The sequence below is a fragment of the Pseudomonas sp. P4_B4 genome (assembly GCF_056402255.1).
Window position 1 is genome coordinate 1 of the sequence record NZ_JBFUHS010000017.1, and the last position, 57,671, is coordinate 57,671.

Consider the following 57,671-nt stretch of genomic DNA (forward strand, 5'->3'; position numbering starts at 1 on the left):
CAGCCTGACAAAGCGAGGCGACCCGGAAGCGCGTCGACTGCTGCACAACGCCGCCATGTCGGCCAGCCGCACAGCCGCCTGGAAAGGCTTTTATGAAGAGCAAAGAGCCAAAGGGTTCAGCACTACGCAGGCACTGGTGATACTGGCCCGCAAACTTGCCCGGATCGTATTTGCACTGCTGAAAGGGCAGAGCGAATACCAACCAAAAGCAGGTTGAGGGCTTTCCCTCAACCATAGAATCTCCCACAGGGGACTATCCCCGATGGCTTGATCTTCATTTCAGATGGCGATAACTCGGGATCGCGGAACCGAGCACCACCGCCCCCGCCGCAATCGCCAGCCAGAACCCGCTGCGCGCGCCGAAGGCGTCCACCAGCCAGCCGGAGCCGGCGGCGCCGATCGCCACGCCGATGCTCAGGCCGGTCACCAGCCAGGTCAGGCCTTCGGTGAGTTTGGCCGGCGGCACGATCTGCTCCACCAGGGCCATGGCGACAATCAGCGTCGGCGCGAAAAACAGGCCGGCGATAAACACCGCCAGGGACAAGCCGAAAATGTTCACCGCCAGCAGCAACGGCAAGGTGGTCACCGCCGTCGCTACCCCGCCGTACAGGAACAGACGCGCCAGCGGCACTTTCGAGCGCAGTGCACCGAACGCCAATCCGGCCAGGCACGAGCCGATGGCGTACACCGACAGCACGATGCTCGCCGCCGCCGGTTGGCCCTGGTGCTGGGCGAAGGCGACGCTGACCACGTCCACCACGCCGACGATGGTGCCCATGGCCACCATCAACAGCATCAGCAACTGAATGTCGCGGGAACGGATGATCGAGCCCAGGTGATGGGCTTCATGGGGATGCACCGGCGGCTCCGTGCTCCGTTGCAGGACAAACGCGGTGACGCCGATGGCCAGCGCCAGCAAGGCCGCCAGCGGCCCGGCCTCGGGGAATGCCACCACGCACAACCCCACCGACAGTGGCGGCCCGACAATGAAGCAGACTTCATCCAGCACCGACTCCAGGGCGTAGGCGGTCTGCAACTCCGGCCGGCCGCGATACACCTCGGTCCAGCGCGCCCGCACCATCGCCGACATGCTCGGCATGCAACCGGCCAGCGCGGCGAAGAAAAACAGCGTCCAGTGCGGCGCCTGCAACCTCGTGCACAGCAACAACAGCAACAGTGCCCCACCGCCCAGCAATGCCGCCACCGGCAGAATCCGACCCTGACCATATCGATCCACCAGCCGCGAGACCTGCGGCGCACAAAAGGCCGTGGCCAGGGCGAACGTCGCCGCCACCGCGCCGGCCATTGCGTAGCCACCCTGCAACTGCGAGAGCATGGTGATCAGGCCGATGCCGGTCATGGAAATCGGCATGCGCGCGATCATTCCGGCCAGCACGAAAGCGCCGCTGCCGGGGGCGTTGAATAATTCGCGATAGGGGTTTGCCATGGGACGGGTCTCATCAGGGGACTGCACGTTGCCATAACGGCTGATTGTGGGGGAAGCGTGGAATTGTTGGTTGAATGTGAAGGCCCCTTCGCGRGCAAGCCCGCTCCCACAATTGCCGGCGTACACCGCTCAAATGTGCGGGCTTGCTCGCGAAGGGGCCCTCACAGACACCTCTCCTCGCCCGCCAAGTGAACTCTCGGCCACCCAAACCAGTCAGCTACTTAGGCCCCCTGGTTCCCGGAGTTTCGCGACAATATTTCAATCAGCTGGCGGAAGCTGAAGCCTGACGTGAACTGGACACCGGATCTGCTGCAGCACTGACCGAAAACCGCTCCCGATAAGCCTGTGGCGTCACGCCCATGGCCCGCAGGAAACTGCGGCGCAGGGTTTCTTCGCTGCCGAAGCCGCATTGCACTGCCACCCGCTTGATCGGCACGCCGGTATCGCTGAGCAAACGCCGCGCGGTTTCGACGCGGATCAGTTCGATGGCCCGGGCCGGGGTCTGGCCGGTGTCGGCGCGGTAGTGGCGCACGAAGCTGCGTTCGCTCATGCCGGCCTGCAAGGCCAGGGTCGGGATGCCAAGGTCGTGGGTCAGGTTTTCGCTGATCCAGGCATGAAGTTCGTCGAAACGGTTGCCTTCCTGTTGCAGGGACAGGGTCACGCTGAATTGCGACTGGCCACCCGGGCGCTTGAGAAACACCACCAGTTGCCGGGCGACTTCCAAGGCCATGGTGCGCCCCAGATCTTGTTCGACCATGGCCAACGCCAGGTCGATGCCAGCAGTCACCCCGGCTGAGGTCCAGACCGGGCCGTCGTTGATGAAGATCGGGTTGGGCTCGACGTGCAGTTGCGGGTGCTGCTGCGCCAGTTGCTCGCAACGGGTCCAGTGGGTGACCACCCGCCGGCCATCGAGCCAGCCACTGGCCGCCAGCAGGAACGCGCCGGTGCACACCGAGGAAACCCGTCGGCAGCCACGGGCATGTTCGCGTACCCAGGCGACCAACGGCGCATCTTCGGCCGCTGCGTAAACACCCCAGCCACCGGCGATGATCAGGGTGTCGGTGCCCTCATCCGGTAACGGTTCGGCCAACAGCGCCAACCCCGCCGACGACATCACCGCCCCGCCGCCACTGGCAATCACCGTCGGCGCGTAGGGTGGCGGCAGGCCTTGCTGGCGGGCAATGTCGTTGGCCGAAGCGAATACCTGCAACGGCCCGGTGACGTCGAGCAATTGCACATTGGCGAAAGCGAGCACATGGATGGTTTTCGACATTTGGCGTAATTCGTGGGGATATTGGCGTATACGCCAAAGCCTACGAGCCTACAGTCAAACCGTCCACCCACTTCACGAGAAAAACACCATGACGTTGCAGATCGGTTTTCTGTTGTTTCCACAGGTTCAGCAACTGGACCTGACTGGCCCTTACGACGTACTGGCCTCGCTACCGGACGTGAAAGTGCATATGATCTGGAAAGACCTGATGCCGGTCACCGCCAGCACCGGCCTGCTGTTGAAACCGACCACCACCTTCGACGATTGCCCGGCACTGGATGTGATCTGCGTGCCCGGCGGCAGTGGCGTCGGACCCTTGATGGAAGATGACCAGACCCTGGACTTTCTCAAGGCCCAGGCCGCCAACGCCCGGTACATCACTTCGGTGTGCACCGGCTCGCTGGTGCTGGGCGCGGCGGGATTGCTCAAGGGCAAACGCGCCACAACGCACTGGGCCTATCACGAATTGCTCAAGCCGCTGGGCGCAATCGCGGTGCAAGACCGGGTGGTTCGCGACGGCAATCTGCTGACCGGTGGCGGCATCACCGCCGGTATCGACTTCGCCCTGACCCTGGCGGCAGAGCTGTTCGACCAGGCCACCGCCGAGCTGGTGCAACTGCAACTGGAATACGCCCCGGCCCCGCCGTTTACCGCGGGCTGCCCCAAGACGGCCCCGGCCGGTGTGCTGGAAGAGGCTCGCCAGCGGGCTGCCGGCTCGTTGAAGCTGCGGGCGGAGATCACCGAGCGCGCGGCGGCGAAACTCGACCGACAGTGAAAAATGGCGGCGGGAACCCGGTTCCTGCCGCCACGACTTTTCATGCGCGCAAAAAAAAACCCGCCGAAGCGGGTTTTTCCAAGACCATGACGACTCCTTGTCGTAGCGTTCCTTGCAGATGGTCGATCATCCATGATCCTGAGCACATCCTGTGCTTCAGTGGGTGAGGCCAGAATACGCACCGGATCCAATTTGTAACAGGCGACATCGCTACCATCGCGTGTAAGACATTCGCTATATACCCCCTTCCGAAACCCTTAAACGCCTCAGGTTTCGAGCCGACTTGAGCCACTCTGTTGCTCGTGGGACTTGGCACTGTCGATCAAAAACTGCTCGATATTGTTCATTTGCTCTTCCCAACCACGACTGTCCATGCGGAAAGCCCTTTCGCGACGGGCCTGGGGAACGTGATCGAAACCGGACTCGGAGACCTTGAGCAACGTGCCGTTGTCCATATCTTCGAGCTCGAATTTCACCAGTGTGGTGGGTTCCTGGGAGTAATCGACTTCCGGGTTCACGGCATAAGGGTGCCAGCGGAACGAAAACAACCGCTCCGGCTCGACCCGCTCTACCAGTACATTCCAGCGCAAATGCTCATAACCGGGATAAGTAATCTGCCCCTGGGTCCACTCGCCTGCCACAAAACGCTTGCCTTCCAGAGCCACGCCAAACCACTGTCCGAACATTTCGGCATTGGCCAGCACACGCCAGACCTGCGAACGCTTGGCCTTGAGCAGGATTTTCCTTTCGATGCGATCAGATGCTGGGTTCATAAGTCACCTCCTGTACATGAACAGTAGGTCAGTAAGACCACAAGACCAACTCTAAAGTTGTACCAATCGGGATGTGCAATCAACCATACCTGAGATATTCGGTTGCATTTACGACAATAAGTTCTGGAGCAGGAGAATAGTCAGAGAATCGAAACTGCTAACGTTCCCCATCGAAATATTCCCCTGAAAGGAGTCAGCCATGAACAAACTGCGCGGCAGTTGCCTGTGCAAGGCCATCGAATACCAACTCGATAGCCTCGACATGCCCATCAGCCATTGCCATTGCCAAACCTGTCGCAAGGCTCACGCGGCGGCTTTTGCATCGACCGCCGGGGTGATGCGCGAGCATTTTCGCTGGACCAAAGGCCAGGATCGCCTGAGCCGCCATGAATCGTCGCCGGGCAAGTTTCGGTATTTCTGTTCGGCCTGCGGTTCACATCTGATGGCCGAACGACCGGCCCAGCCTCACGTTATTGTTCGTGTGGCGACACTGGATACCGATCCGCAGATGACGCCCCAGGCGCATATCTGGACATCCCATGACGTGCCATGGCTGGAATACGATTCGGTGGAAACACACGCGCAATGGCAAGCGTAGCGGGCTGAATGCCCCTCGGCGCTACACTGCATCTCTCATTCGGTCACAGCGAGCACTCCAGCATGAACCCACGCTTACTATTGGCGCTGACGTCCCTGATGTTTACCTCCATGGCGTTCGCCGTGGACTGCGACAATGCCAGCGACCAGGCGACGATGAACCAGTGCGCGGCGCAGCAGAATGCGGCCGCCGACAAGGAATTGAATGCGCTGTACCAGCAGATCACTTCGCGACTCAAGAGCAACCCGGACAGCAAGAAGCAGTTGGTGGGTGCGCAACGTGCGTGGGTTGCGTTTCGCGATGCCGAGTGCAAATTCTCGGCGTCCGGGGTGGAAGGCGGGAGTGTGTATCCGCTGATCTACAGCAACTGCACCACGGAGCTGACCAAGGCACGGGTTCAGACTTTCAAGCAGTACTTGAAGTGTCAGGAGGGGGATTTGAGTTGTCCGGTGCCGGGGGTTTGATTTTTGCTGTTCTTGTGCTGTTCTTGTGGTGTTTTTGAGGGCCTCTTCGTCGGAACGCCGCCCGGGGCAAGCCCGCTCCCACATGGGCCGGTGTGGATGCAAATATGCGTTCCAACTCGGTCACCTGTGGGAGCGGGCTTGCCCGCGATGGCGTCAGCTCAGACGCTGCGATTTACCGGACAAAAATCTGCGCCGTAGTAACCGCCATATCCCCGCCCGGCAACTTGATGCTGCCCGTCTGCTTCAGGCTGTCGGCATCAAAGATCGCCACATCGTTGAAGGTCCCCGCCAGGTAGATCTTGCTGCCGTCCTTGTTGAAGGAAATGCAGTAGTAGGAATGATCGAGCGTGGCGGACTGGAGCATTTTCTTCTGTTTGATGTCGTACTTGGCCAGGCGGTTGAGCACGCCAAACATCAGGTTCGGGTTCTTGGGCGAGCGCATGCCGCTGAAGTAGATTTCGGTCAGAGGGCCGAAGTCGGTGGTTTCGGTCTTGCCGGTCTTCAGGTCGATACTGAACAGGCCGTACAGGTATTCGGCGGTGGCCGGGTCCTGTTTCTTGTCCTTGAACTTCGCCGCGGTGTAGAGCAGCGAGAAGTCATGCCGGTAGGTCTGCTGGTTCCACACGTAGAGCACGTCCGGCGCGCTGTAGTTCGGGCGCTTCCAGTGGCGGCTGGGGATCAGCACGTCGAACTTGCCGGTTTGCACATTGACCTTGTAGACGTCCGCCCCGGCCACGTACAGCGTGCCGTCGTCACCGCTCTGCATGATGGTCAGCTGCCGCGGTGCAGGGAAACTGCGCACCGGCTTGGCGTCCATGCCAGCGTTGGTGGCATACACGTCGAGTCGTGGCTGCTGCACTTCGTAACGGTCGTTCATCATCAGCGTCGGGTTGGCGACCGTGTACAGCTCCTTGCCGTCATGGCTGAGGGTGAAAGCAAACATCGAGCGCGCTTTCTCCCCTGGCTTCTGGGTGATGCTGGCGTGGAACACCTGTTTGCAACTGTCCAGTTCAACGCCATAGACATCCGCATAGTGATTGTTCAGCACGTAGGCGGTCTTGCGGTCCGGCGACAGCTGCACGGTGCCGGGGCCGAAGGCGTCGGGCATCTTGCAGGTCTTGAACAGGGTGTCGGTGGCCAGGTCGATCACGTGCAGGTTGTTCGGGTAATTGGTGGTCAACATGTATTCGTGACCGTCTTGCAACGCGGTGTTTTCATCGGCCAGAACACTGACAGAACAGCTGCTCAGGACGGCGAACGCGGCCAGGCCGCAGGCTTTGATGTTACGCATGCTGGAATCCTTCTTCTGTGATCACTTGTCTTTGGGGAAGACAGTGCCGAGGTTGCGCCAGTTGTCGTTGGACGCCTGGGCATCCTTGTTCCAGTCCGGGTAGGTGCTCATCATGTCGGGCACCTGGGCCGGCCACCAGCAGGGGTCGGAGCAACCGTAGAGGTCGGCCTCCATCGGCTGGCACAGCGACGACACACCGCCAAACGCATCGATTTCCCAGCCCGGGTCGGTGGTCGAGGCACAGCCCGCCACGGAGCTCATGGCCACCACTTCTTCAATGCGGTTTTCATCCGCGGCCTGATCCAGCTTCAACGCTTTGTTATTGATTGCCTTGAGATGTTTCATATCAGTGAGCCTTGCGCGGAGTGATGTAACTGCTGATGAACGCAGGGTTATTGGCCATGATCCGGGTGTAGACCTCGATGCCGAAGTCGACCCAGTCACGCATCAGTTCGCAGTAGTGATAGGTCGGGTGGGTCGGGTCGCCGTAGCGGGCGTAGCTCTCGTGGTAGCAGCCGCCGGAACACAGGTTGCGGATCTGGCAGTCCTCGCAGCCGGTGTTGGTGCGGTCCAGGCGCTGGGACAGGAAGTCGTTCAACTCCACCTGTTTCACACCGCTGTGGACGTTGCCGAAGGTCGGCAGGCTCGAACCGGTAAAGCGATGGCACAGGTTCAGTTCACCCTTGTGATCCACCGCCAGCATCTTCAGGCCCGCGCCGCATGGCAGGGCTTTCTTGTGGCCTTCGTGGATGTCGGTGATGAGCTGGTGCAGGTTGGAGAAGCCGATGTTGCGGTGCTCCAGCGCCGCTTCCAGGTAACGACGACCCAGCGCCTTCATGCTGGCGAACACCTGCACCAGTTCATCGCTGGTGAGGTTGAAGCTGCTGATGTCGCCGGAGGTCACCGGGGCAAAGCCGACTTCGGCAAAACCCAGTTCGTTGAACAGGTGATCCCAGATGGTTTCGACGTCGGTCACGCCGGTGGTCAGGGTAACCCGCGCGCCGACCGGACGGCTGTTGTAGCGCGACAGCAGCATCTCGGCCTTGCGCCGCACCACGTCATACGTGCCCTGCCCGCCCACGGTGATGCGGTTGCGGTCGTGCACGGTCTTCGGCCCGTCGATGCTTACCGACAAACCGAAGCGGTGTGCATTCAAATAGTCGACGGTTTCTTCGGTGAGCAACGTGGCGTTGGTGGTCATGACGAATTCGACGAACTTTCCCGCCTCGCGAAAACGCTTCTCACAGTAGTCGACCATGTACTCGATCAGCTTGCGATTGCTCAGCGGTTCGCCGCCGAAGAACACCACGGTGAAACGCTCTTCGTCCGGGGATTCGCGCAGCAGCATTTCCACCGAGGCAATCGCCGTTTCGACGTCCATCTTCTTGCCCGCCGACGGCTTGTCGAGGTCTTCCTTGTAGCAATACGTGCAGCTCAGGTTGCAGCCGGTGTTGACGTTGAGCACCACGGTATTGATTGCCGTGCGCTCGACGCGCTTGGTGGCGATGTCCGGGGTCAGCGGCGAACCGTCGCTGACCAGTTCCAGGGCCATCAGCTCGCGCAGGGTCTCGGTGACTTCCTCGCCGTTGAAACGCGCGGCCAGGCGCTGGATCAGGTCGTCCGAGGAACAACCGGGCCCGCGCAAGGTATCGATGATGGTGCCCGTCAGTTCATCGCTGGCGAACAGCGAACTGCTGGGGATGTGAAACAGCATGCGGTCTGCATCGACCTGCACTTCGTGCAGGTTGCGTTCGACCAGATTCAAGATAGCGCCCATTGCCAACCTCCTGTGCAGGCCCCGCTTGGCGGGGCTTGCGGTCATTCCGAAAAGTGTCTGTAGCCTTGAAGCTGTGTTAAGCCAAGGACAGCCAACTCATGGAATGGGTGGATTGTTCCAGCGTTGCACGGTCACGATCATGTGGCCTTCGCCGCTCAGGGATTTCCCTGCGTCGTCGACGGCGGCGATCACCTTGAGGTTGCCGGCATTGTTGGTGGACATCTTGCGTGCCGGGTTCGGCCCGGCATCGCCCGGGGTGAACACGCCCGCGTCGGCCTGCATGGTGCCGGCAAACTTGACGTCTTCGTCTTCCTTGGCGCGGTCGTCGAAGGCTTCGACTTTCCACTGCGCCGGGAACACACCGATGCGATACGGCTTGCCGTCAGCACCCTTGCCCCAGGCTTCCGCATCGAAACGGCCCTGGACTTTCGGCGTCGAACCACCGCCCTCGCCGATCCGTGCCACCGAGAATTCCGGCACCACCTTGACCGAGGCGATCTTGCTGTACACCGACAGACTTGGGCCCTTCAGCGCGCCAACGCTGACCGCGCGCACGCCCGGTTGGGCATTGGCCGCCGCCTTGAGCTTGACCTTGATCCGCTCAGGGCTCTGCTCGACCACTTCGAGCACTTCCACGCCTTTGCCGAAGTCCGGCTTGCCGCTCAGGCCACTGCCGATCAGGGTCACTTCGATTTCGCTGCCAGCCTTCAGATAGCCCGGCTGCACCGCCAGCAAACGGTTGGAGCCCTGCTTGGCGGCGACGAAGTCCAGGCCGCGCTCGTCATGCTCGGCCTCGAACATCCGGCCCTGCATCGCATTGCCCTGGGCGGCGAACACCTGGCGCATGGTCACGCCATCGATGGTCACGTTGCCGCGCCATTCGTAGCCGGTGTAGAGAATCGCACTGCCGTCGCCATTGAACGGGCTGCCGTCGGCGTACTGGCCTTTGACGCTGACCTTGAAGGTGTCGCTGCCATCGGCACTCACAGTCATGACACCGGCCAGTTCACCCTTGCCCGGCAAGTGGCCGCTGAAGCTCCAGTCGCCTACCAGGGCACCGGCTTTGGGCGCCGCGCTCTGCCATTTTTTCCAGGCCGGGTTGTCCAGCGGATAACGCTTGGCCAGCAGCGGCACCATGTCCTTGCGGGCGATGTCGAACCAGTCGCGGTCCCGGGCCAGCGCCTGGTATTCCAGGGACGGCCACTGACCGAGGTGGAAGTTCACCAGGCGCTCCCACTCCTGCGCCGGACGCCGTTGCAGGGCGACCCGCGCACCGGAGTGGCAGCGGCCGCACATCTGGCTGGTCTGGTCGTCGAACTGCTCGACGGTATTGAGCCGCCGCTCCAGCGCATAGCGCACGCCGTCGGTTTCGCTCGGCGCCAGGCCCTGGGTGTCGGCCAGGTACTTGACCAGCGTACGACGGTCGTCATCGCTGATCTGCAAACCGTGCATGGTCTGCATGCGGGCGATGCTCATCAACCAGCCTTCCGGCGTTTTGCGCTGGTGGCTGATGCGGCTGAGGGCGTTATCGGCTTCGGGGGTGTGACAGCCCTGACAGGTTTCCTTGAGGATGGTCTGGGCGTCGCGGGCTGCCAGGCTATGAGGCGAATGCAGCGCTACGCAAGCGGCTACGGCCAGCAGGCTGGCGCTCATACCTGATCGGAGTTTTCTCTTCATCAACGTCGAACCTCGCACGGTGCGTTCTTATTGTTGTGGCTTATCGTTTTTATGGTTTCTACCGCCGGCGGTGAACCGCTGACGGAGGCAAGAGAAACGTCTGAGAGGTGCAATACACGGAGCGTGCCAGCTTGTTAAAACCTATTTGAATCAATGATTTGCCGGAAAAGGCAGGGGTTTTGGCAGTACAGCCATCGCGGGAACACGTTTTATTTCGCGACAACAGTTTCACTCTGAGACGAGCATAGGTGAGCCACGTCGATGGGCGATGACCAATGATCGTTTTGCTTTCTGTAGGAGCTGGCTTGCCAGCGATGGACTCTCAGGTAACGCGCTCACTCTGTAAGAACGCGTTATCGTTAACGACCATCGCTGCGATGCGGCGACCCGACAAGCCAGCTCCTACAGGGCGCGACGAGTGTGTCAGCGGCGTCTCAGTTTGCGACAGTCCTGCGCTCGTTCATGAGTTCATTTGGCCGCCGAAACCTGCTAACACGGGGCTTTGGGCAAATTGGCACAGCCGTTGCGAATGACCTCGCCACACGAACAAGACGAGGTTTCATCATGTCGCTCCCAAACCTGCTTCCCGCCACTTCGGCATTCATCCAGCGCGCCCCGCGCATGCTCATCGGCGGTGACTGGGTCGAGGCCGCCGACGGCCAGACCATGCCCCTGCACAACCCGGCCACCGGCGAAGTGCTGTGCGTGGTGCCACGGGCAACGCCGGAGGATGTCGACCGCGCGGTACTCGCCGCCCGCCAGGCGTTCGACGACTCAACCTGGACCCGCACCCGTCCCCGGGAGCGGCAGAATCTGTTATGGAAACTCGCCGACCTGATGCAGCGCGACGCCGAGTTGCTGGCGCAGCTGGAATGCCTGAACAACGGTAAAAGCGCGGCGGTGGCCCAGGTGATGGACGTGCAACTGGCCATCGACTTCCTGCGCTACATGGCCGGTTGGGCGACCAAGATCGAAGGTTCTACGGTTGACGTGTCGGCACCGCTGATGCCCAACGACCAGTTCCACAGTTTCATTCGACGCGAAGCGGTGGGCGTGGTCGGCGCCATCGTTGCCTGGAACTTCCCGCTGTTGCTGGCCTGCTGGAAACTCGGTCCGGCCCTGGCCACCGGTTGTACCGTGGTGCTCAAGCCCGCCGACGAAACCCCGCTGACCGCACTGAAACTTGCAGAACTGGTGCTGGAGGCAGGTTATTCCGAAGGCGTGTTCAACGTGGTCACCGGCACCGGCATCACCGCAGGCTCGGCCCTGACCCACAACCCGCTGGTGGACAAGCTGACCTTCACCGGCTCCACCGCGGTGGGCAAGCAGATCGGCAAGATCGCCATGGATTCCATGACCCGGGTCACCCTGGAGCTGGGCGGCAAATCACCGACCATTGTCATGGCCGACGCCGACCTGAAAACCGCCGCGGCTGGGGCTGCCAGCGCGATTTTCTTCAACCAGGGCCAGGTCTGCTGCGCAGGTTCCAGGCTGTATGTGCAGCGCAAGCACTTCGACAATGTAGTGGCGGACATCAGCGACATCGCCAACGCCATGAAACTCGGCAACGGCCTGGACCCGAGCGTCGACATGGGGCCATTGATCTCGGCGCGCCAGCAGGAGCGCGTCTACGGGTACATCGAAAAGGGCCGGGAAAGCGGCGCGACCATCGCCTGCGGCGGTGAACAGTTCGGGCCGGGCTTTTTCGTCAAGCCGACAGTGATTGTCGACGTCGATCAGAAGCACTCACTGGTGCAGGAAGAAATCTTCGGCCCAGTGCTGGTGGCCATCCCGTTCGATGACGAGGCCGATGCCCTGCGCATGGCCAATGACAGTCCGTATGGATTGGGCGCGAGTATCTGGTCCAACGACCTGGCGGCGGTGCACCGGATGATTCCACGGATCAAGTCAGGGTCAGTGTGGGTCAACTGCCACAGCGCCCTGGACCCGGCGCTGCCGTTCGGCGGCTACAAGATGTCCGGGGTCGGGCGTGAGATGGGGTATGCGGCGATCGAGCATTACACCGAGTTGAAGTCGGTGTTGATCAAGCTGTAATTCGTAGCGATCTTCGGGCCGCCTTCGCGGGCGAGCCCGCTCCCACAGGAGTTGTGCGTTGAACACAAATTCCCTGCAGAAGCGGGCTGCCGCGAAAGCGCCAGTCCAGCCACTATGCCGCTGTTTCGCGGCCCTGCGTTTGACCCACCCGACTTTTTGCGCCGGCCCGTAGCGCGTGACGAAGCTTCAGGGCCGGCCGTTCGACGCAGTAGTACGAAACGCCGCTAAGCAGCAACGACAAGGCCAGCACTGTTGCAACAATGGCCCCATCGTAGGCAACCGACCCGATAGCGTGCAGGAAGTACATCACCACATAGTGATTCAGGAACACGCCGTAGCTGATATTGCCGAGGAACTCGTCAATCCGGTGATACTTGAGCTTTGTCAGCAGGTACACGGCGGGCACGCCCAGCGCTATGCCGGCGGTCACTTCGGCATTGAACGGTCGGCGCTCTATCCATCCCGCCATGATGGCCGCAAACATCAGGGCCGCCGCCACGGCGGTGCCGGCAGCGATCGCCAGATCCTTCGGCTGCGCTTTGTACAGGTAGCTGCCGCACAGGAACATGAACAGTACGCCCGGCAATAGACGGTAGCCGTACAGATCGGTGTTGATGAAACCCAGGCACGCGACCATGAAGACGACGACGGATAGAGCAAACGCAACACCCCGCGCCCTGTAGATGATCAGAAAAGGGATCACCAGGTAGAAGCACATCTCAAGCCCCAAAGACCAGGCCGGCGGCAAGATCCACGATCCCGCCGCTCCGAACATGTAGAAACCGAGTGGCACAATAGCCAGGCTTGCGGCGATGTTGCGCAGCGTCAGCTCGGCGGCTTGAGGTGTGCCGGGCAGCAGGAAATAGATCACCGCACAGGAAACTGCGAAGTAGAACAGGAATTGAGGGTAGAGCCGCAGGGCGCGGTCCAGGTAGAACAGGCCGACTTTCTCCGGCGCCTTGTAGTTGCGCTCGATCAGCGAGGTCATCACGAAACCGCTGATGATCAGGAAGGAAATCACGGCAATCACGCCGGGGTTTAGCCCCATGAACGTCTTGCCCATATGAGAAACGGCCACCAGAACGGCCAGTAGCAGACGATAGGCTCCCACTTACACCCCAAAAATCCTTGTCGTTATGGCGCGTAAATTACGATGCTTTGCGCTGGGAGAACAGGCTTTTCGCCGGGTCCGGACGTTCTTCACTCAGGGTTTGAAACCCTGACCCAGCAACCAGCTGCGAACCATCCGCCCCTGCTCCACCGTCAAACCGGCCAACACCTGATCCGCAGGCTCGCCCTGCTTTAACCTCTGCACCAACGCCGCCACCTCAACCCCGTGCACATGCCAGATGCCCAACGGCTGGTCCGCCGTGATCACCACCTCGGCCTCATCGACAAAACCGTCACGTAGCACCGGCGCCCGTTCGATTTTCAGTGCCGCAAAATCCGCCTCGGCATGGGCCATCTCGGCGTCCGGCCAGTTCCGTCGTGCCTGCCAGAACGGCTGATCCAGCCAGCGTTGCTCATCGGCATAAAAATCCCGGCCGATCCGCGCAAACCGCAAAAACAACTGCTCCACCCGCTGCTGGTGGAAACGTTGGGCCAGAGCCGCCCGCTCGGGTTTACACAGCAGCGTGTTGATCACTGCCGGCGCCTGCAACGCCGAAGACAAGGACTGAAAGATCCCGTTGCCCGACAACGGATCGACAGCCATTGCCGCATCGCCGACCCGAATCCAGTTATCGCCACACACCTGCGGGCTCAGGATCGCCGTGCTGCTGCGGGCGTGCAGTTGTAGATCACCTTCTGCTTCGCCAGCAAAAAATGCGGCGGCCAGCTTCGAACCCTGGCGCCGCTGCCGGCAGTAATCGAGCAACATCGCCTTGCCCGGCAACCCGGCGCTGGCCACGTCCACCGTCCATTGCCAGTAACACTGGCCGTCGGCACGCCGTGCCATCCACGCCCAGCCGTCCTCGAGGCTTTCCACGGCGCTGGCGGTGCTGCCCGGCAAACCCTGCCAGCGATTGAGCAAGCTGACCGTCTCGGGCCCACGCAAGCCCTTGCCGATAGCGGGGGCTTGACGTCCTCGAGCTTCCACGAGAAATGGCGCGAACAGCGGTTCGCATCCGTCGATTTCGATTCGATGACCGTTGGCCGATGACTGAGCCGTCAGCACCCGGCCCTCGATCAGCTCGACCCCCGCCAGACGCAAATCCTCACGCAGGCCTCGGTCAAACACCGGACGGTCGAGCAAGTATTCGATGTTCTGCGCATGGTGCTGGCCATTCCAGTTCACCTGGCGTTGAGAAGGCAGCGCTGCCTCCGCCAACGCCTGATGCAGGCCCGCGCCGCGCAAAGCCTCGAGAACCCGCACGGACACGCCTTCGAGCGCGGCAAACCGACGCCATTCGCTGATCAGCGTGACGCCATGGCCCAGCCGCCGTAGCCCCAGCGCAACGGCGGCGCCGGCCGGTCCGGCGCCAAGAATGACGATGTCGTTCATGGTCCGAAGCGCCGTTCAGGGCCACGGTAGCGGGCATGGTCGCGCAACCACTCGATGACTTGCGCATTGCTGGCGTCAGGCTGTTCGGCGAGGAACCCGGCGATGTGCCCGCTCAAGGCGGCACAACCGAGGCTCGCCCCGGATTGCCCCGGGTAGGTGCCATGCACACACGCAGCGAAATCTGCCTGGGCGCTGTTGAGCCACGACCATTCCTGCTCGGCGCACCGCGCATCGCCGGTCACCCGCAACACCTGCGGATAGTTCGCCGGAAACACCCCTTCCCCCTGGGCCGGGCTCGATGCACACAGCAGTACGCCCCGCGCCACCGCCGCCGCACAGGCGGCGCGCAACAGGCTGCGATCCTGGCGCAGGCCAAGGCTCAGATTGATCAGTCGCACGTCCTGCGTCAGCAGCCAGTCAATCGCCATGGCGATCTGCAAGGCGCTGGTGACACCGCGCTGGTCGAACACCTGCGCCACGCAAAACAGTGCCGAGGGTGCACGCCGGCCGATCGCCTCGATCACCGCACTGCCATGCCCCAGCGGGTCGTCGCGCAAGTCGCCCTCGGCCAGGCCGTCTTCTAGCAATGAAAAGCGCCGACCGGCGATCACTTGCACCCGTTGTGCCGCCGAGTGGCCGCTGTCCACCACACCAATGCGTAACTCAGGTTTCATGCAGCACCGTTTTCGAGGTCAGCACGCCGTCGAGCAACTCGAAACGCAGATCGGCATCGGCCAGGGTTGAAGGGCGATGGCTGATCAGGATGCGCGTACGCCCGGCAAACAAGCGGTCGATGGCGTCGATGACTTCGCGTTCGGTGGCTTCATCCACTGCGGAAGTGGCTTCATCGAGCACCAGGATCAAAGGGTCCTGCAACAGCGCCCGGGCAATCGCGATGCGTTGCTTCTGCCCTCCGGACAACTGCTGGCCACGCTCGCCCAACGGGCTGTCGAGGCCTTCGGGCAAGGACTCGATCAGGCTGTCGAGTTGCGCCAGTCGCGCCACTTCGGCAATCGCTTCGCGGCTGGCGTCCGGCACCGCATAGGCCAGGTTGTCGGCAAGGCTGCCGCGAAACAGCACGATGTCCTGGCTGACGATGGCAATGCGCCGACGCAACTGGAACAGATCCAGTTCGCGCAGATCGACGTCGCCCAGCAGTACCCGGCCCGATTGCGGATCGTGATGACGTTGCAGCAGGTCGATCAGGGTGGATTTACCCACGCCCGAGCCGCCGCTGAGGGCCACTTTCATACCGTAGGGGATCCGCGCCTCGATGCCGCGCAGGGTCGATTGGCGGCCGGGATGGGCGAAGTGCACGCTGTCGAACCAGAGATCGCCGCCAGTGGGCATCGCCCGTGGCGTGGCGGGTGTCAACACGGTCGGTTGTTCGCCGCGCAACTCCATCACCCGGCCGAGGCTGACGGTCATCCGCTGGATGGCGACGTAAAGCCCGAGCAAGCTCTGCACCGGCCCCACGGCCATGCCCAGATAAGTGGAAAACGCAATCAGCGCACCGAGTTGCCAGGTGCCCTGCACCACCCAGTAACCGCCGATCAAAAATGCGCAGGCCCGTGACAGCGAGGTCAGGGTGCCGGGCACGGCCTGGGTGAAAAACTCGGTGACTTGCAGGCGCAGCAACTGGCTCATGTAGCCCTGCCCCAGCGTCTCGAGGCGCCGCGCTTCGCGCTGTTGCTGACCGGCGGACTGGATGAACTTCATCACCGGCAGCGTCTCGACCATGAACGACGACATGTCCGCCGAACGCTCGCGCAACTGCCGCACATCGCGCTCGACCTTGCGCCGCATCCAGCGCAGCCAGAGGACATCGAGGGGAATCAGCACCACCGCCAGCAGCGAGAGTTTCCACGACAGCGTCAACAGCATCGCGATGGCAACCACCAGACCGATCACACTCGACACCGCCGAAAACAGCGAGTCCACGGCAAACCGCTGGATTTCCGCGACGTCGCCATCGAGGCGCGACATCAGGTCGCCGATGCGCCGCTGGCCGTAAAAGCTCGGCGACAGGGTTTGCAAATGCCGGTACAGGTCGTCGCGCAGGGCAAACAGCATGCGCCCGGACAGTCGCGTGTGCAGGTAGCGGTTGATGCCGGAAAGCGCCGTGCCCAGCAACCCGGCGACGATCATCAGCCCGGCAATCAACACCAGCATCGGGAAGTTGCGCGCCAACAGGCCATCGTCGATCAGCAGTTTGGTCAGCCACGGCTGCACCAGTACCAGTGCCGAGGCGCAGACCGACAAACCCAGCAGCCCGGCAATCGCCAGGCGATGGGGTCGCACGAAGCTGTACAGCCAGCGCAGTGACGCTTGCAGGGCCTCGGGGTTCTGGCTGTCGATCAGCCGAACGATCAAGCGCTGCATCACGAACGCAACTGTTTGAGCTTGCGATACAGGGTCGCGCGGCTGATGCCCAGGGCGTCGGCGGCGGCCGAGACGTTGCCTTGGTGCGTGTCCAGGGACTGACGGATCAGCTCCAGTTCGTTTTCCCGGATGCTGCCGGCCTGGGGCCGTTCGCTGGCGGTCAACTCGTCGAGCATGCTGTCGGGCAAGTGATCGAGGGTCAGCACGGTATCACCCGGTTCGCGCATGGCCAGCGCGGTGCGCAGGACCATCTCCAGTTGGCGGATGTTGCCCGGCCAGTGATAGCCGCTGAGCAAGCGATCGAGATCATCGTGCAGGACCACGGCGGGTGCGCCCAGTGTCGTCAGCATGCGAGTGACGAGCGCGCTGAAATCCTCGCGTTCGCGCAGGGCCGGGAGCATCACGCTGATGCCGTTGACCCGGTAGAACAGGTCCTCGCGAAAGTGTTTTTCTTCCACCAGACGCTTGAGGTCGCGGTGGGTGGCGCAGATCAGCGCGACGTCGATGTCCTGCTCTTCGCCTGCGCCCAGGGGTGCGACCTTGCGATCCTGCAACACCCGCAACAGCCGGGCCTGCAAGGCCAATGGCATGTCGCCGATTTCATCGAGGAACAAGGTGCCGCCATGGGCCTGCTGCAAGCGCCCGACCATGCCGCCCCGGCGTGAACCGGTGAACGCGCCTTCGCGGTAGCCGAACAGTTCGGACTCGATCAGGCCTTCGGGAATGGCCGCGCAGTTCACCGCCACGAAGGGTTTATCGCAGCGGCTTCCGGCCATGTGCAGGGCGCGAGCGATGACCTCTTTACCGGTGCCGGTTTCGCCCAACAACAAGACCGGCAGTTCATTGGCCAGGCCTTGACGTGCCATGCGCAAGGCACGGGCGTAGCGCGTGTTGCTGCCGGCCAGCGCTTCCAGATCCGGTTGCGCCTTGGGCGTTTTCGCCGCAGTCCGCGGTGGGCTGCTGACGTTGATCGAGCGTTGCGGCGCGCGCAGGGTTTTGTAGAAGAACTCGCCCTTGGCGGTTTGCAGGCTGCCGGCCCCACCCTGATGCAGACGCGCCAACAACTGCAGGCCGTCGACTCCGAGAAACTCCTCGCAGCGCCGACCGACCAGGGCCGAGCGCTCGGCGTGGAGCAACTGGCAGGCCTGGGCGCTGACCGCCAGGATCTGCCCGCCAAGACTCACGGCCAGCAGGCCTTGCCACGGGGATTCCAGGTATTGCCTGCGGCTATGAAAGGCCAGGACGATTTCGTCCGGATAACTGGCGTTGAACACCCGGCTTTCGATCTGGCTGACCGCCATGGCCAGCAGCGCAGTGCTGTCGTGGGCGCGGCCGAGGGGGCCTTCGCGGGTCAGGTCGAGGACGCCAAGAATGTCGCCCTGGGGGCAATGGATCGGCACCGAAGTGCAGGAAAAATCACTGAGGCGATCCAGATAATGTTCGCCGCAATCGATCAGGGTCGGCCGGGCTTCCACCAGTGCCGTGCCGAGGGCGTTGGTGCCGCGAACCGCTTCGCTCCAGCAGGCGCCGAGGGTGATGTCTTGCAGGCCACTGCCCTTGAGACGGTCGGCGCGGCCTTCGACGGCGAGGATGGTGGCGTCGGAGTTGGCCAGGATGATCAGCCCTTCCTTGCCCTGACGCTCGGCCAGGTAATCGATGGCTGGCAGCGCGGCGTCGATCAGCAAGCGGTTGCTCGCCAGCAACACGTCGAGGCTGGCACTCGACTCTAGCGCCAGCTCGTGCTTGGCATTGAAATGCACGCCATGACTCAGGCTGCGTCGCCACGAGGCATCGATTTCCGCACGCAGGACGCCATCCGGCACTTCGCCTTCCAGGTGCAGCTTTTCCCGGGCCAGCCGGGCTTCGCGATGCAGTTTGGGGGAGTTTGTTTTTATTAGCGTCATCAAGCGCTCCGGGTCGTCCGCCCTGCGCCTTCATACGTCGGCGCCCTGGCGCAATCTTTACGTTAACGTAAGGGCTATGGCAAGTGCCGTAGGGCGCTTATGGAACGGGTTATCGTTCATCGCGAGCAGGCTCGCTCCCACAGTGGTCGGTGTTGAACACAAATTTGCAGTTCAACGGGTTCAAATGTGGGAGCGAGCCTGCTCGCGAAGCGGTCTGCGAGACAAATCAAAAATCAGAGCTGCCACACCTCAGGGCTTACAAAAAACGCCCGCGCATTATCCTCCAGACTCTCCAGGTGATACCCGCCCTCCTGCACGATCAGGCACGGCAACCCGAGGCTGCGAATCCGCTCACCGAGCACGGCAAACCCTTCCCGAGTCACCGCCACTTTGCTTTGCGGGTCCAGTTCGAAAATATCGAAGCCCAGGGACAGCACCAGCACCTCGGCACCAAAGTCCGTCACAGCTTTCAGCGCCATATCCAGTTGCTCGAGGAAGTCGGCCTCACTGGCGCCATGGGCCATCGGCAGGTTGAGGTTGAAACCCTCGCCCGCCCCGACACCACGCTCTTCGGCAAAGCCTGCGACACCCGGATAGAAGTTGGTCGGATCGCCGTGCACCGAAACGTAGAGCACGTCATCGCGATCGTAGAAGATCTCCTGAATACCCTGGCCGTGGTGCATGTCGGTATCCAGCACCGCTACCCGCGAAAAACCGGCACGCAATACCTGCGCCGCCACCGCCGCGTTGTTCACATAACAGAAACCACCCGCCGCTTCGGCCCTGGCGTGGTGGCCCGGTGGACGGCACAGGGCATACGCTGCCGGCTCGCCATCGAGCAACGCCCGGGCACCGGCGATGGCGCTTTGCGCCGACCAGTAAGCAGAACGCCAGGTCTGCTCGCCCACCGGGCAACTGCCATCGGCCAGATAGCGCGCTGCCTGCGCGAGAATCCCGCGCAGGGCATTGGGCTCGCGGACGAAGATATTCGACATCACCTCGTCGCCCCAATCCTCGGGAATCTCTTTCCAGCGCTGATGGGCTTCCTGCAAAAACGTGAGGTACGGTGCGCCATGCACCGCCAGCAGCGGATCGAGCCCGGAATCGGCCGGTTGCTCGACATTGAAACCCAGCGCATGAGACGCCTGCACCAGACGCTGCGCACGCTCCGGCACTTCCTGCGGCGTACGCATCTGGCCTCGGGAGTAGTAACTGCGTGGATGGTGGAGCAATTGTTCGGGGTGGAAAAAACTGCGCATGGAATGAATACCTGTCAGTTAACGAAAATCTTGAAACCGGACACATCCCTCTGTGGGAGCGAGCCTGCTCGCGATGAGATCGGCACATTCAACATTGATGGCGACTGATCCACCGCTATCGCGAGCAGGCTCGCTCCTACAGGGATTGTGTTTAGTCGGCCTTCCCGGCGCGGGCCAACACCGCGTTGAGCAACACATCGGTGCCCTGGCGCATGTCTTCAGGCAACACATCTTCGGCTTCGTTGTGGCTCAGGCAACCCACGCACGGGATGAACACCATGGCCGTCGGGCAGTATCGCGCCAGGTGGATCGCGTCATGTCCGGCGCCACTGACGATCGTTTGCTGAGCGTAGCCCAGCGCATCCACGGCCTGCTGCACCGCCGCCACACAGTCCGCATCGAACGGCGTCGCCGGGCTGATCCAGTGCGGGGTGATCGCCATTTTCAAACCGCGAGCGTCGGCTATCGCCTGCAGCCGCGCACGGACCTGTTGCTCCATCGCCTCGATGGTGTCATCACGGTGATGACGCAGGTCGACGGTGAAGTTCACCAGGCCCGGAATGGTGTTGCGCGACGACTTGTTGATACTCAATTCACCCACCGTGGTCAGGCCTTCAGGGGTGAAGTCCGCCGCCAGGCCTTCGATGGCCTGGATCATCTGCGCCACGCCGTACAAGGCATCCTTGCGCAGCGGCATAGGCGTGGTGCCGGCGTGGGCCGCCATGCCTTCGACCCGCACGTCGAGCCAGCGAATCGCCTGGCCGCCGCTGACGACGCCGATGCTCTTGGCGTTATCTTCAAGGATCGGCCCTTGTTCGATGTGGGCTTCAAAGTACGCATCCACCGCGCCACCCAGCGGGCGCTCGCCGGCATAACCGGTACGTTGCAGCGCCTCGGCGACGCTGATGCCATCGATGTCGCGCACCGCCAGTGCGGTGTCCAGCGCCATGATGCCGGTGAACACCGCCGAACCGAACATCGCCGGGGTGAAGCGTGCGCCTTCTTCGTTGGTCCACACCGCCACTTCCAGCGGCTTGCGGGTCTGGATGCCCAGATCATTGAGGCAGCGCACCACTTCCAGGCCGGCGAGCACGCCGTACACGCCATCAAACCGCCCGCCTTCAGGCTGGGTGTCGAGGTGGCTGCCCATCATCACCGGTGCCGCATCAGGATCGGTGCCGGCGCGGCGGGCGAACAGGTTGCCGATGGCATCCACGCTTAGGGTCATGCCGGCTTCGCGGCACCAGTGGGCAAAGAGTTCGCGACCGGCCTTGTCCTCGTCGCTCAGGGCCAGGCGGCAGCTGCCGCCACGGGCGGTGGCACCGATTTCGGCCATCGCCATCAGACTCGCCCAGAGGCGTTCGCCATTGATCTTCAACATGTGTTTCTCCATGAAAATTCAGGGTCAGGCCTTGGCCAGTTCCAGACGTTCAGCACTGGCATGGCGACGGGCAAGGGACAGCACACACAGCAGCGAAGTCGCGACGATCAGGCTGTAGAACACCGCCCCGCCCCACTCGCCACCCACGGCGAACGTGCCGAAAGCGGCCATGGTGCTGAACAGTTTGTCGTCGGCGGGAAAGAACAACACGCCGAACACCAGCGCGGCGGCGATGGCATAGATGTAAAAGTCGTACCACTCGATCATGGTGCCAATGAAGGCAGCGGCTGGGACGAAGCGGGAGGCTTCATGGGGGACTCCTTTGGTTATTTTTCTGGCAGGAGAGAAACGGCAAATCCGCGGCGCTCTGGCGGCGCCGGTCTGGGGATGATTTTTCGTTCCAGGACCATGATTAGTCAATTTTCTATTTATTATTCGAAGTATTACGCCAGCTTATAATCATAGGTAGCAGCCGAGCGCGACGTGCGGCACACAGGCCATAGACGTCTTCGATTCCTGATGGGCAATTGAATGGAAGAAGAAAGGGAGGGCATCCATTGCCCTCCCCTCCTCTGTCCACGCTCCCTGCGACAGTACTGACCAGGACCTCAAGTGACCAGAATGAAGTCCGTCTGATCAACGGCCGCGCTGTTGACACCCACCAGGCGGATGGTGTCCGCCCCGATCCCTACCACCGTGTCCGCCCCGTCAGCCGTTATGCTCACGTTGGACGCGAACACCGCGCTGGTGACCCCCATCCCCGTGATATCGAGCAAGTCCTGCCCTGCGGCCGGGTTGGCTCCGAAGTTCAGGATCGTATCGTTGCCGAAGCCTGGGCCAAACGCGAAGATATCGTTGCCGGCGACGCCGCCACTCATCACGTCGTTACCTGCGCCACCGACGAGGACGTCATTACCCGCCCCCCCCACGATCACGTTGTCGAGCGCGTTGCCGGTGCCCGCAAAGTTGCCGCTGCCGCCGAAAGACAGGTTGTCGACGTCGGCACCCAGGACGTAGCTCCCGAGCGAGGTCCAGACCGTGTCAATACCCTCACCGCCAAGCTCGCTCACCACGTCCCCAAACTCGGAGACTTCGTAGACATCGTTGCCGACACCGCCGGCCATCGTGTCGGCACCTGCGCCACCGATGATGACGTCGTTACCTGCGGCACTGACGAGGATGTCATTACCCGCCCCCCCCACGATCACGTTGTCGAGCGCGTTGCCGGTGCCCGCAAAGTTGCCGCTGCCGCCGAAAAACAGGTTTTCGACGTTGGCACCCAGGACGTAGCTCCCGAGCGAGGTCCAGACCGTGTCGCTACCAGAACCGGCGAGCTCGGTCACCACGTCCCCGAGGTCGTCGACTGCGTAGACATCGTTGTCGACGCCACCGACCATCGTGTCGGTACCTGCGCCACCGATGATGATGTCGTTACCTGCGCCACCGACGAGGACGTCATTACCCGCCCCCCCCGCGATCGTGTTGTCGAGCGCGTTGCCGGTGCCCGCAAAGTCGCCGCTGCCGCCGAAAAACAGATTTTCGACGTTGGCACCCAGGACGTAGCTCCCGAGCGAGGTCCAGACCGTGTCGCTGCCAGCACCGGCGAGCTCGCTTACCACGTCCCCAAGGTCGGTGACTTCGTAGACATCGCTGCCGCCACCGCCAGCCATCGTGTCGGCACCTGCGCCACCGATCAGGACGTCGTTACCCGCACCGCCCACGAGCGTGTTGTCGAGCGCGTTGCCGGTGCCCGCGAAGTTGCCGCTGCCGCCGAAAAACAGATTTTCGACGTTGGCACTCAGCGTGTAGCCCGAGAGCGAGGTCCAGACCGTGTCGTTGCCGGCACCGGCGAGCTCGGTCACCACGTCCCCAAGGTCGGTGACTTCGTAGACATCGTCGCCAACACCGCCGGCCATCGTGTCGGCACCCGTACCCCCGATGAGAATGTCATTGCCTGCGTCACCATTGAGGATGTCGTTGCCGCCCAAGCCGTTCAGGATGTCGTTGCCATCACCTCCGCTGGCCAAGTCGTCGCCTATCGTGCCGGTCCATATGTCGACACCCGCGGTACCGACAAACAGTTCGCCGACCACTGTCGTTGCGGCAGAAGTGACCCGCTCGAGTGTGCCGAGGTCATCGACGTAACTCGCGACGACACGCAGTTGCTGACCGGTCTGCGCCGAGCTGGGCGTGAAGGTCGTGCCCGTCTCGCCGGCGATGTCGGTAAAAATCGCACCGCTCCCCACCTGCCACTGATGGGTAATCACCGAAGTCGTGGTCCCGTTGGCGTCGGTGAACGCATCCGTGGCGGTCAAGGCAAAGCCTGGCGTCGGAGTCGTATCGCTGATCAGCACCGCTCCAACCGGCAGGACATTGACGGTGCCGGTACCGGCCGGCGTGATCGGTGCGGTCGGCGCCGAGAACACCTCCTCCAGCACGCCATTGGCGTCCTTGTAGACTGCCCTGACGCGCAGAGCCAGTCCGGTTGGCACGACGAGTTGCGGGATAGCCGGCACGGCACCGATGAGGGTCGCCGGTGGTGGGACCCTGAGTTCCGTGCCCACCGTGACGGTCGTACCCTCCGCGCGCGCGACCTCCCCGGCGGCAAAGAAGGTGATGTCTTCGAAGACGCCCGAGCCCGGGCTCGGTTCGAACTGCCAGAAGAAACTGATGGGACTGGTGATCGCGCCGCCGGTCGCGGTATTGTCGGCATCAGAGATGTCTGCCGCCGATACCGTCAGCACCTGGCCGACGGCAGGCGTAGGATCGTCGATCCTCAGCGAACCGACTGGCGCCGAGTTCAAACCGCCAAGCACGATCGCCTGATCGGAGAACTGCACCCGCTCGATATTGCTGAGGGTGTCGGTCCCGTCCCTGCCAGCGACACTGTCGATGACCGTATAGGTGCCGTTGACGTTTTCAATCACGGTGTAATCCGCCAAATTGCCGGAGAACAGCGCCGTGTCGAAGTCGGGACCGGTCGCCGTCAGAATTTCACGGACGACCTGGAGCTGGCCGGGGTTATAGGTACCGTTCAACATCAGCGGAACCAGAGGCGTCATGTTGTCGAAACTGGCGATTTCCGGCCCGGTGCCATCGATGTTCTGCCGCACGCTGATGCGCACGTTGAGCCACTTGTCGCCATCGATGAGGTCATCGCCGGCACGGCCTTCGATGACGTCGCTGCCGGCACCACCCAGGATAATGTTGCCCCCGTCGAACTTATCGTCTGCAGTACCCACGATGCCATCGGTGCCAGCAGCAGCGGCGCCGACGAACGCCCGCAGACCACTGATGAGGTCGAAGTTGGTGAGCACGCTGCCCGTGGCGCCAGCGATAGCGAGCGTTACCGCGGTGGAATCATCGCCGCTGAGGAAATCGGCGTGTGCCGATCCCGACAGCCCTTCCACCAGGTCCAACCGGGCAAGGATCGACGCGGTGGAACCGGGCACCGCCGGCTGATCGAAGAAGCGCTGACTGGAGTTGAGGCCAATGGTCACGCCGACCGGATCGTCCTTGTAGGTCGCCCAGTCGTAACCGGAGAACCCGATGAAACGGTCCGCCTCGCTGGGGCTGCCGACCATGATGTCATCACCGCCTTCCCCATCGAAGTTATCCGGTCCGCCATCGCCCATGAAGACATCGTTGCCAATGATCGGATCGTTGCCGAATGGGTCGAAGTTGTCGCCGGCAACGCCATCGGCGGATCCGCCCTGGATCCAGTCGTCGCCTTCACCGCCGCGCGCGAACTCGTTCGCCTTGCTGCCGAGGATGAAGTCGTTGCCCAGGCCGCCACTGCTGTCGGCCGCGTCCTCGCCAGTGATGATGAAGTCCTGGCCGGCCTGGCCGAGGATCAGGTTCAGGCCGTTGCCGCCCTGGATGACGTCGTTGCCGTCCTCGCCGTGGATGACGTCGTCGCCGCCGATGTCGGTGATGATGTCGTCACCGGTACCGCCAAGGAGTTGGTCGTTACCGTAGCCGCCATCGATCCGGTCGTTACCGGCATCGCCATAGACAGTGTCATCGTCCGAGTCGCCGGCAATGAGGATATCGTTGCCGGGCGTGCCGCCGAGCACGACCGTATCAGCGCCGGTGTAGTGCAGGTAGTTGGTATCCGGGCCCACTGTGCCGGGGTTGTCGCGGATCACCAGCGGCGTGAGAAAATCAGTGCGCGGTGAGCCAATCGGGTGGACCGACGGACCAAACGGATCGGCGGTGACTGGCAGATCATCGATCGTGCCGACGATGCCGTCGGGCCCGGCCACCACACTCGGGTTGTACTGGTTCGCCTGGTTGACCTCCAGAGTGTAAGCCGGCGTCAGGAAAACCCTGGCCGAGAGGTGTGTTGCGTCGGTATTGGCCATGACCAGCGCGGAGAACGTGTTGTTCTCAAGCTCCGCGCCAAAGTCCATCGAGGCGGTGCGCTCCAGATAGTAGAAGCGGTCTCCGTCCTGGAGTTTCTCCATCTGGTTCTCGAAGACGAAGTTGAAGGTCGAGCCGAGCATGCCGCCAAAGGGCATTTTCTCCTCGGCCAGCCCGCCAACCCAGAAGTCGACGTTGTCCAGGCCGGTGATGGTCACGTCGTCTGCGGTGTTCAGAATACCGTCCGCACCGGCGGTGCTGGCCCAGGCTCCCGTGCTGTTCAGGAAGTCGACACGGTCGGCCGGTGCAGTCGCGCCGCCTAACACCAGGTCCGCAGCCGCTGCGCGCTTGTCCGCCAGCGTGATGGCGCCGGTGATGGTCGAGTGCGTGCCGTAGGCGGCGATGAAGTTGATCAGCGATTCCGGATGTTTTATGTGCTGCACGAAATCGGCCCAACTGGTGTAAGGCTTCAGCTCTGCGTCGCCAGTAGGCAGATAGAACTCCCGCCGCGCCGCGTTCAGCGACGGAATGCCGGTATCGCGGCCGCGCGCCAGGTTGATGGCAGGCAGATCGAGCGGCAGGCCGAGCAGATTGTTGCGCAGGGCTTCAGTGACGAACTCGTCAATCTCGTTGCCTACCTGGCGGGTCACGCCGCGCACGATGGCACCGGCCGCCTGTTCCGGGGTCGGACCGCTGCCCGCGAACGCGATCGGGTTGAGGAAGGCCTGAATCAGCCCGATATCGCTTGAGGCGAAGTTCGGATCCAGCCGGTCGACCTGCTCCAGCAGCATCGAGTGCCCGAAGCGATAGACGGTGTGCGCGAACTCGGCAACGATGCTCGGATCGATCGCGGTGTCGTACACCTGGCCCGGGGCGAAGAAGGGATCGACCATCGGCTGGATCGTGCGCGCGAACTCCTCGAACACCAGGTGCTGGTACTGCATCTCGGTGCCGAACTTCGCGGTCTGGAACAGGCGCTCGCCGTTCCAGTCGAGGGTCGAGGTGTCGGCAGGAACGGCAGTGACGGGCGTCAGCAGCCACTCGTTCAGGAACGACACATCGCCACTTGCCGCTGTCGCCAGGACCACCGCCATGGTGTGATCGACCAGGCGGTTGTGCTCATGGTGGAAGATGGAATGGACGGTGGTCAGGCCAATGTTCTCGTTGACCCGGCCGTCGCCAGCGATGTAGTGCGCATCCAGCAGTTCGTTGTCGTAGAAGCCGGCGGCTACCGGCCCGCCGACGACGGTGTCTACATCAGGCAGGAGCGCTGCGCCGGTCTGGCCGTCCACCGGAACGGCAGTGTGCGCAATGTCGTTGAGGAAGGCATGACCGGTGCGCACGGCATCGACCAGGCTGATGGGCGCCAGCGGATTACCTTCGACGAGCACATCGTCGGCCGTGCCGGCAATGCCATCCGCCCCCTTCATCACGACCTGCGGAAAGCCGTTGGGGCCCTTGATGAAATTGCCGTAGGCGTCGGTCGCGAGCAACGGCACGTTGTCGAAATCGGCATCGGTGAGATTGATGCCGAGCAGATCATGGGCTTGCGCCTTGACTACCTTCCAGGTGGCCATGCCACCGATCCCGACGTCGTCGGCCGTACCGAACACGCCATCGGCGCCCAGATCACGATTCTCGATCAACTTGCCGGTGGCCACCGGATCACCGGCAGCGTTGAACTCGTACGCGCGCAGGAACACCTGATGCGAGGGATGCGAGCTGTAGGTCTGGTTCTGGTCGACAAACGGCGAGGTGGTGTTGGTGTTCTCGTGGATGTCGTCGGCCGTGCCCAGAATGCCATCGGGACCGGGCTGATTGGTGGCACGCGTCAGCACCATGAAGTTGGTCGGGCTACCGGGCACGAACAGCGGGTCATCCGGCTGCAGCGGAACGAACACGGTGCCCGAGCCGCCCTTGGTGACGAGGTCCAGTCCATGGTCGAAAAACTGGCCGAAGAAGGTCATCCATTGGTTGAAGGGCGCGGTCAGGCCCGCGTCGGGGCTCACGTTCGGGTCGAAGAAGGTCTGGAACGTCGTGCCATCGGTGCGGGTACCGGTAACCACCTGTGCACCGACCTTCAAGACATCGTCAGCCGTGCCAAGGATGCCATCCAGACCCGGATCGAAGGTGGCCGCGACCGCCGCCGGGTTGTTGGCTGTCTGGTCGACGATCAGGTTGCTGATGGTGCGCGGCTGCGAATCGATCACCAGGCCGCTGGTCTGGGTGTAGCTCGTGCCGGCGTCGGCCGTGCGGAAGTCCGGCGTGGTCAGGCGCGGGAATACGTTATCGGCAGCACCGAACTCGGGATGAAGCAGGTTGTTTTCCGTCCCTTCGACCGTGCGCAAACCGAACGGCATCCGTATATTCGGCAGCAGAGAAACCAGGTTCTCACCCGCCGCGTTGTGTTCCGCGATCTTGATCTGGTCAAGGATGAACGCCAGGTCGGATTGCGTGTAACGCACACCGTTGCTGGGGGCAGTGGTCTGCGGATCGATCAGCGAAGGCGCCGGTGCGGGGGCCGGCGCCGCGGCCACTATTGCCGTGGTCGGTGCCGAGAATACCTGCTCGGTCACGCCATTATCGTCCGCATAGATGCCTTTGACGCGCACTGCCAGGCCGGCAAGATCCGACGTCACCGTGAGAGTGGGCGCGTCCGCTCTTGTAAATCCGAGACCGATGCGGCCTGGCCCGAGGATGATGTCCTCGAAGACGCCCGAGCCCGGTGCCGCTTCAACCTGCCATATGTAACTGATGGAATTGTTGATCCCCCCGCCCGCGTTGTCGTCATCGGTGATGCCTGCCGCCGACACGGTCAGCGTCTGGCCAACGGTCGGTGCGGTGTTATCGACCGTCAGTGCACCCACAGGCTCGGCGTTGACCCCCTGCACGAGGACCACTGCCTGATCGGAGAACTGCAGCCGCTCGATGTGGGTGAGACGGTCGGTTTCTTCCTTGCCTACATTGTCGGTCACGGTGACGATGTCGGTGCCGGCGATATCGAGGGGAATGGCGGGATCGACGACGATGCCGTTGACGGCGATCGTGTAGTTCGCCAGAGGGCCCAGGAAGTTGACGGTGTCAAACGCAGCCCCGCCTGCGGATGTACCGGGCAGGATTTCGCGCACGGCGACGAGCTGGCCGGGGTTGTAGGTACCGTTCAGCATGAGCGGGATCATCGGCGTCATGCTGTCGAAGCTGGCGATCTCCGGCCCGGTGCCATCCACGTTCTGACGCACGCTGATGCGCACGTTGAGCCAACTGTCGCCGTCGATGAGGTCGCTACCGCCACGGCCTTCGATGATGTCGCTGCCATCGCCGCCGAGGATGATGTTGCCCGCGCCGAACTGATCGTCGGCCGTCCCCCCGATACCGTCGGCACCGAATCCGGCGCTGCCGACGAAGGCCCGCAGGCCGCTGACGAGATCGAAGTTGGTGAGGATGCTGCCCCTGGCCGTGATGTTGGCGATGATGGCTGCGTTTTGTTCATCGCCGCGCAGGAAGTCGGCGAAGGCCGACCCCGACAGGCCCTCCACTTCCGCGAACCGGTCATAGACCGCATCGGGCGATTGCGCCACCGCACCCACGATATTGCCCGCGGCATCGGCCACCGGGTGATAGGGACTGAAGAACGGGGTGACCATGTCGACGGTCACGCCGAACTTGTCATTTTTGTAGGTGGTCCAGTCGAACCCGGACATGCCGTCCATCTTGTCCTGAGCGTCGCTGGCGACGAAGGTGTCGTCGCCGCCCTCGCCGATCATTTCATCGAATCCGCCGGTGCCGATGAAGATGTCGTTGCCGGGCACATCGTCGGACAAGGTCGGGCTCATGTTATCGCCGGGCGCACCGTCCTGGGTGCCGCCCTCGATCCAGTCGTCGCCTTCGTTGCCGGTCGGCGCGAGGTTGACCTTGGCGCCGAGGATGAAATCGTCGCCCGCGCCGGCGAAGGTCATGGTGATGTCTTCGGTGGTGATGATGAAGTCTTTGCCAGCGCCGCCGAAGACCAGGTTGTTGAGGCCGAGGGTCGAGTTGCCGGCCTGGATGACGTCGTTGCCGTCCTCGCCGCGCAGGGTGTCGCTGCCGCCGATGTCGGTGATGATGTCGTCGCCGGCACCGCCAAAGACGTTGTCGTTGCCGTAGCCGCCGTCGAGCCGGTCGTTGCCGGCGTCGCCATAGACGGTGTCGTCGTCCGAGTCGCCGGCAATGAGGATATCGTTGCCGACCGTGCCACCCAGCACGACCGTATCGCCGCCGGTGTAGTGCAGGTAGTTGGTATCCGGGCCCACTGTGGCGGGGTTGTCGCGGATCACCAGCGGCGTGAAATGGTCAATCCGTGGTGAGCCGATCGGGTGCTCCGACGGGCCAAAGGGGTCGGCGTTGGCGGGCAGATCGTCGAGCGTGCCGACGATGCCGTCCGGGCCGGCCACCACACTCTGATTGAACTGGTGCGTCGGGTCGGTCTCCAGGATGAAGGCCGGCGTCAGGAATATGTTAGCCGACAGGTGTGTTGCGTCGCTGTTGAGCATCACCAGATTGGCGAACGAATTGTTCTCAAGCTCGGTGCCGAAGTTGAGTCCTGCGGTGCGGGCCAAGTAGTAGAAGCGGTCGCCATTCTGCAGGTTTTCCAACTGGGTTTCGAAGACGAAGTTGAAGCTCGAACCCAGCAGGCCGCCAAAGGGCATCTTCTCCTCGGCCAGGCCGCCGATCCAGAAGTCGACGGAGTCCAGGCCGGTGGTGGTCACGTCGTCTGCGGTGTTCAGAATACCGTCCGCACCCGCGGTGCTGGCCCAGGCGCCGGTACTGTGCAGGAAGTCCAGGCGATCAGCCGGCGCCGTGGCGCTACCGAGCACCAGATCCGCAGCCGCGGCGCGTTTGCCCGCCAGCGTCGTAGCGCTAGTGATGGTTGAATGCGTGCCGTAGGCGGCGATGAAGTTGATCAGCGATTCCGGGTGTTTCATGTGCTGCACGAAATCGGCCCAGCTCGTGTAGGGGGTCAACTGGCTGTCGCCGGTCATGTGGTAGAACTCGCGCCGCGCCTCATTCAGCGACGGGATGCCGGTGTCGCGGCCGCGCGCCAGGTTGAGGGCGGCCAGGTCCAGCGGCAGACCGACCAGGTTGTTGCGCACCGCGTCGGTCACGAACTCGTCGATCTCGTTGCCGACCTGACGGGTCAGGCCGCGTACGATGGCGCCTGCCGCCTGCTCATGAGTGGGGCCGCTCGCAGCAAATGCCAGCGGGTTGAGGAAGGCCGCGATCAGGCCGGTCTGTTGATTGCCCGGGGCAATCGGATTGCCGTCACCGACGACGTTGAAATTGGCATCGAAACGATCGACCGTCTCCACCAGCATCGAGTGACCGAAGCGAAAAACCGTGTGCGCGAACTCGGCGACGATCGACGGGTCGATCGTGGTGTCGTTGCCCATGGGTGCCAGGAAGACGTCCACTTGCGGCTGGATGGTGCGCGCGAACTCTTCGAACACCAGGTGCTGGTACTGCATCTCGGTGCCGAACTTGGCCGCCTGGAACAACCGCTCGCCGTTCCAGTGCAGGGCCGCGATGTCGGCCGCCGTCACCGGCAACGCTGCCAGTTGGGCGTCGGGCATCAGCCACTTGTTCAGGAAGTCGAGGTCGGCGGAGGCCAGCACCGTCGCCTTGGTCTGGTCAACCAGCCGGTTGTGCTCGCTGTGGAAGATGGAATGCACCGTGGTCAGGCCGATGTTCTCGTTGACGCGGCCATCGCCGGCGATGTAGTGCGCATCCAGCAACTCGTTGTCGTAGGTGCCGGGCGCTTGCAGGCCGCCAATGACGGTGTCCGCGTCARCCGTCAAGCCGCCGGTCGGATCGGCGCTGTGGGCGATGTCGATGAGGAACTGGTGGCCGGTGCGCACGGCGTTCGTCAGGCTGATGGGTGCGGCCAGATTACCCTCGACGAGCACGTCGTCGGCCGTGCCGGCAATGCCATCCGCGCCCTTCATCACGACTTGCGGAAGGCCGTTGGGCCCCTTGATGAAGTTGCCATAGGCGTCGGTCGCCAGCAGCGGCACGTTGTCGAAATCGGCATCGGTGAGGTTGATGCCCAGAAGCGCGTTCGCCTGCGCCTTGACCACCTTCCAGGTGGCCATGCCACCCGTCAAACTGTCGTCACCGGTAAACAGGATGCCGTCGACACCGGCAGTCCGGTTCTCGATCAGCTTGCCGGTGGCCACCGGATCGCCGGCGGCGTTGAGCTCATAGGCGCGCAGGAATACCTGGTGCGAAGGATGCGAGCTGTAGGTCTGGTTCTGGTCGACAAACGGCGAGGTGGTGTTGCTCTGCTCGTGGATGTCATCGGCGGTGCCGAGGATGCCGTCGGGACCGGGCAGATTGGTGGCTCGCGTCAATACCATGAAGTTAGTCGGGCTGCCAGGCACGAACAGTGGATCGTCGGGCTGCAGCGGAATGAACACCGTGCCGCTGCCGCCCTTGGTGACCAGGTCCAGGCCGTGGTCGAAGAACTGGCCGAAGAAGGTCATCCAGGCGTTGAAGGGCGCGGTCAGGCCCGCGTCCGGCGTGATATTGGGGATCTGGAAGACGGAAATGTCATCGGCGGTGCCGAACAGGCCATCCAGCCCGGGGCTGGTGACCACCTGTGAATCCGGATTGGCCGCTGCGGCCGCGACCGCCGCCGGATTGTTGGCGGTCTGGTCGACGATCAGGTTGCTGATGGTGCGCGGCTGCGAGTCGAAGACGAAACCGCTGGTCTGCAGGTAGGAGGTCGGCGTGGTTCCGCCAGGATCGGCGGGACCGAAGAAGCCGACCGGCTGGACCTGCGCGGTATTGAACACCGGCGTCGTCATGCGCGGAAAGAAATTGTCGGCGGCACCGAACTGGGGATTGGCCAGGTTGTTGTCGATGCCGGAGACGGTGCGCAGGCCGAAGGGTACCTCTACGTTCGGCAGCATGTCAGCCAGACTCGCGCCTGCCGCATTCCGTTCAGCGATGAAAATTTGTTCGAGAATGAACTCAAGATCGGACTTGATGAAGCTGGCCATGGCTGTTTCCTCGATGCTTGACTAGTCAGGAAACCACACGCATAAAACACGGCTGCAAACGCGTGGTTTAGTGTTGAACCCCATAAACAAAAAACAGAAATTGAACGACGGGACCTGATTTCACGGCCGCACCGAGCCCTTACTGAATCGCGTGCGATCAGCAGTGCTCAACTGAGGATCAATGCCCCATGGCAACCGTATTTACAGGCTGGTGTTGCGCATCAAGGAGGCGACGGCCCATGAATGCAGGTTGAATAGAAGGTGCAACTTACTAAAGGCCTCGTCACGTATCGGGGCTCTATGCATTTGTCCATGTAGCTCTCTCAGGCATAAGGGGCTTGTCACAGATGCCACACATCCAGCGATCAGAGTCATTGGCCGGAATATGCTCGCGAAGATCGCCATAGTCCGGGACTTCCTGAGGGGTGATGGCACGGTTCTGCCTCCATGCGGCTTCGTCAACAAGCCTTTTATCCATGAGCAAACGGGCATCGACCACGAATTGACTAGTATGTATTGGAGACGGGTTCCACACGCCTGGTGGCGGAGTCAGGAAATCATTAGAACCATGGGTTTGGTTCTGATTGAGTGGAACACCCACACTGTCGTACTGAAAATTGTACTGGAACGTTTTCTCAACAGAGATTTCAAGTGAACTGAGTTCGACTTGAATGCCCAGCGGGCAGACATCCTGGCCTGTATGGCCGTAAGGTGACAGTACAGGGCGCGAATGGCCGGCCACACTATTGGTAATAACCCCCGGCCGTTGTTGCCGGAAATAGCGATGATCCAGATTGATCGAGAATCTTTTTGAACTATTCATCGCGCCTCCCGCCTTCAACCTCAAACGCTAGCTCTACACTCCATTAAAAATGAGTATTGAGGGGCTACCCGGATGTGTACAGAGACGAAAGCCCAATCAAATTCTGAGACCTTGGTCAATGATTCGGATCAGACCTTGGTCGAATCAGACACTGGCCAAACGTCCAGTAGCGGAGTGCCCGGGAGCCAGGGCCCCCGTGCGAAATTGCGCCATTTGAGCCGCTCAACCCAGTTCGTAATCTGCGCCACAATAATTCTGGGTTTGACCATGACGTTCGTTGGAAACCTCGTAAGCCAGAGTATCGAAGAAGCAACGGTTCAAACGGCGGCAGAGACGGGCGCGCGTTATATGCAGAACTTCCTCGAACCTTTCGTCCAAGGATTAACCACTGCCAAAGAACTCCCCGATGGAACTATTCAGACCATTGATCAGCTGCTGTCCAGCACCTCGTTCAGTACCCATGTTGTCTCGGTGAAGATCTGGCTTCCAGACGGCACGATTGTCTACAGCGCCGACAAATCCGCGGTCCAAAAACATTTTCCGACAGAGGAGATCTCACAGGCGCTGACAGGCAAGATCTATACAGAGCTGGACAATGATTTTGAGGATGATACTGAGGATGCTTTTGAGCGAAGCCTGAATATTCCGTTCTATGAAATTTTTGCTCCACTGCGCGAAGCGGGTACTGGAAAGATTATTGCGGTGGGTGAGTTCTACGAAACCGCGGAAGCGTTACAGCGCGAAATAAATAACGTTCGCAAGAAAGTATGGGCGATTGTTGGTACAGCAACGATGGCCATGCTTTTACTGTTATTTTTTATCGTTCGGCGTGACGACAAGATTATAAAGCAGCATGAAACAGCACTTGAATGGCGAATGCATGAGCAAGCAAAGTTGCACTCAAATAATGCCGCCCTTCAGCGCAAAGTCACTACAGCTAATCGCGAATTCTCCAGAATCAATGAGCTCACTCTTCGTCGGATCGGGGCAGATCTTCATGATGGTCCTGCTCAGCTGTTGTCTCTTATTCTCCTTCGCCTTGAAGAGCTCGAAGATTCGCAAGGCGCCTCAGATGGGGAAGTCCTCGAAATGATCAGACGTGCCGGTAAGGATGCTTTAAACGAAGTGCGGGAAATATCACTCGGCCTGGCACTTCCGGAAGTCAATGATCTGACCCTGCACGATGCGCTGGTATTGCTTGCCGAGCGGCACGAAGAGCGAACCGAGACGCGAGTCGAACTGGAGCTTGATACTCTTCCAGAGGATGTACCGATAGCGCATAAAATTTGTATTTACCGCTTCGCCCAGGAAGCATTGAACAATGCCTATATTCACGCCGGTGGAAAAGGCCAAAAACTCAGTGCCTCTTACTGCGAAGGGCTACTGGAAGTGCAAGTCGAGGATGCGGGAGTGGGTATTTCAACCGAAAAACCGAGTGTACCAGGTCGAGGTAGAACTCATCTGGGCCTTGTCGGCATGCGCTATCGCGTCGAATCCCTCGGCGGAATATTCATCATTGAATCGGCGCCCCATGCCGGTACCAAAGCCAGGGCGCAGTTCAAAATCTGATCACCGTGCCAAAATGATCGTTGCACCCAAGTAACCGCAAGCGCTTATCGCCCGTTACTTGTCTTACCGTTGTCATTCAAGTCGCGGCGTTGAAGAACACCACATAAGCCAGGTATATGGTCACTCTCCCAATGCCGTCTCACTGCTGCGACTGCCTGCGTCCGGTTACGAACCCGTAGCTTGTACATAACATTCGTCATGTAGTGCTTGATGGTCTTCTCGCAGAGTTCAAGCTTGATCGCGACCTCGCGGTTAGTCAGGCCCTTCGATACCTCCCGGATAACTTGTTCTTCGCGATGGGTCAGCTCGACCTTTTGCTTATCACCGGCGTGCTTTCTGAAATTGCTTAACAGCTTGCTGGCCAGCTTGGGTGTAATGAAGGTTTCACCACCGGCAACATTTCTGATGGCTTGTACAAGCTCATGACCGCTTATGCCTTTCAACACATATCCTTGCGCGCCCGCTTCGAGGGCGGAATAGGCGTCCTCGATGGACTCAGATACCGTCAGCATCAAAATTTTGACTGCCGGCGAAGAAGCTGAGATCGCTCGCACGGCAGCAAAGCTATCGCCCGGCATGTTTAGATCCATCAGCAAAACATCCGGAGCAGAACGAGCGGCAATTTCCAGGGCATCATCGGCAGACTCGCCCTGTCCGACCACCTGAAAGTCAGCTATTTTCTTCAGCGCCATTGTGACCCCATCCCTTAACAGCGGGTGATCATCAACGATACCAATCTTGATCATGGAACTCATAGGAAGCTCCTCATAAGAGGCGATGGAGTTGCATGGTGGTGTCCGCGTTTCAATTTTCACCCCTCGCGTCATGCCGAATCGGCAAACCCAGTCATCTCCAGGATGTCCGGGACGACAGCGGTTGTGGGTACGAGGGGGGGGGTGCAACTAATGAGCCATTTCAATAGCGCGGAAAAAAATCCAAATGAATTAACCAGCTATTTCTGAGTGTTTGAAGCGAGAGAAAAGGTGAGGGGGGGAGTATTCCTCAAATCAGGTGGTAAACGCCCGGTTGGGTGGGTGAAATGCCCCATTTATGGAGACAGTAGCGGCCCTGTTTCACCGACCGCTTTTGGTCGGGGCTGCTTGCCCTGAGAGCGGGTTGATCGGACATTTTTAGCGAGTTGACGCGCCAGTCCTTTTTGCATCATGTCGTATCATGGATCATCCGTACGCCCAGGAGAGCCAATGCCCATATCAAATACAGGAATCCGCGCCCAGCAAGCGGACTTGACCCGTGCGCGTATTCTGAAGGCCGCCATACGTGTTTTCAGCCAGGACGGTTTCTCGGGAGGGCGCATCGAGAAAATCTCGAGACTGGCAAAATCCAATGACCGGATGATCTACTACTACTTCAAAAGCAAGGAGCAATTGTTCATCCGCGTACTGGAAAGTATCTACTGCAGCTTCAACGAAGCGCAGGGTCGCCAGCGTTTCGATCTCAGTGACCCGGTTGCCGCACTGCAGCAATTGATTGGTTTCGTGTGGAATTACTACATTCAACACCCGGAGTTCATCAGCATCCTCAACACCGAGAACCTGCACAAGGCGAGCCACTCCAGAAAGTCACCCGTGCTCAAGGCCCTTTCCGGAGAAGCGCTGGGTAATCTTGCGCCGATCATCGAATCTGGCCAGTCACAGGGCCTGTTTCGTCGAGACGTCACAATCAATCATGTCTACCTGCTCATTTCCTCGCTTTGTTATTTCTATAACTCCAACCTCCACACCCTGGGCGCGTTCCTGGACACCGACCTGACCCGCCGGGATGCCAGGGACCAATGGTTGAGCTATGCGTGCGACCAGGTGTTGCGGGGCCTTCGTAAAACACCGGAAATTGATCACTAGGCGTCTGTCTCAATGGCTGCCCGGATTGGCACGCAGCCACGCAACCTGTTTGGTCAGTTCTGGCCAGGCAGACTTCTGCGGGGCGAACTCTGCCCGCAGGTACGCCACCAGATCCGCTACCTGAGTGTCGGAAAAACTCGCCTTGAACGCCGGCATGTACCCCAGGTCACCGTTCGCCGGGCTTTCAATTCCCTGCAAAATCACCTGGATCAGGTTGTTGGGCCGCTCACCGTGCACGCCGGTGTTGGCCGCCATGGACGGGCTGACACCGAACAGAACCGGGCCGCCTTGCGCGGCACTGTGACAGCCCAGGCACGCGCCTTCGAAAATCCTCCGTCCTGCCGCCAGATCGGCCACCCGCAGGCTCACATTGACCTTGGCCGGCGTGCGCTGCGTGGCAAGTTTTTCACCCGGCAGCGATATCAGGTAATTGGCAATCGCCCGAACATCCGCCTCAGGCAGCGTCGCCAACCCGGACACCACCGGTCCCATGGGACCGGCTGCCACGCCATGCTCATTGGAGAAGCCCGTGCGCATGTACTCGACCAACTGCTCTTCGCTCCAGGGCACCGATGCTGTAGCCATGCCCGCCAGCGGTGGCGCTTCCCAGCCGTCGACAACCGCGCCCGCCAGAAACGCACGACCACCCCTCTCCGCCCCCATCAGGTTGCGCGGCGAATGGCAGGCCGCGCAGTGCCCCAGTCCATTGACCAGGTAGTTGCCGCGGTTCCACTGCTCGCTCTGCACGGGAACGTCCTGATACTCACCCCGGCCGAGAAACAAACTGTTCCAGCCAGCCATCAACGGGCGAACATTGAACGGAAAGCTCATGCTATTGGCCGGCGGCGTGCTCGATACCGCCGGTTGGGACATCAGGTAGGCGTAGAGCGCCTGCATGTCGGCCTCTTTCATGTTGCGAAAGGCCGTGTAGGGAAAGGCCGGATACAGGTGTTTTCCATCACGGCTGACCCCCTGGCGCATGGCTCGATCAAAAGCACTGAATGACCAGTTGCCAATACCCGTCGCCGGATCCGGAGTGATATTGCTGCTATAGAGCTTGCCGAACGGTGTGTCCATGGCCAGCCCACCGGCATTGACAGTGCCGTTGGGGCCGGTGTGGCAGACCGCACAATCACCCGTTTCAGCCAGCAGCCGGCCACGCTCCAGCGTGGCGGCGCTCCAGGTTCCCGCAGCGGGCGCTGCAACCCTGGGAATTTCCAGGCGCCACGGCATCGCCGTCAGGCCAATGCCCATGGCTGCGCCGAACAGGCCCGCGACCCCGCCGAATAGCCATTTACGCCGCTTCGATTTGACCGGGGCAGCGTAAGGCAAACCAATCGGGTCTTGAGGATCAGCTGGTTCTTTGAGCTTGAGCGCTGCCAGCACTCGCTCGGGCGTAATCGGCAGCTCACGAAAACGAATGCCCGTGGCATCGAAAATCGCGTTGGCGATAGCAGCTGCGCTGGGTACCGACGCGGACTCACCGGCCCCGAGGGGTGGCTCACTCTGACGTGGCATCATCATCACATCGACAGCCGGCAACTCGGGAAAGGTCAGAATCGGGTAACCGCCCCACTCCTTGCTCGACACCCGCGATTCCTCGAATGTCACCTGTTCCTTGAGCACCCGGCTGGTGGACTGTATGACATTACCGTGGATCTGATGCTGCACACCGGCCGGGTTGATCATCATTCCGGCATCATGCCCCACCACCACCCGGGTCACCGCCACCTCGCCAGTGGCCTTGTCGATCGCCACATCCGCCACCCACGCAGCCCATGCCGCACCGAAGCCCGGGAACTTGCTGTGGACGTAACGCGCATAGGCAAACCCGCGCCCACGCAGCACGCCATCTTCGGCCGGCGTCTGGCAGGGCTCGGTGCGCGGGGTCCAGGCCGCCCGCTGGGCAGTGGAGCGCACCAGCTCGGCAGCGCGCTCGTCCGGCAGGTAACGCAGGCGGTACTCTACCGGGTCAACCCCGGCCTCGAAGGCCAGCTCGTCGATATACGACTCATGGGCAAACACGTTCGGCAGCGCCGAGACCCCGCGCAACCAGGACGCCCGGACGATAGGCGCCATATCATTGATGCGCACGCGCAGCTCGGGGTACTCATAGTGGGGAATGGAGGTGCGGTCGCCCATTTCATAAATAACGGGTACAGGTTCTATACGGCCCGTCAGCAGCAATGCGAGGTTCGGCGCACCATTGGAGGGATAGCTGGTGCGAAAGTCATAGACCGCCAGATCGCCGGCAGCATCGATGCCGCCGTCCACCTCCATCAACTGGGCCGTGCCCTTGGGCTCCCAGACGTGCTCCTGTGCACGCGTCAATTGCACGCGCACCGGCTTGCCGACCGCCCGCGAAAGCAACAACGCATCGGCACACACGTCATCCGCGCAGTTGCGCCCATAACAGCCAGAGGCTTCCATGCGGATGATTTCGATCAGTTGTTCGTCACACTCCAGCAGCCAGGCCAGATCCGCCCGCAACAGGTGCGGGTTCTGCGTGCCAGACCACAGGAGCGTGCCCTCGGCATGGTAATCGGCTACCGCGCAGGACGGCCCGATGGAGGCGTGCAGTTGGTAGGGCCACAGATAGTTGCGAGTCAATCGACGGTTGACCGAGGCGAGCGCAGCATCGACATTGCCGGTGTCGTGCACGACCCTTTCGATGTGCGGATTGTCACGAATCGCCTGTTCGACATTCTGCAGATCCGGCAGGTGATGCTGCCAGGGTTTCCAGCTGACCTTGAGCTCATTCGCCGCCTTGATCGCCTGCTCCTCGCGCTCGGCGACCACGCCGACAAAATCGCCGATAACCACCACCGCCACAATGCCGGGCAGGTGCGCGATCGAAGACTCATCGACGCCGAGCAAACTGGTGCCGACAAAAGGGCCGGTGTCGTAGCCATCATAGGGCGGCCGAACCATGCGCCCATGCAGCATTCCGGGCACGCGCATGTCATGGACAAACGTGCACTCACCGGTGGCCTTGGCTGGAATGTCGATCCGGGAAGAACTCTGCCCGACCAGTCGATAGTCTTCGACTGCCTTGAGTGGCGCATTACCCGAAATGCTCAGCTCAACGTGCAGTCCCTTGATCAACGCCTCGAACGGAATCTGCCGGGCCTGCGGCCCCAGAATGCAGCCTGCCTCGATGCGCAAACTGGCGACTTCCACACCCCAGCGCTGCGCCGCCGCTTCCAGCAGCCAGCGGCGCGCCTCCGCCGCCGCATTGCGCAATGGAATCGCCGAGATCTGCAAGGTGGCGCTGGCAATGGTTGCACCCTGGTTAGGCGCCCGCGAAGTATCGCCGAGCACCATGCGCAATTGGTCCATGCGCAGGTCAAGCTCTTCTGCCACGATTTGCGCCAATGAAGTCTGTATACCGGTGCCCAGGTCTACGTGACCGTTGAAGGCATAGAACTTGCCGTTGTCGCACAAGGCAATAAACAGCCCAAGCTCCATGGGTTTGAGCACCGGCTGTTGGCCCTTGGGCACAGGCCCTGAGGGCGGCTGAATCTGATTGACCACCAGTAAAACGCCATCGCGTGCGCGCAGTTGCGCCTGGGTAGGAACAGTAGAAATTGCATCAGTCACAGTGAGGGCACTCCCGGCAAAGCTGAACGGCGCGCTGCACCGCCTTGAGAATTTCGAGGTGAGTGCCGCAGCGGCACAGGTTGGCCGCCAGCGCCCGCCGTATCTCTTCATCACTGGGAGCGGGGTTACGATCAAGCAGGGCCTTGGTGGTCATGATCATGCCATTGAGGCAATAGCCGCATTGGGCCGCCTGCTCCTCGATGAACGCCTGCTGAACCGGATGCAACAGCGTTCGGGAACCCAGCCCTTCGAGCGTGGTGATGTTGCGACCGGACATGCCGGCCCACGGCAACACACAGGAGCGCCCGGCCTTGCCATCGACAATGACGGTGCAGGCGCCGCATTCACCCAGCCCACAACCGTACTTGGGGCCGTTCAGCAGCAGGTCATTGCGAAGAATCAACAATAGCGGCGTGTCCGCCATGGCTGTGCAGCTCACGGCTTGCCCGTTGACCGTGCACGCAATACTGACCGGCGTTGTCGCAGAAACTTCCTTATTCATCATGTTACCAACCAACTCATGAAGTGCTTACTACATGAAAAGGCAAAATCGGTGCCAAGACCTGAATAGGAAGAAATTTACGAGGGTGCTTATGCCTGGCTGTCTTGCTCTTGCGGATCGTCAATCATTTTGCGCAACAGAAACATCAGGGCCACGCGCTCACCCGGGTTGAGGTTGCTCATGGTCAGCTCGCTGATCTCCTGAGCACAGGGAACCGTCTGCTCCACGGCCGCAAGGCCTGCCTCGGACAGGCTGACAATCACCTTGCGCTTATCCTGCTCATCGTGCCCCAGCACCACCAGGTCCCGGGCCTTCAAGCGCTCGATGATGCCACGTATGGTCGCCTGGTCGACCGCCGTCATCTTCACCAGCTCACTCAGGGAGCTGGGACCGTTATCGCGGATGGCACACAACGTAATGAACTGAACCGCCGTCAACTGCGACTCGCCGACGTTTTGCTGGAAGATCGCCATATGACGCTGGTAGGCCTTGCGCAGCCAGTGACCGACCTGATCGGTGTAGGAGTAATCGGTAGAACGCATTGTGGGGAGATGTCCGAGGAAACAGGAAGGGGACCTACGATAGCTCAACCCAAGCCTCGATGCGCGTTCAGACAGCCCCGCGAGCCGTATCGAAGCCGGGTTCGAGCCTGGTTCAACGAGCCCTGGAAGCTTCGGGCGCAACCACATCGCCCTGCAGCACCACGGCCTGATCATCAAGATAGATATCGCAATTGCGCAGCGGGATGTCCAGATGGCAAGGGGTTTTGCGCTTGCCGCCTACCTCGGTGTTGGGGCCAGTGGAGAACAGGAAGTTGCCATAGAACGCGCGGGCGTCCATGCACATCCCGTCGTTCTTGTCGTGCAGGCCCATCGCAGTCCATTGGGCGCGCGGCTGCAGGCCCCAACCGATGTGCGAGATGCCATACACCTCGGGATCCTTGAAATAGGCCATGTACTCACGCAGGTACTGGGCCTCGAAGCCGCCGTGAATACCGGTGATAAATCCCTTTTCGATTTCCAGGGTGATGCGCTCGCGACAGTAGTTCTTGAACGGCAATACGATGTCGCCAATGTCCAGCACCAGCACGCCTTCGGCGGTTTCCTCGTTGGGCCAGGAGAACAGAAAACCACTGGGCCAGTGATCCCAACGCCCCGGCTCGTCGGCAAAGCCGTACTCGGTCACCGCCGGATACTGACCCAGCGCCGCGCGAAAATCGCTGCCGGCACCAGAGCGCACAGTGATCGAGCGCGCGGCCTTGAGCATCTCTTCGGCCGCCAGTACCCGCACCTTGTCCGCTTCGCTCGGCAACATCCGCGCCAGCACTTCCGGGGGTTCCACCGCCAGCAGAATCCGCGTGCCGGTCTTGAGAATCTGCTCTTGCTCGGGGGAATGCAGCAGCATCATGGTGTCGATAATCAGGTCCGCTGCCTCCAGCGCCCGCTGGGCCGCCAGGTTGCCGGTCAATGCGGTATCCCCGCAATACGCGGTCATGTCATTGCCCATCGCCACCGGCGCATTGAAAGCCGGCAATTCCACGGCATACACCTTGGCGCCCAGCCGTTGCGCGGCCTCGGTGGCGGCCCGCACGGTACGCTGGTTGGAGTAGTGGCTTTTAAGCACGGCAACGCTTTGACTCGAGTCGACTCGCGAAAGCTTGAGCACGTGCTCGAACATCTGAACCAACTCACCATCACTGACAGCCATTTCGCTTCTCCTCTCGCTGATTAAACGCACCAAATCCGCGCGACCGGCGCTGAACTGGTGCAAATTTATAATGTACACATTGGTTATTGGCAAATATTAATCGATTTTATCTGTGACACAAGCCATTCATAACAATGGGAACATCGGTAACACAGCCCAGCTATACATGGTCAAAATGAAACACGAGCGCAAAAAAAGGCTGGCCGTAGAATTTTTGAACATCCACTTCCAAAAAAAATAAAAGAGTGCATACACTGTAATTGCGATCCGATCCCGCTCCCGGGTGATCGGCTTTGGAAGAGATGAGCGTTATGCGCACAACACAACGAATTGCCATCATTGGCGCCGGCCTCGGTGGCGCGGCTGCCGCTACTTCGCTGCAACAGGCCGGTTTTGAAGTGAATGTCTACGAACAGGCCCCAGCGTTCTCCCGGTTGGGTGCCGGCATCCATATGGGCCCGAACGTGATGAAGATCTTTCGGCGCATGGGCATTGAAAAGCAGCTGGAAAACATGGGCTCGCATCCCGACTTCTGGTTCAGCCGAAGTGCCGATGGCGAATACCTGTCCCGCATTCCCCTGGGCGAGTTCGCCCGCAAGGAATACGACGCGGCCTACATCACCGTGCACCGCGGCGATCTGCACGCACTGCAAATGTCGACCTTGAAACCGGGAAGCGTGCATTTCGGCAAACACCTGGCCAGTATCGAAGACACCGGCAGTGAAGTGCGCCTGCAATTCGCCGACGGCACACACGCCCAGGCCGACATCGTGATTGGTGCCGACGGCATCAATTCCAAAGTCCGTGAACATCTGCTGGGCGTCGAGGCTCCGACCTACAGCGGCTGGGTCGGACATCGCGCCCTGATCCCGAGCAGCAAACTGGCGAAGTACGACTTCAATTTCGAAGATTGCGTGAAGTGGTGGTCGGGGGACCGTCATCTGATGGTCTATTACACGACCGGCAAACGCGACGAGTACTACTTCGTCAGCGGGGTGCCCCAGGCTGAATGGGAAGGTGGCAACGCCAGCTTCATCGGCAGCTCCAAGGAAGAAATGTTCAACACCTTCAAGGGCTACCACCCTTCGGTACAGGCGCTGATCGAAAACGCCGAATCCATCACCAAATGGCCGCTGCTCAACCGCCAGCCCCTGCCCGTCTGGAGCAAAGGCCGGCTGGTGCTGCTGGGCGATGCCTGCCACCCGATGAAGCCACACATGGCCCAAGGCGCAGCCATGGCCATCGAAGACGGCGCGATGCTCGCACGCTGCCTGCAGGAAACCGGCCTGAACGACTACAGCACCGGCTTCCGGCTATATGAGGCCAACCGCAAGGAACGCGCCTCACGCGTGCAGACGATTTCCAATGCCAACACCTGGTTGCGCACCCAGGAAGATCCAGCCTGGGTCTTCGGCTACGACCTGTATTCCCACCCCCTCAAATCGGAATCGGCGGCATGAGCAACTTCCTCCATGGCGGCAACGTTCAGGCCAACGGCATTCGTCAGCACTATCTACGCTACGGCGGCAAAGGCCAGCCACTGCTGTTGATTCCGGGCATTACCAGCCCGGCCATCACCTGGGGGTTTGTGGCTGAACGCCTTGCCGAGCACTTCGATACCTACGTGCTCGACGCGCGAGGCCGCGGGCTATCGTCCACCGGGGAGCAACTGGCTTATGACACCGACACCTGTGCTGACGACATCCCGGCATTTGCCCAAGCGCTCGGACTGACCGACTACCACCTGCTTGGCCACTCCATGGGCGCGCGTTTTATTCTGCGTGCTGCAACTCGCCACCCACAGGCCCCGATCAGCCGCCTGGTACTGGTCGACCCACCTGTGTCAGGGCCCGGCCGACGCGAATACCCCGGCAAGCTGCCGTGGTACGTCGATTCGATTCGCCAGTCACTCAACGGCATGAACAGCGAGGACATGCGCACGTTCTGCCCGACCTGGACCGAAGAGCAGCGAACCCTGCGCGCCGAATGGCTGCACACCTGCCATGAGCCCGCCATCGTGAAGGCCTACGAGGACTTCCATACGGTCGATATCCATCAGGATTTCCCCTTGCTGACACGCCCCGCACTGTTGATGGTCGCTGGCAAGGGCGGGGTGATTCAGCCCGAAGACGAAGCCGAGATTCGCGCCTTGCAACCAGCCCTGCAGGTCAGCCACGTGAGGGACGCCGGGCACATGATCCCGTGGGACGATTTCGGCGGGTTTTTCGATGCTCTTGGCGACTTCCTCGACCCTTCATTCAACTGATACGGAGACACTCATGAACAAGCATTATCGCATCGGCCAGATTGTCCCCAGCTCCAACACCACGATGGAGACCGAAATCCCGGCCATGCTGACGGCCCGTCAGTTGATCCGCCCGGAGCGCTTCACCTTTCACTCTTCCCGCATGCGCATGAAGCACGTGAAAAAAGAAGAGCTGGCGGCCATGGATGCCCAGTCTGACCGTTGCGCGCTGGAGCTCTCCGATGCTCGAGTCGACGTGCTCGGTTACGCCTGCCTGGTGGCGATCATGGCCATGGGGCGCGGCTATCATCGCGAATCACAACAGCGCCTGGGGCAAGTGGTGCGCGACAACGAATCTGACGCATCAGTCATCACCAGTGCCGGCGCGCTGGTAGACGGGTTGAAGGTTCTGGGCGCCAAGCGTATCGCCCTGGTCGCCCCGTACATGAAGCCGCTGACTGAACTCGTGGTCGACTACATCGAGCATGAAGGCATCGAAGTCAAGGTCTGGCACGCCCTGGAAATCCCGGACAACCTGGCCGTGGCACGCCATGACCCGGCCAACCTGCCAGGGATAGTGGCCGACCTCGACCTGGAGGGTGTGGATGTAATCGTGCTTTCCGCCTGTGTGCAGATGCCTTCCCTGAGCGCCGTGGCCAAGGTCGAAGCCCAAACCGGCAAACCGGTGCTGACCGCTGCCATCGCCACCACTTACGCAATGCTCAAGGCGCTGGATCTGGAGCCGATCGTACCCGGCGCGGGCGCCCTGCTGTCGGGCGCTTACTGAGGATCTTGACATGGCCAGTGCACAGGACAACTACCAAGGCGTATGGGGCAATCGCATCGGTTTCGGCGACCGCCCCGCGCTGCTGATGATCGACTTCATGCAGGGGTACACCACCCGGGGCGCGCCCCTTTATGCACCCGGCGTTGTCGACGCTGTGGCCGAAAGCGTTGCGTTGCTGGCCAAGGCTCGTCAGGCAGGCATCCCGGTGATTCACACCAACATTCGCTATCATCCCGGCCATTTCGCCGATGGTGGCATGTGGGTGAAAAAGGCCCCGGTGATGAAGGACATGGTCGAGGGGAACCCTTTGGCCGCGTTCTGCCCCGAAGTACTGCCCCTGGCGGAAGAAGTAGTGCTGAGCAAGCAATACGCCAGCGCATTCTTCGGCACCTCCCTGGCACCGATGTTGCTGGCCAGCGGAATCGACACACTGATCCTTGCCGGCTGCTCTACCAGTGGCTGCATCCGGGCGACGGCCGTCGATGGCGTGCAACATGGTTTTCGAACCATCGTCGTGCGCCAGTGCGTCGGGGATCGGCACGAGGCGCCCCACGAGGCAAACCTGTTCGATATCGACAACAAGTACGGCGACGTCATCAACAAGCAGGAGGCACTGGATTACCTGAGCCGCCTCTGACGCACCGATGGTAACAACGACGCGGGCGCTGCATGGCTGCGCCTCGCTCGTGCACTGCCATCACACGGACGATGAAGAGCAAACCGCCTCTTGAGGTGGACACACAATAAAAAAGGCCGTCCAGAAGCCTATTTTCCTGAACTGCCCCCTATGAATCGCTTTGCGCCGCTGTGTTTTCGCGGCAGATCCAGGAGATCCATCATGTCATTCAGCGACGCCCCCACCGTGAGCCTGGCCCAGGCCACCACCACCGACACCTATCGCAAGATCGTCTGGCGACTGATTCCGTTTTTGTGCTTTTGCTACCTGGCGTCCTACCTGGACCGAATCAATGTCGGCTTCGCCAAGCTGCAGATGCTCGACACGCTACACATGAGCGAAACCGCCTATGGCCTGGGTGCCGGGCTGTTTTTCGTCGGCTATATCCYGTTTGAAGTGCCGAGTAATCTGGTGCTGGAAAAAGTCGGAGCGCGGCTCTGGATCGCACGCATCATGATCAGCTGGGGCCTGCTGTCGGGCCTTACCATGTTCGTCACCACCGAGTGGCAGTTCTACACCCTGCGCTTTTTGCTTGGCGCCGCCGAAGCCGGTTTTCTGCCAGGCGTGCTGTACTACCTGAGCCAATGGTTTCCCTCGTACCGCCGCAGCCGCATCATCGCCCTGTTCATGATCGGCCTGCCGCTTTCGAGCATGCTCGGCAGCCCGATTTCCGGCTGGATCATGGGCAACTTCAATGGCGTCGGCGGCCTGCACAGCTGGCAGTGGCTGTTCCTGCTCGAAGCCATCCCGACCGTGGTGCTGGGTCTTTTGTGCTTTGCCGTACTGCCCAATGGAATCCGCCAGGCCAAATGGCTGAGCGACAGCGAAAAAAGCGAGCTGGAAGCCGTATTGGCCAAGGACGAAAGCGAGAACACCGGCGGACATTCGTTCCGAGACGGCTTCTTCAACCTCAAGGTGTGGATGCTCGGCGGTATCGATTTCTCGATTCTGCTCAGCGCCTATGCCATGGGTTTCTGGTTACCGACGTTCATCAAGAACGCGGGCGTCTCCAACCCCGGCGACATTGGCTTGCTGGTGGCCATTCCGAGCCTGGCCGGGCTGATCGGCATGCTGGCCATCGGCGCCAGTTCCGACAAGCATCGCGAGCGCCGCTGGCACATCATCGTACCGTTTATCATCGGTGCGGCCTCGATGTTCATGGCGACGTTCTACACCCAGAATGTCGCGATCACCGTCCTGCTGTTCTCCCTGGCGTCGCTGACCATCATTGGTGCGGTGCCGGTATTCTTCAGCTTGCCGGCCACCTTCCTCAAAGGCACCGCGGCTGCCACCGGCTTCGCCCTGGCCTGCTCGGTTGCGAACATCGCCGGTCTGGTCAGCAACTCGCTGATGGGAGCGGTGATGGACCATTTCCACAGCCCACAGGTTGCCCTATGGTTCTTCGCCGCCTGCCTGCTTGCCAGCTCGCTGCTGGTGCTGGCGTTACCGGCCAGGATCGTCAATCGCTGAACTGTCCCGGCAGGGCACTACCTTGCCGCACCGGATAACCCGGCATTTCTGCAGCGGTCATCAGCGCGGCTTCCCGAGCAATCGGGAAGCCTTTCTCGTTGTATTGGTTTGCCCGTTATCAGGAAAGCTTCGCCCACTCGTCGCGCTGCATCACCTCGACAATGATGGGTACCGGCGTCATCAGGTGGGTGCGCATCATGGTTGTCGCTCGAAGGGTGTCGCGGGCCAGAATGGCTTCGACCAGCGCGGCATGTTCCTTGCGCTTCAACGCCAGGGCCTCTTCGGAGAACACCGTTTGCGTCAACCACAAGTGACGATAGCGCTCGGCCTGGTCGAACAGGTAAGTACGCGCCTGAAGTAATTGCCTGGAACCGCAACCCGCCGCGATGGCGCTGTGGAAGGCCTTGTGCCGCTCATCCCAAACGTCGAGCACCTTCTCACGGGTTGTCACGTCCATGACCTTTGACAAGGTATGAGACTGCGCCAGGATCTGGGCTTCCCAGGCGTCATCACCCCGCTCGATGGCCAGGCCCACGATCATGGCTTCAAGATTGGCGCGAGCATCATAGATGTCCTGCATCTCTGACAGCGACATGGGGGCTACGCGGTAGCCTTTCTGACTGATGACCACCACCAGGTGTTCTGCCACCAACTGCGAAAGTGCTTCGCGCAGCGGGCCGACACCCAGGTCATAGCGCTCCTTGAGCCCGCTCATGAGGAGTTTTTCACCGGGCTTGAATGTGCCACGGATGATGTCCAGCTTGAGCCGTTCATACCCGCTGAATGCAGAGTTGAGCCTGGGGGTGACGCTATCCAAGGTGCTGCTCCAGAACTTGCCAAACCCCAATCATACCCAAACATCTATCAGACGAAAAACATTCGACAAATTAAGATTTTGTCGCCTAATTATAAAAATGTAGACATTTTAGTTTTATGGCGATACTTTTCTTCTGCCAGATCCAGACCACTGCTGGAAGGCGCCAACCACTACCTTCGCCCGGGAGTTGCCATGAACGCCTTTACTCAAATTCAGGACCTTGTGATGCCTCTGCCATCGCAGAGCAAGGGCTTCACCCTTACCCCTTCCAACCAGTCGCCGCGCCTGCTTGAGCTGAAATTCGCCAAGGAAACCGTCGACGCGTTCGTCAAGGCGGTGGCCGAGTGGCCGGTCCAGGCACTGGAGTACAAGTCGTTCCTGCGTTTCCGCATCGCCCAGATCCTTGACGAGCTGTGCGAAGGCACCCTGCGCCCGGTGTTGGTCAACAACATCCTGGACCGCGCCACCGGTGGCATGCTGATCACGCCTGAAGGTTTGAACGACGTGTCCCAGGCCGATGACATGGTCAAGTTCTCCTCTGCAGTCGCCCACCTGATCGGTCGCTCCAACTTCGATGCCATGAGCGGCCAGTTCTACGCTCGCTTTGTGGTGCTCAACACCGACAACTCCGACAGCTACCTGCGTCAGCCACACCGGGTCATGGAACTGCACAACGACGGCACTTTCGTCCAGGAGCGCACCGACTACGTGATGATGATGAAGATCGACGAGCAGAACATGGAAGGCGGCAACTCCCTGTTGCTGCACCTGGATGACTGGGAAGATCTGCACCACTACTACACTCACCCACTGGCTCGCCGTGAAATGCGCTTCACCGCACCACCCAGCAAGAACGTGCGCGAAGACGTGTTCCACGCAGTGTTCGACAACGACGCCGAAGGTCGCCCGACCATGCGCTACATCGACCAGTTCGTGCAGCCCAAAGACTTCGAGGAAGGTATCTGGCTGAACGCCCTGAGCGAATCGCTGGAAGGCAGCCCGCAGAAACTGTCGGTACCGGTGCCGGTCGGCAGCTTCGTGCTGGTCAACAACATGTTCTGGCTGCACGGCCGTGACCGCTTTATCGCCCACCAGGGCCTGCGTCGTGAGCTGATGCGCCAGCGTGGCTACATCAGTTACCAGAAAACCCTGTACCAGCGCGGCCAATAAGGTTTGCCAAGGGTTGAACCGGCGAGGGCCGCCACGCGTGGTGGTGTTTCCAACAAGAACGTAATTCAGGTGGGTGCAGGCTAATGGCTGTGTACGACTTCATCATCATCGGTGCCGGCATCGTGGGCATGTCCACGGCCATGCAACTGGCCCAGGTTTACCCGGACGCCAAAATCCTCCTGCTGGAGAAAGAGTCCGGCCCGGCCAGGCACCAGACCGGCCACAATAGTGGCGTGATCCACGCCGGTGTCTACTACACCCCGGGCAGCCTGAAGGCGCGTTTCTGTCTGGAAGGCAATAAGGCCACCAAGGCCTTCTGCACCAAGCACAGCATCCCTTATGACGAGTGCGGCAAGCTGCTGGTGGCCACCAACGAGCTGGAAATGGAGCGCATGCGCGCGCTGTGGGAACGCACTGCAGCCAATGGCATCAAGCGTGACTGGTTGACGGCCGCCGAGCTGCGCGAGCGCGAGCCGAACATCGTCGGCCTGGGCGGTATCTTCGTGCCTTCAAGCGGCATCGTGAACTACGCCCAGGTCACTGCGGCCATGGGCGGCGAATTCGCAGCCGCCGGTGGCGAGATCCGCTACAACAGCGAAGTAGTCGCCATCGATGAGCGTCCCGATGAAGTGGTGGTGCGCTGCAGCGACCAGGAGCACCACGGGCGCTTCCTGATCACCTGCTCGGGCCTGATGGCCGACCGCGTTGTGCGCATGCTCGGAATGAAGCCGAACTTCATCATCTGCCCGTTCCGGGGCGAGTACTACCTGCTGCCCAAGCAGCACAACCAGATCGTCAACCACCTGATCTACCCGATCCCGGACCCGTCCATGCCGTTCCTCGGCGTACACCTGACCCGCATGATCGACGGCACCGTCACCGTCGGCCCCAACGCGGTGCTGGCGATGAAGCGCGAAGGTTATCGCAAGACCGATGTCTCGCTGTCCGATATGTTCGAAACCCTGACCACCCCGGGCATTCTCAAGGTGCTGAAGAAGAACCTGCGCCCCGGACTGATCGAGATGAAAAACTCGTTGTTCAAGGGCGGCTACCTCAAGCAAGTGCAGAAGTACTGCCCGAGCCTCACCAAGAGCGATCTCACCGCCTACCCGGCCGGTGTCCGAGCCCAGGCTGTCTCGCTGGACGGCAAGCTGATCGACGACTTCCTGTTCGTCAACACCGCTCGCAGCGTCAGCGTCTGCAACGCTCCGTCACCTGCCGCGACCTCCGCCATCCCGATCGGTGCGTACATCGTCGACAAGGTCCGCGAACAGCTCACAAGTTCTGGCGTCAGTTTTGTCAAACCCGCCCCTGTGGCGGCATCCATCGCAGCCCCCCATTAACGATAACCCAGCAGCGAGGAATCACGCGTGCAACTCAACGATCCGAAACTGTTCCGCCAGCAAGCCTATATCGACGGTGTATGGGTAGATGCCGACAACGGCCAGACCCTCAAGGTCAACAACCCGGCCACCGGTGAAATCATCGGCAGCGTACCGAAGATGGGCGCTACCGAGACCCGGCGCGCCATCGAGGCCGCCGACAAGGCATTACCGGCCTGGCGCGCCCTGACCGCCAAGGAACGCGCCAACAAACTGCGCAAGTGGTTCGACCTGATGATGGCCAACCAGGAAGACCTGGCCCGCTTGATGACCCTCGAACAAGGCAAGCCGCTGACCGAGTCCCGTGGCGAAATCGCTTACGCCGCCTCCTTCCTGGAGTGGTTCGGCGAAGAAGCCAAGCGCGTCTATGGCGACATGATCCCCGGTCACCAGGTCGACAAGCGCCTGATGGTGCTCAAGCAACCGATCGGTGTCACTGCGGCCATCACTCCGTGGAACTTCCCTTCGGCGATGATCACCCGCAAGGCCGGTCCGGCCCTGGCCGCCGGTTGCACCATGGTCCTCAAGCCTGCCTCGCAAACCCCCTACTCGGCCCTGGCCCTGGCGGAGCTGGCCGAGCGCGCCGGTATTCCGAAAGGCGTGTTCAGCGTGGTCACCGGCAGTGCCGGCGAAGTCGGCGCCGAGCTGACCGGTAACCCGATCGTGCGCAAGCTGACCTTCACCGGCTCCACCGAAATCGGCCGCCAGCTGATGGTCGAGTGCGCCAAGGACATCAAGAAAGTCTCGCTGGAACTGGGCGGCAATGCACCCTTCATCGTGTTCGATGACGCCGACCTGGACGCCGCCGTCGAGGGCGCGCTGATCTCCAAGTATCGCAACAACGGCCAGACCTGCGTCTGCGCCAACCGCCTGTACATCCAGGACGGTATCTACGATGCCTTCGTCGAAAAACTCACCGCCGCCGTGGCCAGGCTGAACATCGGCAACGGCCTGGAAAACGGCATCACCACAGGTCCCCTGATCGACGCCAAGGCCATGGCCAAGGTCCAGGAGCACATTGACGATGCCGTGAGCAAAGGGGCTCGTGTGGTCGCCGGCGGCAAGCCGCACGCCCTGGGCGGGACCTTCTTCGAGCCGACCGTGCTGGTCGATGTGCCGCGCAATGCTGCCGTCGCCAAGGAAGAAACCTTCGGCCCGCTGGCACCGCTGTTCCGCTTCAAGGATGAAGCCGAGGTGATCGCCATGGCCAATGACACCGAATTCGGCCTGGCCTCGTACTTCTATGCTCGCGACTTGAGCCGTGTGTTCCGTGTGGGCGAAGCGCTGGAATACGGCATCGTCGGCGTCAACACCGGGATCATCTCCAACGAAGTGGCGCCGTTCGGTGGCATCAAGGCCTCGGGCCTGGGCCGCGAAGGTTCCAAGTACGGCATCGAGGACTACCTGGAAATCAAATACCTGTGCATCGGTATCTGAGCCTCCACGCCGCCTGCGCTGCGTAACACCTGACGCCCCGCTTGCGGGGCGTCGCTTTGTTCGCGGTTCAAGGGCTCGGGTCAGTCAACATTGCGTGCAGCATGCGCGCCATCAACTTGGGCGTGTCCTCGTCAGTGAGGTAGCCCGGTCTTTCCAACAGCATGGCCCGAGGTAGCACCGACCAGGTCTGGTAAACCAGAAACTCTGCTTTTTCCCGGTCCTTGACCCGGATTTCGCTGGCGAAGCGTTTCATCAAGGCCGAACTCGCGGTGGCGGTCCAAAGCTGCTTGGCCTTGACCACATCCAGTCGCACCAGCTCGTCATAATGAGTGGAGCGCACGCTGAACCCAGGATCGTAGAGGGTTTTCTTGTGATGGGCGGCCAGTACGGCCCGCAAGGCCAGCAAAATCCCGTCTAACAGCGTGGTGCCAGACGGCAGCGCCATAATGTCGGCGTACAGTCCGATGCGGGCTTCAGTCCGGTAATCATCAAACACTGCAGCGATCAACGACTCCATCGTCGGGAAGTACTCGTAGATCGAACTGATCGCCACCCCTGAGTCTTCGGCCAGGCGCATGGCGTTCAAGGCTTCCCGCCCTTCGCTTTCGAGAATCTGCCGGCCGGCCTGTTTGACGGCCGTGACCAGCGCGATCGAGCGTGCCTGCCGCGGTTCCTTGCGCGGCTGGGCAGGAATTTCGACCTGCACGCCCGGCTTGTCAGGGGTTGGTTTGGTCATGGTGTCCTCTCCAGAATGCCGCTCATTGCCACCGTGGCAAAACCGACAAGCAGCAAACTGGAGTATGACCGAGCCGACTCGCTTAGTCAGCGAGTCTCGCGAGTACACAACGCACCGTTTCCGGGATGGGCACCGAGGTGTTGCTGGCGCGGTCGACGTACACATAGACGATATGGGCTGCTGCGGCCGCTTCATGCTCATCGTTGCGAAACAGTGCCAGCTCGTAGCGTGCGCTGCTGTTACCCAGGTGGGATATTTTCATTGCGACATTGACCTGATCGGGGAAGCCGATGGACGCAAAGTAGGTGCAACCGGAATTGACGATCAACCCGATCACCGGGCTGTTGGCAATGTCCAGGGTGCCCTGTTCGACCAGGAACGCCGTGATCGCCGACTCACAGTACGAGTAGTAGACCACGTTGTTCACATGCCCAAAGGAGTCATTGTCACCAAAGCGCGTCGGCACTTTGGTGAAATGGCGAAACTCGTCCCGGCACGGCCGTTTGAGTTTGTTGCTCATAGGATTTCCCTGTAGATCGAGCGCACATCTTCCAGGCACAGCTGCCGCGGATTGTTGCCGAGCAGGCGCTGCTGCTTCATCGCATCGATAGCCAGCGCCTCGATGTCGGACTCGACGATGCCCAGGTCACGCAAGCGGGTCGACAGGCCCAGTTCACCGGCCAGGGTGCCAAGGTAGTTGGCCAGCGTAGCGGCTTTTTCTGTATCGGTACCCAGGATGCCAGGCAGGACGATATCGGCCAGTTGCGCATACAGCGGCGCCACCGCCTCGAGATTGAAGCGCATCACCGGCCCCAGCACCAGCGCATTGGAAAGGCCGTGCGGTATATGGAAACGTGCGCCGAGGGGATACGCCAGGGCATGCACCGCCGCCACCGGTGCGTTGGCGAACGCCATACCCGCCAGGCAGGCACCCAGCAACATGTTCTCCCGCGCTTGCAGGTTGCTGCCATCCAGGCAGGCCTGGAACAGACTGCCGGACAATAGACGCAGCGCCTCTTGTGCCAGGCAATCGGAAATCGGATTCTTCAGGTTCCTGGTGGTATAGGCCTCGATGGCATGGACCATGGCATCGATACCGGTCGCTGCAGTGACGTGGGGCGGCAGGCCAAGGGTCAGCTCCGCATCCAGCACCGCCAGGTCGGGCAACAGCATTGGCGAGTAAACCACGTTCTTCTCACCGGCACCGGTGGTCACGACCGAGACCGAAGTCACCTCCGAACCGGTCCCTGCCGTGGTCGGCACCAGAATCAGCGGCAGGCGCGGGCCCTTGGTCTGGTTGATGCCATAGACTTGACTCAACGACTCGCCACTGCTCGCCAACAGCGCGGCCAGCTTGGCGGCATCCAGCGAACTGCCGCCGCCCAGCCCCACCACGCAATCGGCGCCACAGGTTTTCGCGGCATCCACCGCAGCCAGGATCACCGACTCCGGCGGGTCGGCCTGTACCTGGGAAAACACGCTGACGGCTATGTCCTGGCCCTCGAAACCGGCGAGCACCGCATCCAGTAGCCGAGCCGCAATAACCCCCGCATCGGTCACCAGCAAAACCGATTTGCAGCCCCTGGCGCGAACATGATCGGCGAGCCGGGTCGCAGCACCGCGTTCGATGATCATTGATGGAGTGGTTTGAAATACCATTTTCAACATGGAAGCCTCACGAATAGGTGTGTGTTGCGTTGAGTTTTCATGGCGATTGCAAAGCCCATACGCCAACCGGAAACCCCTCACGAATAGCCGTCTGAGTGGCAGCGCTCCCCTCATTGACAGGAGTGAGCGAGACAGAGTGTATGCCAGCCCACTTCCTGATCCCGCCTGAAATCCGGTCACCCACCCCGAATCCGGAACGGCCTGCACGGGCATCTCGACACGCTTACTTTTTTCCTTGTTTTTCAGTTACTTGAGCGACATCGACCGGCACATGAATCCGGAACAAATTCCGAGGCGGCATCCCCATACTTGAGCCGCACCCTTCCCCGGCCTCGCCGGTTCCCACTAGTCGAGTAGCGAGCCAGAAAATGCCCACTGCACAACTGTCGATAGAACAAAAAACCCAGCAGCTGCTGAACAACCCGGCAGAATTGGTCAACTATTCCCAGCAAGCCTGGAACCATTTGCCCCGCGCCGAAATCGACGCGCTACAACTCAACGCCCTGAAGCAACGCTTCGAAGAACTCCGCGAGCGCATACCGGTACTGAAGAAACTCGCCGACGCCCAAGGCGTGGAAAAGATCGAGCAACTCGACGACGTAGTGCCGCTGCTGTTCGAACACACCGTTTACAAGTCCTACCCGCCATCGTTGCTGGAGAAGCGCAGCTTCGGCCAGATCAACAAATGGCTGGGCAAACTGGTGACGCCAGAGGTTGCCGAAGCCATCGCCGCGGTCAACGTCAGCGATTGCCAAGGCCTGGATGACTGGTTCGAGACCATGGACGAAGGCGTGCCGCAGCTGCGCATCAGTCACACCTCGGGCACTTCCGGCACCCTGTCGTTCCTGCCCCAGGGTGTACATGAGTGGGAAAAATTCGCTCAACTGCGCAAGATGATGGTGTGGAACATGGAGGGTCCGGACACCCCGGAGCCCAACTTGCACACGATCTACCCTTACTACCGCAAGGGTTACCTGAGCCATGTGCGCGTCCATGCCGCCATGATTCCAGCACTGTTGCCGGACGAATCGCATTTCCATGCCGCTTACCCGACCACCCTCAGCACCGACGTGCTGCACCTGGGGGCCAAGCTGCGCGCGGCACAGTCCAAAGGCACCCTCGACCGCCTGGTGATCAGCCCGGAACTGCTGGAAAAGAAGAAGGCTTTCGACCAGTTGCAAGCCGACATGCCACAGCACCTGGCGACCTTCTTCGATCATATGTCCACCAAGCTCAATGGTCAGCGCGTGTACATCGGCGCGACCTGGAACCTGCTGCACAGCATGGCCAAGGCCGGCCTTGCGCGGGGCCTGGAAGGTGTCTTCCACCCTGACTCGTTCGTGCACACCGCCGGTGGCGGCAAGGGTGTCGTACAACCCGAGGGCTGGCGTGAAGACGTGCTGCGTTTCACCGGTGCCAAGACGCTCAACGAATCCTACGCAATGTCCGAAATCGTCGGCGGCGCCCACGCGCGGTGCGAAGCAGGCCACTTCCACTTCGCCCCCACCGTCGTCCCCTACCTGCTCGATCCAGAGACCAGCAAGCCACTGCCGCGCAAAGGCCGCGTGACCGGTCGTGCAGCCTTCTTCGACCTCGGCGCCGAGATCCGCTGGGGCGGCTTTATTACCGGCGATGAAATCACCGTCGAATGGGACAAGCCTTGCGCATGCGGCCGGCCGAGTTGCTACGTCGTCGGGCCGATCCAGCGCTACAGCGAACTCAATGGTGGCGACGACAAGATCACTTGTGCAGCAACAGAAGACTCCCATCGCCAGGCGATGGATTTCCTGAACACATTAGAGGGCTAACCCCATGAGCAAACCTATTGCGCCAATGATCATCCGCGGCAAAGTCATCACCGACAACCTGATCGACGTGGGTGGCCGCGGCGGTGACCTGGTGTTCCAGACCCCGGATGCGCACAAGTATATCGACCAGTTGCCACTGGGTAACCCGGCCAGGCTGGCCGACCTGTACACCCTCAGTTTCAACGACATCCTCGACTATGCCGAAGCCCTCGGTGAACGTCTTGAATTCGACAAAAACCCCTACTTGCAGGAAGCCTGCGAGCTGTCGTACCTGACTGCGCCGGTCACTCCGAGCATGGTCAAGGGCAGCTACATGGGGCTGCGCCACATGCTCACCCGTGAGTCGGTCACCGAACAGGTGGAGAACTCAGTGGGCGTCAAGTACCTGGAAGGCTGGGTCAAGCAACGCTTGATCGACGGCACCGAACTGGACGTGCGCTGCTTCGGCGCCCGCACCCTG

41 protein-coding genes and 2 pseudogenes (1 of these 43 running past the window's edge) are annotated in these 57,671 nt (G+C 61.2%); 17 read left to right on the forward strand and 26 right to left on the reverse strand.

Annotated features, from left to right (window positions below; genetic code table 11):
• Positions 1 to 217: pseudogene (locus AC1DVE_RS18635) on the forward strand (IS110 family transposase); the annotation flags it as partial.
• Positions 218 to 274: 57 nt separating this feature from the next.
• Here the strand turns inward: AC1DVE_RS18635 and AC1DVE_RS18640 are convergent.
• A complete protein-coding gene (locus AC1DVE_RS18640; protein ID WP_223456488.1) occupies positions 275 to 1,447 on the reverse strand; it encodes an MFS transporter in 1,173 nt (390 codons plus the stop codon).
• Between the two features lie 262 nt (positions 1,448 to 1,709).
• Positions 1,710 to 2,720 (reverse strand): GlxA family transcriptional regulator, encoded by a 1,011-nt coding sequence (locus AC1DVE_RS18645; protein WP_223456486.1) that lies wholly within the window; start codon positions 2,718 to 2,720, stop codon positions 1,710 to 1,712.
• Positions 2,721 to 2,808: 88 nt separating this feature from the next.
• Here AC1DVE_RS18645 and inhA point away from each other — a divergent pair, with 88 nt between their 5' ends.
• Positions 2,809 to 3,495 (forward strand): isonitrile hydratase, encoded by a 687-nt coding sequence (inhA, locus tag AC1DVE_RS18650; RefSeq protein ID WP_223456484.1) that lies wholly within the window; start codon positions 2,809 to 2,811, stop codon positions 3,493 to 3,495.
• 266 nt (positions 3,496 to 3,761) lie between these two features.
• Here inhA and AC1DVE_RS18655 read toward each other — a convergent pair whose 3' ends face one another.
• Positions 3,762 to 4,268, reverse strand: a complete 507-nt coding sequence (locus tag AC1DVE_RS18655; RefSeq protein ID WP_223456482.1) for an SRPBCC family protein — start codon at positions 4,266 to 4,268, stop codon at positions 3,762 to 3,764.
• Positions 4,269 to 4,467: 199 nt separating this feature from the next.
• Between AC1DVE_RS18655 and AC1DVE_RS18660 the strand changes: the two genes are divergently transcribed.
• A complete protein-coding gene (locus AC1DVE_RS18660; protein ID WP_223456480.1) occupies positions 4,468 to 4,866 on the forward strand; it encodes a GFA family protein in 399 nt (132 codons plus the stop codon).
• Positions 4,867 to 4,928: 62 nt separating this feature from the next.
• Positions 4,929 to 5,330 carry a lysozyme inhibitor LprI family protein gene (locus tag AC1DVE_RS18665; protein ID WP_223456478.1) on the forward strand — a complete coding sequence of 134 codons (402 nt, stop codon included), beginning with the start codon at positions 4,929 to 4,931 and terminating at the stop codon, positions 5,328 to 5,330.
• 172 nt (positions 5,331 to 5,502) lie between these two features.
• Here the strand turns inward: AC1DVE_RS18665 and peaD are convergent, their stop codons facing one another.
• The 4 genes from peaD to peaA form a co-directional block, all read right to left on the reverse strand.
• On the reverse strand, positions 5,503 to 6,621 hold the full coding sequence (peaD, locus tag AC1DVE_RS18670) for a quinohemoprotein amine dehydrogenase subunit beta (RefSeq protein WP_477784116.1): 1,119 nt from the start codon (positions 6,619 to 6,621) through the stop codon (positions 5,503 to 5,505).
• Positions 6,622 to 6,642: 21 nt separating this feature from the next.
• Positions 6,643 to 6,966 carry a quinohemoprotein amine dehydrogenase subunit gamma gene (qhpC, locus tag AC1DVE_RS18675; RefSeq protein WP_008016081.1) on the reverse strand — a complete coding sequence of 108 codons (324 nt, stop codon included), beginning with the start codon at positions 6,964 to 6,966 and terminating at the stop codon, positions 6,643 to 6,645.
• 1 nt (position 6,967) lies between these two features.
• Complete coding sequence (gene peaB / locus AC1DVE_RS18680) at positions 6,968 to 8,398, reverse strand: quinohemoprotein amine dehydrogenase maturation protein (protein ID WP_223456474.1); 1,431 nt, start codon at positions 8,396 to 8,398, stop codon at positions 6,968 to 6,970.
• 96 nt (positions 8,399 to 8,494) lie between these two features.
• Positions 8,495 to 10,075 carry a quinohemoprotein amine dehydrogenase subunit alpha gene (gene peaA / locus AC1DVE_RS18685; RefSeq protein WP_223456472.1) on the reverse strand — a complete coding sequence of 527 codons (1,581 nt, stop codon included), beginning with the start codon at positions 10,073 to 10,075 and terminating at the stop codon, positions 8,495 to 8,497.
• A 564-nt stretch (positions 10,076 to 10,639) separates the two neighbouring features.
• Here peaA and AC1DVE_RS18690 point away from each other — a divergent pair.
• Positions 10,640 to 12,130 (forward strand): aldehyde dehydrogenase family protein, encoded by a 1,491-nt coding sequence (locus AC1DVE_RS18690; RefSeq protein ID WP_223456470.1) that lies wholly within the window; start codon positions 10,640 to 10,642, stop codon positions 12,128 to 12,130.
• Positions 12,131 to 12,242: 112 nt separating this feature from the next.
• Here AC1DVE_RS18690 and AC1DVE_RS18695 read toward each other — a convergent pair whose 3' ends face one another.
• From AC1DVE_RS18695 to AC1DVE_RS18740, 10 genes and pseudogenes are all read right to left on the reverse strand, one after another.
• On the reverse strand, positions 12,243 to 13,241 hold the full coding sequence (locus AC1DVE_RS18695) for an acyltransferase family protein (protein WP_223456468.1): 999 nt from the start codon (positions 13,239 to 13,241) through the stop codon (positions 12,243 to 12,245).
• A 93-nt stretch (positions 13,242 to 13,334) separates the two neighbouring features.
• The gene (gene qhpG, locus AC1DVE_RS18700; RefSeq protein ID WP_223456467.1) at positions 13,335 to 14,633 is read right to left on the reverse strand and encodes a flavin-dependent monooxygenase QhpG; all 1,299 of its coding nucleotides are present in this window, start codon (positions 14,631 to 14,633) and stop codon (positions 13,335 to 13,337) included.
• Positions 14,630 to 15,307, reverse strand: coding sequence for a subtilisin-like serine protease QhpE (qhpE, locus tag AC1DVE_RS18705; protein ID WP_223456465.1), 678 nt, complete (start codon positions 15,305 to 15,307; stop codon positions 14,630 to 14,632). The genes qhpG and qhpE overlap by 4 nt, the downstream gene beginning before the upstream one ends.
• On the reverse strand, positions 15,297 to 17,015 hold the full coding sequence (locus AC1DVE_RS18710; RefSeq protein WP_223456462.1) for an ABC transporter ATP-binding protein: 1,719 nt from the start codon (positions 17,013 to 17,015) through the stop codon (positions 15,297 to 15,299). Before AC1DVE_RS18710 ends, qhpE begins: the two co-directional genes overlap by 11 nt.
• Positions 17,015 to 18,919 carry a sigma-54-dependent Fis family transcriptional regulator gene (locus AC1DVE_RS18715; RefSeq protein WP_223533834.1) on the reverse strand — a complete coding sequence of 635 codons (1,905 nt, stop codon included), beginning with the start codon at positions 18,917 to 18,919 and terminating at the stop codon, positions 17,015 to 17,017. Before AC1DVE_RS18715 ends, AC1DVE_RS18710 begins: the two co-directional genes overlap by 1 nt.
• Before the next feature lie 233 nt (positions 18,920 to 19,152).
• The gene (locus AC1DVE_RS18720) at positions 19,153 to 20,178 is read right to left on the reverse strand and encodes a histone deacetylase family protein (protein WP_223456458.1); all 1,026 of its coding nucleotides are present in this window, start codon (positions 20,176 to 20,178) and stop codon (positions 19,153 to 19,155) included.
• A gap of 151 nt (positions 20,179 to 20,329) precedes the next feature.
• Positions 20,330 to 21,559, reverse strand: a complete 1,230-nt coding sequence (locus AC1DVE_RS18725) for a Zn-dependent hydrolase (RefSeq protein WP_223456456.1) — start codon at positions 21,557 to 21,559, stop codon at positions 20,330 to 20,332.
• Between the two features lie 185 nt (positions 21,560 to 21,744).
• A pseudogene (locus tag AC1DVE_RS18730) lies at positions 21,745 to 21,826 on the reverse strand (hypothetical protein); the annotation flags it as partial.
• 341 nt (positions 21,827 to 22,167) lie between these two features.
• Positions 22,168 to 32,955, reverse strand: coding sequence for a peroxidase family protein (locus AC1DVE_RS18735; RefSeq protein ID WP_477784117.1), 10,788 nt, complete (start codon positions 32,953 to 32,955; stop codon positions 22,168 to 22,170).
• Between the two features lie 298 nt (positions 32,956 to 33,253).
• On the reverse strand, positions 33,254 to 33,778 hold the full coding sequence (locus AC1DVE_RS18740) for a hypothetical protein (protein WP_223454539.1): 525 nt from the start codon (positions 33,776 to 33,778) through the stop codon (positions 33,254 to 33,256).
• Between the two features lie 72 nt (positions 33,779 to 33,850).
• Between AC1DVE_RS18740 and AC1DVE_RS18745 the strand changes: the two genes are divergently transcribed.
• Positions 33,851 to 35,347 (forward strand): sensor histidine kinase, encoded by a 1,497-nt coding sequence (locus AC1DVE_RS18745; RefSeq protein ID WP_223531904.1) that lies wholly within the window; start codon positions 33,851 to 33,853, stop codon positions 35,345 to 35,347.
• A gap of 44 nt (positions 35,348 to 35,391) precedes the next feature.
• On the opposite strand, the gene AC1DVE_RS18750 is transcribed toward AC1DVE_RS18745, so the two are convergent.
• A complete protein-coding gene (locus AC1DVE_RS18750; protein WP_223454543.1) occupies positions 35,392 to 36,102 on the reverse strand; it encodes a response regulator in 711 nt (236 codons plus the stop codon).
• Between the two features lie 447 nt (positions 36,103 to 36,549).
• Here AC1DVE_RS18750 and AC1DVE_RS18755 point away from each other — a divergent pair, with 447 nt between their 5' ends.
• The gene (locus AC1DVE_RS18755) at positions 36,550 to 37,206 is read left to right on the forward strand and encodes a TetR/AcrR family transcriptional regulator (protein WP_223454545.1); all 657 of its coding nucleotides are present in this window, start codon (positions 36,550 to 36,552) and stop codon (positions 37,204 to 37,206) included.
• Between the two features lie 9 nt (positions 37,207 to 37,215).
• Here AC1DVE_RS18755 and AC1DVE_RS18760 read toward each other — a convergent pair whose 3' ends face one another.
• The 4 genes from AC1DVE_RS18760 to AC1DVE_RS18775 all read right to left on the reverse strand — a co-directional run bounded on the left by AC1DVE_RS18760 (position 37,216) and on the right by AC1DVE_RS18775 (position 43,015).
• A complete protein-coding gene (locus AC1DVE_RS18760) occupies positions 37,216 to 40,806 on the reverse strand; it encodes a molybdopterin cofactor-binding domain-containing protein (RefSeq protein WP_477784118.1) in 3,591 nt (1,196 codons plus the stop codon).
• Complete coding sequence (locus tag AC1DVE_RS18765; protein WP_223454657.1) at positions 40,799 to 41,308, reverse strand: (2Fe-2S)-binding protein; 510 nt, start codon at positions 41,306 to 41,308, stop codon at positions 40,799 to 40,801. Before AC1DVE_RS18765 ends, AC1DVE_RS18760 begins: the two co-directional genes overlap by 8 nt.
• A gap of 89 nt (positions 41,309 to 41,397) precedes the next feature.
• On the reverse strand, positions 41,398 to 41,850 hold the full coding sequence (locus AC1DVE_RS18770) for a MarR family winged helix-turn-helix transcriptional regulator (protein ID WP_223443300.1): 453 nt from the start codon (positions 41,848 to 41,850) through the stop codon (positions 41,398 to 41,400).
• Between the two features lie 112 nt (positions 41,851 to 41,962).
• Positions 41,963 to 43,015 (reverse strand): 2,5-dihydroxypyridine 5,6-dioxygenase NicX family protein, encoded by a 1,053-nt coding sequence (locus AC1DVE_RS18775; protein WP_223443310.1) that lies wholly within the window; start codon positions 43,013 to 43,015, stop codon positions 41,963 to 41,965.
• A gap of 311 nt (positions 43,016 to 43,326) precedes the next feature.
• Here AC1DVE_RS18775 and AC1DVE_RS18780 point away from each other — a divergent pair, with 311 nt between their 5' ends.
• From AC1DVE_RS18780 to AC1DVE_RS18800, 5 genes are all read left to right on the forward strand, one after another.
• Positions 43,327 to 44,475, forward strand: a complete 1,149-nt coding sequence (locus AC1DVE_RS18780; protein WP_223454549.1) for an FAD-dependent monooxygenase — start codon at positions 43,327 to 43,329, stop codon at positions 44,473 to 44,475.
• Complete coding sequence (locus AC1DVE_RS18785; RefSeq protein WP_223454551.1) at positions 44,472 to 45,281, forward strand: alpha/beta fold hydrolase; 810 nt, start codon at positions 44,472 to 44,474, stop codon at positions 45,279 to 45,281. The genes AC1DVE_RS18780 and AC1DVE_RS18785 overlap by 4 nt, the downstream gene beginning before the upstream one ends.
• Before the next feature lie 13 nt (positions 45,282 to 45,294).
• Complete coding sequence (locus tag AC1DVE_RS18790) at positions 45,295 to 46,047, forward strand: maleate cis-trans isomerase family protein (protein ID WP_223454553.1); 753 nt, start codon at positions 45,295 to 45,297, stop codon at positions 46,045 to 46,047.
• Between the two features lie 10 nt (positions 46,048 to 46,057).
• Positions 46,058 to 46,684: an N-carbamoylsarcosine amidohydrolase gene (locus AC1DVE_RS18795; protein ID WP_223531908.1), complete on the forward strand. Its 627-nt coding sequence runs from the start codon at positions 46,058 to 46,060 to the stop codon at positions 46,682 to 46,684.
• 201 nt (positions 46,685 to 46,885) lie between these two features.
• Positions 46,886 to 48,193, forward strand: a complete 1,308-nt coding sequence (locus tag AC1DVE_RS18800) for an MFS transporter (protein ID WP_477784119.1) — start codon at positions 46,886 to 46,888, stop codon at positions 48,191 to 48,193.
• Positions 48,194 to 48,311: 118 nt separating this feature from the next.
• On the opposite strand, the gene csiR is transcribed toward AC1DVE_RS18800, so the two are convergent.
• Positions 48,312 to 49,010, reverse strand: a complete 699-nt coding sequence (gene csiR, locus AC1DVE_RS18805; RefSeq protein ID WP_223454556.1) for a DNA-binding transcriptional regulator CsiR — start codon at positions 49,008 to 49,010, stop codon at positions 48,312 to 48,314.
• A 192-nt stretch (positions 49,011 to 49,202) separates the two neighbouring features.
• Between csiR and glaH the strand changes: the two genes are divergently transcribed.
• From glaH to gabD, 3 genes are all read left to right on the forward strand, one after another.
• Complete coding sequence (glaH, locus tag AC1DVE_RS18810) at positions 49,203 to 50,180, forward strand: glutarate dioxygenase GlaH (protein ID WP_223531910.1); 978 nt, start codon at positions 49,203 to 49,205, stop codon at positions 50,178 to 50,180.
• Positions 50,181 to 50,269: 89 nt separating this feature from the next.
• Positions 50,270 to 51,523 carry an L-2-hydroxyglutarate oxidase gene (gene lhgO / locus AC1DVE_RS18815; protein ID WP_223454659.1) on the forward strand — a complete coding sequence of 418 codons (1,254 nt, stop codon included), beginning with the start codon at positions 50,270 to 50,272 and terminating at the stop codon, positions 51,521 to 51,523.
• A 27-nt stretch (positions 51,524 to 51,550) separates the two neighbouring features.
• Complete coding sequence (gene gabD / locus AC1DVE_RS18820) at positions 51,551 to 52,999, forward strand: NADP-dependent succinate-semialdehyde dehydrogenase (protein WP_223531912.1); 1,449 nt, start codon at positions 51,551 to 51,553, stop codon at positions 52,997 to 52,999.
• A gap of 67 nt (positions 53,000 to 53,066) precedes the next feature.
• Here gabD and AC1DVE_RS18825 read toward each other — a convergent pair whose 3' ends face one another.
• The 3 genes from AC1DVE_RS18825 to AC1DVE_RS18835 form a co-directional block, all read right to left on the reverse strand.
• The gene (locus AC1DVE_RS18825) at positions 53,067 to 53,735 is read right to left on the reverse strand and encodes a TetR/AcrR family transcriptional regulator (protein ID WP_223531914.1); all 669 of its coding nucleotides are present in this window, start codon (positions 53,733 to 53,735) and stop codon (positions 53,067 to 53,069) included.
• An 82-nt stretch (positions 53,736 to 53,817) separates the two neighbouring features.
• Positions 53,818 to 54,255, reverse strand: coding sequence for an acyl-CoA thioesterase (locus tag AC1DVE_RS18830; RefSeq protein ID WP_223531916.1), 438 nt, complete (start codon positions 54,253 to 54,255; stop codon positions 53,818 to 53,820).
• The gene (locus AC1DVE_RS18835; protein ID WP_477784120.1) at positions 54,252 to 55,403 is read right to left on the reverse strand and encodes an iron-containing alcohol dehydrogenase; all 1,152 of its coding nucleotides are present in this window, start codon (positions 55,401 to 55,403) and stop codon (positions 54,252 to 54,254) included. Before AC1DVE_RS18835 ends, AC1DVE_RS18830 begins: the two co-directional genes overlap by 4 nt.
• Positions 55,404 to 55,771: 368 nt before the next feature.
• Between AC1DVE_RS18835 and AC1DVE_RS18840 the strand changes: the two genes are divergently transcribed.
• Positions 55,772 to 57,211, forward strand: coding sequence for a phenylacetate--CoA ligase family protein (locus AC1DVE_RS18840; protein ID WP_046038013.1), 1,440 nt, complete (start codon positions 55,772 to 55,774; stop codon positions 57,209 to 57,211).
• 4 nt (positions 57,212 to 57,215) lie between these two features.
• Positions 57,216 to 57,671: the 5' end (the start) of an acyl-CoA reductase gene (locus tag AC1DVE_RS18845; protein ID WP_046038015.1), read on the forward strand. 1,002 nt of this gene lie beyond the right edge of the window; the window shows 456 of its 1,458 coding nt (coding positions 1-456); it begins with the start codon at positions 57,216 to 57,218; its stop codon lies off the right edge, out of view.

Excerpts from the sequence above, each read along its gene's own strand:
- AC1DVE_RS18640 (WP_223456488.1), bottom strand. The coding sequence starts at position 1,447 with ATGGCAAACCCCTATCGCGAATTATTCAACGCCCCCGGCAGCGGCGCT.
- AC1DVE_RS18645 (WP_223456486.1), bottom strand. The coding sequence starts at position 2,720 with ATGTCGAAAACCATCCATGTGCTCGCTTTCGCCAATGTGCAATTGCTC.
- inhA (WP_223456484.1), top strand. The coding sequence starts at position 2,809 with ATGACGTTGCAGATCGGTTTTCTGTTGTTTCCACAGGTTCAGCAACTG.
- AC1DVE_RS18655 (WP_223456482.1), bottom strand. The coding sequence starts at position 4,268 with ATGAACCCAGCATCTGATCGCATCGAAAGGAAAATCCTGCTCAAGGCC.
- AC1DVE_RS18660 (WP_223456480.1), top strand. The coding sequence starts at position 4,468 with ATGAACAAACTGCGCGGCAGTTGCCTGTGCAAGGCCATCGAATACCAA.
- AC1DVE_RS18665 (WP_223456478.1), top strand. The coding sequence starts at position 4,929 with ATGAACCCACGCTTACTATTGGCGCTGACGTCCCTGATGTTTACCTCC.
- peaD (WP_477784116.1), bottom strand. The coding sequence starts at position 6,621 with ATGCGTAACATCAAAGCCTGCGGCCTGGCCGCGTTCGCCGTCCTGAGC.
- qhpC (WP_008016081.1), bottom strand. The coding sequence starts at position 6,966 with ATGAAACATCTCAAGGCAATCAATAACAAAGCGTTGAAGCTGGATCAG.
- peaB (WP_223456474.1), bottom strand. The coding sequence starts at position 8,398 with ATGGGCGCTATCTTGAATCTGGTCGAACGCAACCTGCACGAAGTGCAG.
- peaA (WP_223456472.1), bottom strand. The coding sequence starts at position 10,075 with ATGAAGAGAAAACTCCGATCAGGTATGAGCGCCAGCCTGCTGGCCGTA.
- AC1DVE_RS18690 (WP_223456470.1), top strand. The coding sequence starts at position 10,640 with ATGTCGCTCCCAAACCTGCTTCCCGCCACTTCGGCATTCATCCAGCGC.
- qhpG (WP_223456467.1), bottom strand. The coding sequence starts at position 14,633 with ATGAACGACATCGTCATTCTTGGCGCCGGACCGGCCGGCGCCGCCGTT.
- qhpE (WP_223456465.1), bottom strand. The coding sequence starts at position 15,307 with ATGAAACCTGAGTTACGCATTGGTGTGGTGGACAGCGGCCACTCGGCG.
- AC1DVE_RS18710 (WP_223456462.1), bottom strand. The coding sequence starts at position 17,015 with ATGCAGCGCTTGATCGTTCGGCTGATCGACAGCCAGAACCCCGAGGCC.
- AC1DVE_RS18715 (WP_223533834.1), bottom strand. The coding sequence starts at position 18,919 with ATGACGCTAATAAAAACAAACTCCCCCAAACTGCATCGCGAAGCCCGG.
- AC1DVE_RS18720 (WP_223456458.1), bottom strand. The coding sequence starts at position 20,178 with ATGCGCAGTTTTTTCCACCCCGAACAATTGCTCCACCATCCACGCAGT.
- AC1DVE_RS18725 (WP_223456456.1), bottom strand. The coding sequence starts at position 21,559 with ATGTTGAAGATCAATGGCGAACGCCTCTGGGCGAGTCTGATGGCGATG.
- AC1DVE_RS18740 (WP_223454539.1), bottom strand. The coding sequence starts at position 33,778 with ATGAATAGTTCAAAAAGATTCTCGATCAATCTGGATCATCGCTATTTC.
- AC1DVE_RS18745 (WP_223531904.1), top strand. The coding sequence starts at position 33,851 with ATGTGTACAGAGACGAAAGCCCAATCAAATTCTGAGACCTTGGTCAAT.
- AC1DVE_RS18750 (WP_223454543.1), bottom strand. The coding sequence starts at position 36,102 with ATGAGTTCCATGATCAAGATTGGTATCGTTGATGATCACCCGCTGTTA.
- AC1DVE_RS18755 (WP_223454545.1), top strand. The coding sequence starts at position 36,550 with ATGCCCATATCAAATACAGGAATCCGCGCCCAGCAAGCGGACTTGACC.
- AC1DVE_RS18765 (WP_223454657.1), bottom strand. The coding sequence starts at position 41,308 with ATGAATAAGGAAGTTTCTGCGACAACGCCGGTCAGTATTGCGTGCACG.
- AC1DVE_RS18770 (WP_223443300.1), bottom strand. The coding sequence starts at position 41,850 with ATGCGTTCTACCGATTACTCCTACACCGATCAGGTCGGTCACTGGCTG.
- AC1DVE_RS18775 (WP_223443310.1), bottom strand. The coding sequence starts at position 43,015 with ATGGCTGTCAGTGATGGTGAGTTGGTTCAGATGTTCGAGCACGTGCTC.
- AC1DVE_RS18780 (WP_223454549.1), top strand. The coding sequence starts at position 43,327 with ATGCGCACAACACAACGAATTGCCATCATTGGCGCCGGCCTCGGTGGC.
- AC1DVE_RS18785 (WP_223454551.1), top strand. The coding sequence starts at position 44,472 with ATGAGCAACTTCCTCCATGGCGGCAACGTTCAGGCCAACGGCATTCGT.
- AC1DVE_RS18790 (WP_223454553.1), top strand. The coding sequence starts at position 45,295 with ATGAACAAGCATTATCGCATCGGCCAGATTGTCCCCAGCTCCAACACC.
- AC1DVE_RS18795 (WP_223531908.1), top strand. The coding sequence starts at position 46,058 with ATGGCCAGTGCACAGGACAACTACCAAGGCGTATGGGGCAATCGCATC.
- glaH (WP_223531910.1), top strand. The coding sequence starts at position 49,203 with ATGAACGCCTTTACTCAAATTCAGGACCTTGTGATGCCTCTGCCATCG.
- AC1DVE_RS18825 (WP_223531914.1), bottom strand. The coding sequence starts at position 53,735 with ATGACCAAACCAACCCCTGACAAGCCGGGCGTGCAGGTCGAAATTCCT.
- AC1DVE_RS18830 (WP_223531916.1), bottom strand. The coding sequence starts at position 54,255 with ATGAGCAACAAACTCAAACGGCCGTGCCGGGACGAGTTTCGCCATTTC.
- AC1DVE_RS18835 (WP_477784120.1), bottom strand. The coding sequence starts at position 55,403 with ATGTTGAAAATGGTATTTCAAACCACTCCATCAATGATCATCGAACGC.
- AC1DVE_RS18840 (WP_046038013.1), top strand. The coding sequence starts at position 55,772 with ATGCCCACTGCACAACTGTCGATAGAACAAAAAACCCAGCAGCTGCTG.